Source organism: Mucilaginibacter endophyticus (assembly GCF_003351025.1).
Classification (GTDB): domain Bacteria; phylum Bacteroidota; class Bacteroidia; order Sphingobacteriales; family Sphingobacteriaceae; genus Mucilaginibacter; species Mucilaginibacter endophyticus.
Genome location: NZ_QPCG01000007.1, coordinates 346,028 through 397,327 on the forward strand (window position 1 = coordinate 346,028; position 51,300 = coordinate 397,327).

62 protein-coding genes (1 of these 62 running past the window's edge) are annotated in these 51,300 nt (G+C 42.0%); 36 read left to right on the plus strand and 26 right to left on the minus strand.

Translation table 11 applies throughout. The features are described 5' to 3' along the window. The 3 genes in view from DUL71_RS25925 to DUL71_RS25935 are tightly spaced (at most 16 nt apart) and all read right to left on the minus strand, a layout consistent with a single transcriptional unit that may run on beyond the window. Positions 1–48: the 5' end (the start) of a Crp/Fnr family transcriptional regulator gene (locus DUL71_RS25925; RefSeq protein ID WP_114940767.1), read on the minus strand. The gene continues 528 nt to the left of window position 1, outside the view; the window shows 48 of its 576 coding nt (coding positions 1–48); the start codon lies at positions 46–48; its stop codon lies beyond the left edge, outside the window. A gap of 16 nt (positions 49–64) precedes the next feature. After that, complete coding sequence (locus tag DUL71_RS25930) at positions 65–415, minus strand: DUF1330 domain-containing protein (RefSeq protein ID WP_114940768.1); 351 nt, start codon at positions 413–415, stop codon at positions 65–67. Positions 416–425: 10 nt separating this feature from the next. Beyond that, positions 426–782, minus strand: coding sequence for a nuclear transport factor 2 family protein (locus DUL71_RS25935; protein ID WP_114940769.1), 357 nt, complete (start codon positions 780–782; stop codon positions 426–428). Positions 783–902: 120 nt separating this feature from the next. Between DUL71_RS25935 and DUL71_RS25940 the strand changes: the two genes are divergently transcribed. Beyond that, positions 903–1,238, plus strand: a complete 336-nt coding sequence (locus DUL71_RS25940; protein WP_114940770.1) for a hypothetical protein — start codon at positions 903–905, stop codon at positions 1,236–1,238. Between the two features lie 217 nt (positions 1,239–1,455). Here the strand turns inward: DUL71_RS25940 and DUL71_RS25945 are convergent, their stop codons facing one another. Further along, entirely contained in the window at positions 1,456–2,928 is a 1,473-nt protein-coding gene (locus DUL71_RS25945; RefSeq protein ID WP_161964510.1) for an aminotransferase-like domain-containing protein, read from the minus strand. 203 nt (positions 2,929–3,131) lie between these two features. On the opposite strand from DUL71_RS25945, the gene DUL71_RS25950 reads away from it, so the two are divergent. Next, entirely contained in the window at positions 3,132–3,785 is a 654-nt protein-coding gene (locus DUL71_RS25950) for an FMN-dependent NADH-azoreductase (RefSeq protein ID WP_114940772.1), read from the plus strand. Positions 3,786–3,911: 126 nt separating this feature from the next. Here the strand turns inward: DUL71_RS25950 and DUL71_RS25955 are convergent, their stop codons facing one another. The 7 genes from DUL71_RS25955 to DUL71_RS25985 form a co-directional block, all read right to left on the minus strand. Then, positions 3,912–4,268: a GNAT family N-acetyltransferase gene (locus DUL71_RS25955; RefSeq protein WP_161964511.1), complete on the minus strand. Its 357-nt coding sequence runs from the start codon at positions 4,266–4,268 to the stop codon at positions 3,912–3,914. A gap of 106 nt (positions 4,269–4,374) precedes the next feature. After that, positions 4,375–4,818, minus strand: a complete 444-nt coding sequence (locus tag DUL71_RS25960; RefSeq protein WP_114940774.1) for a DoxX family protein — start codon at positions 4,816–4,818, stop codon at positions 4,375–4,377. A 117-nt stretch (positions 4,819–4,935) separates the two neighbouring features. Then, positions 4,936–5,433 carry a hypothetical protein gene (locus tag DUL71_RS25965; protein WP_114940775.1) on the minus strand — a complete coding sequence of 166 codons (498 nt, stop codon included), beginning with the start codon at positions 5,431–5,433 and terminating at the stop codon, positions 4,936–4,938. Positions 5,434–5,520: 87 nt separating this feature from the next. Next, entirely contained in the window at positions 5,521–6,465 is a 945-nt protein-coding gene (locus tag DUL71_RS25970; protein WP_208645653.1) for an NADP-dependent oxidoreductase, read from the minus strand. A gap of 158 nt (positions 6,466–6,623) precedes the next feature. Continuing rightward, on the minus strand, positions 6,624–7,169 hold the full coding sequence (locus DUL71_RS25975) for a carboxymuconolactone decarboxylase family protein (RefSeq protein WP_114940777.1): 546 nt from the start codon (positions 7,167–7,169) through the stop codon (positions 6,624–6,626). 30 nt (positions 7,170–7,199) lie between these two features. Next, positions 7,200–7,817 (minus strand): nitroreductase family protein, encoded by a 618-nt coding sequence (locus DUL71_RS25980; RefSeq protein WP_114940778.1) that lies wholly within the window; start codon positions 7,815–7,817, stop codon positions 7,200–7,202. A 1,400-nt stretch (positions 7,818–9,217) separates the two neighbouring features. Beyond that, positions 9,218–10,432 carry a GAF domain-containing sensor histidine kinase gene (locus DUL71_RS25985; protein WP_114940779.1) on the minus strand — a complete coding sequence of 405 codons (1,215 nt, stop codon included), beginning with the start codon at positions 10,430–10,432 and terminating at the stop codon, positions 9,218–9,220. A 109-nt stretch (positions 10,433–10,541) separates the two neighbouring features. Here DUL71_RS25985 and DUL71_RS25990 point away from each other — a divergent pair, with 109 nt between their 5' ends. Next, a complete protein-coding gene (locus tag DUL71_RS25990) occupies positions 10,542–10,904 on the plus strand; it encodes a response regulator (protein ID WP_114940780.1) in 363 nt (120 codons plus the stop codon). Positions 10,905–10,987: 83 nt separating this feature from the next. On the opposite strand, the gene DUL71_RS25995 is transcribed toward DUL71_RS25990, so the two are convergent. Next, entirely contained in the window at positions 10,988–11,371 is a 384-nt protein-coding gene (locus tag DUL71_RS25995; protein WP_161964512.1) for a response regulator, read from the minus strand. 74 nt (positions 11,372–11,445) lie between these two features. Here DUL71_RS25995 and DUL71_RS26000 point away from each other — a divergent pair, with 74 nt between their 5' ends. The 4 genes from DUL71_RS26000 (at position 11,446) to DUL71_RS26015 (ending at position 17,302) form a co-directional block, all read left to right on the plus strand. After that, a complete protein-coding gene (locus DUL71_RS26000) occupies positions 11,446–14,184 on the plus strand; it encodes a PAS domain S-box protein (RefSeq protein WP_114940782.1) in 2,739 nt (912 codons plus the stop codon). A 136-nt stretch (positions 14,185–14,320) separates the two neighbouring features. Continuing rightward, a complete protein-coding gene (locus DUL71_RS26005) occupies positions 14,321–15,034 on the plus strand; it encodes a LytR/AlgR family response regulator transcription factor (RefSeq protein ID WP_114940783.1) in 714 nt (237 codons plus the stop codon). Positions 15,035–15,138: 104 nt separating this feature from the next. Continuing rightward, positions 15,139–15,582, plus strand: coding sequence for a hypothetical protein (locus DUL71_RS26010; RefSeq protein WP_114940784.1), 444 nt, complete (start codon positions 15,139–15,141; stop codon positions 15,580–15,582). Positions 15,583–15,622: 40 nt separating this feature from the next. After that, a complete protein-coding gene (locus DUL71_RS26015) occupies positions 15,623–17,302 on the plus strand; it encodes a sensor histidine kinase (RefSeq protein ID WP_114940785.1) in 1,680 nt (559 codons plus the stop codon). Between the two features lie 45 nt (positions 17,303–17,347). On the opposite strand, the gene DUL71_RS26020 is transcribed toward DUL71_RS26015, so the two are convergent. Both DUL71_RS26020 and DUL71_RS26025 read right to left on the minus strand, forming a co-directional pair. Continuing rightward, positions 17,348–18,466: an AI-2E family transporter gene (locus tag DUL71_RS26020; RefSeq protein WP_244228837.1), complete on the minus strand. Its 1,119-nt coding sequence runs from the start codon at positions 18,464–18,466 to the stop codon at positions 17,348–17,350. 4 nt (positions 18,467–18,470) lie between these two features. Then, entirely contained in the window at positions 18,471–18,659 is a 189-nt protein-coding gene (locus tag DUL71_RS26025) for a YtxH domain-containing protein (RefSeq protein ID WP_114940786.1), read from the minus strand. Positions 18,660–19,058: 399 nt separating this feature from the next. On the opposite strand from DUL71_RS26025, the gene DUL71_RS26030 reads away from it, so the two are divergent. From DUL71_RS26030 to DUL71_RS26060, 7 genes are all read left to right on the plus strand, one after another. Continuing rightward, on the plus strand, positions 19,059–19,895 hold the full coding sequence (locus DUL71_RS26030; RefSeq protein WP_114940787.1) for a phytoene/squalene synthase family protein: 837 nt from the start codon (positions 19,059–19,061) through the stop codon (positions 19,893–19,895). Between the two features lie 85 nt (positions 19,896–19,980). After that, on the plus strand, positions 19,981–20,508 hold the full coding sequence (gene idi / locus DUL71_RS26035) for an isopentenyl-diphosphate Delta-isomerase (RefSeq protein ID WP_114940788.1): 528 nt from the start codon (positions 19,981–19,983) through the stop codon (positions 20,506–20,508). Positions 20,509–20,525: 17 nt separating this feature from the next. Beyond that, positions 20,526–21,170 (plus strand): flavin reductase family protein, encoded by a 645-nt coding sequence (locus DUL71_RS26040; RefSeq protein WP_114940789.1) that lies wholly within the window; start codon positions 20,526–20,528, stop codon positions 21,168–21,170. 13 nt (positions 21,171–21,183) lie between these two features. Continuing rightward, positions 21,184–22,251, plus strand: a complete 1,068-nt coding sequence (locus tag DUL71_RS26045) for an oxygenase MpaB family protein (protein ID WP_114940790.1) — start codon at positions 21,184–21,186, stop codon at positions 22,249–22,251. A gap of 36 nt (positions 22,252–22,287) precedes the next feature. Further along, positions 22,288–22,977 (plus strand): MarR family winged helix-turn-helix transcriptional regulator, encoded by a 690-nt coding sequence (locus DUL71_RS26050; RefSeq protein WP_114940791.1) that lies wholly within the window; start codon positions 22,288–22,290, stop codon positions 22,975–22,977. A gap of 98 nt (positions 22,978–23,075) precedes the next feature. Next, on the plus strand, positions 23,076–23,213 hold the full coding sequence (locus DUL71_RS26055) for a DUF2256 domain-containing protein (protein WP_114940792.1): 138 nt from the start codon (positions 23,076–23,078) through the stop codon (positions 23,211–23,213). Next, complete coding sequence (locus tag DUL71_RS26060) at positions 23,195–23,725, plus strand: 2'-5' RNA ligase family protein (protein WP_114940793.1); 531 nt, start codon at positions 23,195–23,197, stop codon at positions 23,723–23,725. The genes DUL71_RS26055 and DUL71_RS26060 overlap by 19 nt, the downstream gene beginning before the upstream one ends. Here the strand turns inward: DUL71_RS26060 and DUL71_RS26065 are convergent. Both DUL71_RS26065 and DUL71_RS26070 read right to left on the minus strand, forming a co-directional pair. Next, positions 23,701–24,930, minus strand: a complete 1,230-nt coding sequence (locus DUL71_RS26065) for an FAD-dependent monooxygenase (protein WP_114940794.1) — start codon at positions 24,928–24,930, stop codon at positions 23,701–23,703. The two genes, DUL71_RS26060 and DUL71_RS26065, sit on opposite strands and share 25 nt — an antisense overlap. A gap of 215 nt (positions 24,931–25,145) precedes the next feature. Continuing rightward, entirely contained in the window at positions 25,146–25,349 is a 204-nt protein-coding gene (locus tag DUL71_RS26070) for a hypothetical protein (protein WP_114940795.1), read from the minus strand. 42 nt (positions 25,350–25,391) lie between these two features. Between DUL71_RS26070 and DUL71_RS26075 the strand changes: the two genes are divergently transcribed. The 9 genes from DUL71_RS26075 to DUL71_RS26110 all read left to right on the plus strand — a co-directional run bounded on the left by DUL71_RS26075 (position 25,392) and on the right by DUL71_RS26110 (position 31,066). Beyond that, positions 25,392–25,847 (plus strand): ferritin-like domain-containing protein, encoded by a 456-nt coding sequence (locus DUL71_RS26075; RefSeq protein WP_114940796.1) that lies wholly within the window; start codon positions 25,392–25,394, stop codon positions 25,845–25,847. Positions 25,848–25,909: 62 nt separating this feature from the next. Continuing rightward, positions 25,910–26,392 carry a DUF4385 domain-containing protein gene (locus DUL71_RS26080; RefSeq protein WP_244228838.1) on the plus strand — a complete coding sequence of 161 codons (483 nt, stop codon included), beginning with the start codon at positions 25,910–25,912 and terminating at the stop codon, positions 26,390–26,392. 229 nt (positions 26,393–26,621) lie between these two features. Beyond that, a complete protein-coding gene (locus DUL71_RS26085; RefSeq protein ID WP_091207888.1) occupies positions 26,622–26,816 on the plus strand; it encodes a cold-shock protein in 195 nt (64 codons plus the stop codon). Positions 26,817–26,990: 174 nt separating this feature from the next. Beyond that, the gene (locus DUL71_RS32325; protein WP_167443317.1) at positions 26,991–27,128 is read left to right on the plus strand and encodes a hypothetical protein; all 138 of its coding nucleotides are present in this window, start codon (positions 26,991–26,993) and stop codon (positions 27,126–27,128) included. Positions 27,129–27,157: 29 nt separating this feature from the next. After that, positions 27,158–27,442 (plus strand): hypothetical protein, encoded by a 285-nt coding sequence (locus DUL71_RS26090; RefSeq protein ID WP_161964513.1) that lies wholly within the window; start codon positions 27,158–27,160, stop codon positions 27,440–27,442. A 404-nt stretch (positions 27,443–27,846) separates the two neighbouring features. After that, on the plus strand, positions 27,847–28,197 hold the full coding sequence (locus DUL71_RS26095) for a hypothetical protein (RefSeq protein WP_114940799.1): 351 nt from the start codon (positions 27,847–27,849) through the stop codon (positions 28,195–28,197). A gap of 48 nt (positions 28,198–28,245) precedes the next feature. Next, positions 28,246–29,952, plus strand: a complete 1,707-nt coding sequence (locus DUL71_RS26100; RefSeq protein WP_114940800.1) for an FAD/NAD(P)-binding protein — start codon at positions 28,246–28,248, stop codon at positions 29,950–29,952. Then, positions 29,949–30,506: a DUF1543 domain-containing protein gene (locus tag DUL71_RS26105; RefSeq protein WP_114940801.1), complete on the plus strand. Its 558-nt coding sequence runs from the start codon at positions 29,949–29,951 to the stop codon at positions 30,504–30,506. Before DUL71_RS26100 ends, DUL71_RS26105 begins: the two co-directional genes overlap by 4 nt. After that, positions 30,503–31,066: a hypothetical protein gene (locus tag DUL71_RS26110; protein ID WP_114940802.1), complete on the plus strand. Its 564-nt coding sequence runs from the start codon at positions 30,503–30,505 to the stop codon at positions 31,064–31,066. The genes DUL71_RS26105 and DUL71_RS26110 overlap by 4 nt, the downstream gene beginning before the upstream one ends. Positions 31,067–31,118: 52 nt before the next feature. Here DUL71_RS26110 and DUL71_RS26115 read toward each other — a convergent pair whose 3' ends face one another. Beyond that, entirely contained in the window at positions 31,119–31,571 is a 453-nt protein-coding gene (locus DUL71_RS26115; RefSeq protein WP_114940803.1) for a low affinity iron permease family protein, read from the minus strand. A 124-nt stretch (positions 31,572–31,695) separates the two neighbouring features. Here DUL71_RS26115 and DUL71_RS26120 point away from each other — a divergent pair, with 124 nt between their 5' ends. The 5 genes from DUL71_RS26120 (at position 31,696) to DUL71_RS26140 (ending at position 33,782) form a co-directional block, all read left to right on the plus strand. Further along, a complete protein-coding gene (locus DUL71_RS26120; RefSeq protein ID WP_114940841.1) occupies positions 31,696–31,851 on the plus strand; it encodes a lmo0937 family membrane protein in 156 nt (51 codons plus the stop codon). 43 nt (positions 31,852–31,894) lie between these two features. Further along, positions 31,895–32,563 carry a flavodoxin family protein gene (locus DUL71_RS26125; protein ID WP_114940804.1) on the plus strand — a complete coding sequence of 223 codons (669 nt, stop codon included), beginning with the start codon at positions 31,895–31,897 and terminating at the stop codon, positions 32,561–32,563. Positions 32,564–32,652: 89 nt separating this feature from the next. After that, entirely contained in the window at positions 32,653–32,979 is a 327-nt protein-coding gene (locus DUL71_RS26130; RefSeq protein WP_114940805.1) for a hypothetical protein, read from the plus strand. 198 nt (positions 32,980–33,177) lie between these two features. After that, a complete protein-coding gene (locus tag DUL71_RS26135; RefSeq protein WP_091207861.1) occupies positions 33,178–33,561 on the plus strand; it encodes a TraR/DksA family transcriptional regulator in 384 nt (127 codons plus the stop codon). Beyond that, complete coding sequence (locus DUL71_RS26140; protein ID WP_114940806.1) at positions 33,558–33,782, plus strand: hypothetical protein; 225 nt, start codon at positions 33,558–33,560, stop codon at positions 33,780–33,782. The genes DUL71_RS26135 and DUL71_RS26140 overlap by 4 nt, the downstream gene beginning before the upstream one ends. Positions 33,783–33,815: 33 nt before the next feature. On the opposite strand, the gene DUL71_RS26145 is transcribed toward DUL71_RS26140, so the two are convergent. Both DUL71_RS26145 and DUL71_RS26150 read right to left on the minus strand, forming a co-directional pair. Next, complete coding sequence (locus tag DUL71_RS26145) at positions 33,816–34,982, minus strand: bromodomain-containing protein (RefSeq protein WP_114940807.1); 1,167 nt, start codon at positions 34,980–34,982, stop codon at positions 33,816–33,818. 187 nt (positions 34,983–35,169) lie between these two features. After that, positions 35,170–35,694 (minus strand): DUF892 family protein, encoded by a 525-nt coding sequence (locus tag DUL71_RS26150; RefSeq protein ID WP_114940808.1) that lies wholly within the window; start codon positions 35,692–35,694, stop codon positions 35,170–35,172. A 403-nt stretch (positions 35,695–36,097) separates the two neighbouring features. On the opposite strand from DUL71_RS26150, the gene DUL71_RS26155 reads away from it, so the two are divergent. The 3 genes from DUL71_RS26155 (at position 36,098) to DUL71_RS26170 (ending at position 38,583) form a co-directional block, all read left to right on the plus strand. Next, entirely contained in the window at positions 36,098–37,039 is a 942-nt protein-coding gene (locus DUL71_RS26155) for a manganese catalase family protein (protein ID WP_114940809.1), read from the plus strand. Positions 37,040–37,103: 64 nt separating this feature from the next. Beyond that, a complete protein-coding gene (locus DUL71_RS32565) occupies positions 37,104–38,231 on the plus strand; it encodes a DUF892 family protein (RefSeq protein WP_244228839.1) in 1,128 nt (375 codons plus the stop codon). Between the two features lie 118 nt (positions 38,232–38,349). Next, complete coding sequence (locus DUL71_RS26170) at positions 38,350–38,583, plus strand: helix-turn-helix domain-containing protein (RefSeq protein WP_114940810.1); 234 nt, start codon at positions 38,350–38,352, stop codon at positions 38,581–38,583. Positions 38,584–39,086: 503 nt separating this feature from the next. Here the strand turns inward: DUL71_RS26170 and DUL71_RS26175 are convergent. Beyond that, positions 39,087–39,491: a response regulator gene (locus tag DUL71_RS26175; protein ID WP_114940811.1), complete on the minus strand. Its 405-nt coding sequence runs from the start codon at positions 39,489–39,491 to the stop codon at positions 39,087–39,089. A gap of 620 nt (positions 39,492–40,111) precedes the next feature. Here DUL71_RS26175 and DUL71_RS26180 point away from each other — a divergent pair. Together DUL71_RS26180 and DUL71_RS26185 are read left to right on the plus strand one after the other, a co-directional pair. Then, complete coding sequence (locus DUL71_RS26180; protein ID WP_114940812.1) at positions 40,112–41,131, plus strand: recombinase family protein; 1,020 nt, start codon at positions 40,112–40,114, stop codon at positions 41,129–41,131. A 117-nt stretch (positions 41,132–41,248) separates the two neighbouring features. Continuing rightward, a complete protein-coding gene (locus DUL71_RS26185; RefSeq protein WP_161964514.1) occupies positions 41,249–41,578 on the plus strand; it encodes a hypothetical protein in 330 nt (109 codons plus the stop codon). Between the two features lie 1,911 nt (positions 41,579–43,489). Here the strand turns inward: DUL71_RS26185 and DUL71_RS32795 are convergent. Genes DUL71_RS32795 through DUL71_RS26205 form a run of 4 tightly spaced genes read right to left on the minus strand, consistent with a single transcriptional unit; the run spans position 43,490 to position 45,921 of the window. Then, positions 43,490–43,825, minus strand: a complete 336-nt coding sequence (locus DUL71_RS32795) for a ubiquitination-like system serine protease family protein (RefSeq protein WP_425270983.1) — start codon at positions 43,823–43,825, stop codon at positions 43,490–43,492. Further along, positions 43,822–45,213 carry a ThiF family adenylyltransferase gene (locus DUL71_RS26195; protein ID WP_114940815.1) on the minus strand — a complete coding sequence of 464 codons (1,392 nt, stop codon included), beginning with the start codon at positions 45,211–45,213 and terminating at the stop codon, positions 43,822–43,824. The genes DUL71_RS32795 and DUL71_RS26195 overlap by 4 nt, the downstream gene beginning before the upstream one ends. After that, positions 45,197–45,613, minus strand: coding sequence for an E2/UBC family protein (locus DUL71_RS26200; RefSeq protein WP_114940816.1), 417 nt, complete (start codon positions 45,611–45,613; stop codon positions 45,197–45,199). The genes DUL71_RS26195 and DUL71_RS26200 overlap by 17 nt, the downstream gene beginning before the upstream one ends. Beyond that, entirely contained in the window at positions 45,613–45,921 is a 309-nt protein-coding gene (locus tag DUL71_RS26205; RefSeq protein WP_114940817.1) for a multiubiquitin domain-containing protein, read from the minus strand. The genes DUL71_RS26200 and DUL71_RS26205 overlap by 1 nt, the downstream gene beginning before the upstream one ends. A 99-nt stretch (positions 45,922–46,020) precedes the next feature. On the opposite strand from DUL71_RS26205, the gene DUL71_RS26210 reads away from it, so the two are divergent. Genes DUL71_RS26210 through DUL71_RS26220 form a run of 3 tightly spaced genes read left to right on the plus strand, consistent with a single transcriptional unit; the run spans position 46,021 to position 47,846 of the window. After that, positions 46,021–46,683 carry an RNA polymerase sigma factor gene (locus tag DUL71_RS26210; RefSeq protein ID WP_161964515.1) on the plus strand — a complete coding sequence of 221 codons (663 nt, stop codon included), beginning with the start codon at positions 46,021–46,023 and terminating at the stop codon, positions 46,681–46,683. Beyond that, positions 46,683–47,030, plus strand: a complete 348-nt coding sequence (locus DUL71_RS26215) for a hypothetical protein (protein WP_114940819.1) — start codon at positions 46,683–46,685, stop codon at positions 47,028–47,030. The genes DUL71_RS26210 and DUL71_RS26215 overlap by 1 nt, the downstream gene beginning before the upstream one ends. Positions 47,031–47,033: 3 nt before the next feature. Then, a complete protein-coding gene (locus tag DUL71_RS26220; protein WP_114940820.1) occupies positions 47,034–47,846 on the plus strand; it encodes an ImmA/IrrE family metallo-endopeptidase in 813 nt (270 codons plus the stop codon). Positions 47,847–47,919: 73 nt separating this feature from the next. On the opposite strand, the gene DUL71_RS26225 is transcribed toward DUL71_RS26220, so the two are convergent. Together DUL71_RS26225 and DUL71_RS26230 are read right to left on the minus strand one after the other, a co-directional pair. Further along, entirely contained in the window at positions 47,920–49,521 is a 1,602-nt protein-coding gene (locus tag DUL71_RS26225; RefSeq protein WP_114940821.1) for a carbamoyltransferase C-terminal domain-containing protein, read from the minus strand. Continuing rightward, positions 49,502–51,262, minus strand: coding sequence for a family 16 glycosylhydrolase (locus tag DUL71_RS26230; protein ID WP_279629801.1), 1,761 nt, complete (start codon positions 51,260–51,262; stop codon positions 49,502–49,504). Before DUL71_RS26230 ends, DUL71_RS26225 begins: the two co-directional genes overlap by 20 nt. Between the last annotated feature and the right edge of the window lie 38 nt (positions 51,263–51,300).

Genomic DNA, 51,300 nt, shown 5'->3' on the forward strand with positions numbered 1-51,300 from the left:
AGTAAGTGCTATGTGCAAGGCAAAGTTAGACAGGATATGTGCCGTCATAACGCAAGTATAACCTTTAAAAGTCAATTTTGCGGGTCATTAATAATTTCAGTTCGGCGGTTCCGGCAAGGCGTAACGGGTTTGCTATTTGCTGATAAACTTCACTTTCAGCAATAGTTTTAAAAGCCTGGGCACTCGGATATTCAACCAATAAAACCTCGTCCCAATGTTCGTGTTCATCAGTGATAACAGTAGCTATTACTTCGCTTACCAGCTTAACACTAACGCCCTCAATGCCCAGTTGCTTTACTACCTGGCCAAATGCGGGCACATATTGTTCAAAATATATTTTTTTGTCCCTGAACTTTATCAGGTTCAACATTAAAACAGGTCCCTGACCTGGTTCAAAATCGGGTAATGTGATCATGTTTTTTTTATTAAAAGAAACCTACAATGCTGGTAATCCGGTACTCGCTGTCAAATTCAAAATAGTCCATACCCTCAACCGGGTATTCTTCCTGACGGATAGCCAACCAGCGGAAACGGCCGCTTTGGTGGTGGGTTTGTGGTTCTCCAAGTACTTTAAAAGTTCTTGGCCCCATCTGCTCGTATGAGTTTAGGATTAGTCTGGCGATTGCTTCCTGCCCGGTTATAGTGTCTGTTAGCCGGTCGGTGTAGGTGCCATCCGGCGCCCAGCATTTACTGATTTTTTTACGGATGGCTTCTGGTTCCGTTTCATTCCACGCACTTGTATAGGTAAGAATGGTTTGTTCAATGTTTTTTATGTTTTCCATAAAGCAAAGGTCGCTGACCTTGCCTGTAAAAAAGTTTAAGTAGTTGAAGAGTTTAAAATAAAAGGCTTGTAAAAAACAGAATATTATTCATCTGATAACGCTTATTGGTATATTGCAATAATGTCAGATTACATAGCTATACTTAAGGAATGGATAGTAGCCCTTGGTGAAAAGCACGAAGTTGATCCCTTGCTGTTGGGTTGTCTTTACTTTATAAGTAAAGTGAGCCTGGTTATCTGTATTGGTTGGGTGATCAAAACGCTGAGGTCAAAAAAGACAGTTATGGTGCCGGTATTACTAACCACAATTAGTTTTATTATACCTTATCTTTACATCATCATTGCCGGGCGTAATATCCCGTTTTGGATTTATATATTGATCTTATTCATATTTGTTTATGGAGGGTATACAATCCGGCGGAAGGTCATGATCGGGTCTGATTCTTCAAGCCAATAAGATAAAAGAACACTTGGGCTTATCATTTAAAAATCGTTAATAGCTATATAAAGGCATGAAATACACTCAATAAGATTGTTTGGGGTATACCAATCAATAATAAGAAGCTCATTTCTTTTAACTATTAATGTTAGTTTATGGGTTTATTCCGATATGGTTAGCGATGTTTATTGTAAGTAATTGGGGAAATATCGGGGATATTTGATTGCGATAGATCTCACTTCGAAGGCGTAATCTTTTTTAGCACTTCGACAGCAAACTCTAATTCGTGTTCATTTAACGAAGCAAATCCAAAACGGATAGCATCATATGCTAAATCTTTACCTTTAAGATAGGGCACGCCAACGAGCTGTAATCCTGAAGCACTTGCTTTATTGATAATGCCTGAAAGCGGATAGTTTTCATTAAACTTTAACCACAGCGCCATACCGCCTTGTGGCTTTTTAAATTCTACCAGGTGGCCGAGTTCATTGGTAATGAGATTTGAGGCGTAGTCGCACCGGTATCCGTATAGCTTGTTTGCTTTCATGATAAACCGCGAAAACTCGCCGCTCTGCATGAGTGATGCTACTGTACCTTCCATGAGGGCATCACTTCTTAAATCAATTAACATTTTTAATTTAACGGCGCTTTGCAAAAAGCCGGGTGTCGCTATCATGTAACCCAACCTGAAATTAGATCCAAGTACCTTAGTTAGCGATCCTATATAAATCACATGGCCATCATGAGAGCCACTGGCCAATGGCAGATACGGACTGTATTGGTACTGAAAATCGTAATCATAATCATCTTCGATTACTGCCAGCCGATGGGTTCTGATCAGCTCCAGTAGTTTTGCCCGTCGTTCGGAGCTCATCGTAACCGTCGTTGGATGATGGTGGTGCGGGATAATGTATAGCAGTTTGATGTTGTTGTTTTCCAGGGCATCTGCAATGGCATCAACATCGGCGCCTTCGTGGTCTACTGGAACAGTGACTAATTGTGCGCCAAGTTGTCTGAAAACGGCATCCGCTAAAAAGAAGCTCGTGTCGGTTACTAAAACCTTATCACCCGGCCTGATGATCAGTGATGCAGCCAGGTAAATAGCCATTTGAGCGCCGCGGGTGACCATGAGGTTTTCGGTTTCGATATTTAGTCCGCGGGTATCATTCAGGAAAGAGGTTAAGGTTTCTTTGATAACGGGGCTGCCACCAATATTCCAGCTTGTATTCGTTTTTTTTAATGTTTGATGAGTGAGGAGCCTCTTGTATTCTGCCGAAACCCGTTCAACCGGGAAAATATTCACATCAGGGAAACCATCGTCGATAATTACCTTAGGATTGGCGTTTATTTGTGGAAAGGATGGGACATGCTCCATCCCATCAAATATAATTGCCGGTTCAGCTTTATAACTTGATTTGGCTTTGCTGGCATAGGTACGGGGTTTGATAATAGGTAAAAGCGTGGATACCCTATACTCTTTTCTTTCTTTGCTGATCAACCAGTCTTCTGCTATAAGCGTATTATAAGCAGCCATGATGGTTTTACGATGCAGATCCAGGTCTGCCGCGAGCAGGCGTGTACTGGGGAGCTGCATATCGGGCAACAATATTCCTTTTTGAATTAACAGGACAAGTTGCGATGCAAGTTGCTTGAACACAGCTTCAGCGCTATTCTTGTCGATTTTTAATAAGGTTTTAAAGGGAAGCATAAATAACCAATTAAGTTTATCACCAAACATCAATTTGCGCTGGTCACTCAGATTGGAAAAAACTGGTACCCGAAGCTATGAACAGTCGTGCGTAAGTTTGTGCTGTACAAATATATTACAATCGGCAGGATATGATGAATGCTAATGCGATGTACCTGTTATGTGGCAAAAGCCATTCTGTGTTCAAATTAGATGACTGAAAAATGAAAAACTTATTGATTATTAACGCGAGCCCAAGAATTGAACGCTCGGTTACCAGAAGTATGACCAAATTCTTTGTTGATACGTGGATAAAAACTAATCCCGATCACACGATCTATCGTCGCGAAGTTGGCCGGGAACCTATTCCGCATGTATCTGAATTATGGATCTCGGCAGCTTTTAAACCTTCGGAGTTGAGAACTGAGGCCGAAGTCGATGTACTTAAGGTAAGCGATCAGTATGTAGCCGAAATAAAGGCGGCCGATGTGATAGTATTGGGGACGCCCATGTTTAACTGGTCTATCCCCAGTGCATTAAAAGCTTATTTAGACCAGGTGATCAGAGCCAATGAGACCGTTAAGATGAGACCGGATGATCCCCAAAATCCATACAGGGGTTTATTGAGGGATAAAAAGGTTTATCTATTGTTTAGCAGGGGAAATGCGGGATATGAACAAGGCGAATATTTTGCACACATGAATTTTCAGACTGAGTATCTTAAAACGGTTTTTAAGATCATGGGCCTTACAGATATCCAGGAAGTAGCGTTAAATGGAAGTGCTTTTGATCCCGGCGTGTATGAACAATCTAAAAAGGATGTTTATCTCAAAATAGCTGAAATGGCATCAAATGATAAGCGTATAGAAATGGCGTAGAATATATAAGCCACCAGTTAGTGTTATAGTTCATCGTAATTAGCAACCTCCCTGATCGCAATAAAGATAACCTTAACTCTGGCGGCTTATATAAGTTATTTTTAATTTAGAGAAAATGGCATACGGTTAATTAGTCGTTTTAGCGAAATGGTTACAGGCAAGATAATAGCCTTTGTTAAGATATAGCCGGTGTGCTGTGTGCAGTGCGTAGCCGCTGTCGAGATGAATGCTATTTATACCTTCATTGATAGCCTGGCCGTTAACATAATCCAGCAAAGCACCCGCATAGCCTTTTCCCCTTGATTCTGTGAATGTAAACAGATCATCTACGTAGATTATCGGCCCTGTACGCAGCATGTTCAGTTTTCGGTAACCTATAAATGCGGCAGCTTTTGTATTATTTGCATCAGGAATAAAAGCTAATTCAAAGCCTTCATGGGCTATCATTTGAAAAACCTGGTCAACTACCTTTTTTCGGTCCAAATTTGATCGAAATTCGAGAATCGCTTCTTTACAAAATTCAATATCAGCCTTAGTGATTGCCTTTTTGCATTCCATAATCAGTTTTGATTTTAATAGTATAATTGGGTTACAAAGTTCTTTTTTGGATATAATTATCGATACTCCAAGCATGATGATCAAGGGTGGAAAGTATTAATGCTGAGCCGGTAAAAACAAAAACAGGGTAATTGACAGGAGCGCTTATGCTCACGAACATGGCCATGCATAAGCCGAAACAAAGGGTGAGGATACCGGCGCCTAACGCAGCTTCTTTAATTCTGTAGCCAACTACGAGAAGCATCCCAAATACCAGTTCAGCGATTGTGGCCACAAAGCCTATTATATTGGCTAAAGGCCGGTTTACAAAAGGAACAAGTGTGTTGGTATAGTCAACGAAATGCTTCCAGTCACCCCATGCTGTTCCTGAGCCGTGAGTTCCCAATAAGCCTAATCGGTCCATTACTGCCATAAAAAAGCTAACTGCTATAGCTAATCGTAATAAAAACTGGCCTATGCCTGTAATATTCTTCATTTGATTTTGAGTTTAGGATCAAAGTTAGCGCGGGCATATTTAAGTCTCGGGTACCAGCTAACATATTACAAAGGGACCAGCTATAGAAATATAAATTTATCAGGAGGTGGTGTCTAATTAATAAAGGACAGGTACCAGGCGCCGGGTAAACAGAATTAGTTCGTGAATAAGCGTTCTGACCATCTCAGGTTTGTTTCGGTAGGATCCGGAACACTCATCTATCATGCTTTTGTAAATTTCATTGATTCGCCACTCCTGATTGTTGCTAACAAGAAACCTCGCAGGCATTTCAGGCCTGAATAAGTCAAATTTTACTGCTAATGCCAAAAGTTCTTTACTAAGAAGGGATTCTGTAAAATAAGTTTGATAACCGTTTATGTTATCCGGAACTATTGGTTGTGGGTTTAAATAAGTGAAACTTAATGTCGGATAGCCTGATTTTGAGAAAAAGCAGATTTTATAATGAGCTTCAGAATTTATATTAAAAAATACCTCAGACTTATTATTTACTGTTATTCCTTTACTGAAAACATAAAATCCGGATAAACTATCTTCAGCTTTATCACAAATCTCATTTTCATTTAATACCTCCAGAATTTCTGAGTTTATAGTCATTATCACTTTTTATATTACAGCATATCATAATTTACTAATTATATCATATGTAGGGGAGGCTATAGCTTTTCAACCTCCCCTAAATCTTTATCGGCGAACGCGAACAATTGTTTTGCCATTAGCCCGATCTGTCGAATTATAAGTAGCTATCGCGTTTGCAAGCGTAACAACTTGGCCTTTGTTTGTTTTCAAACGTCCCTCCCGAAACCTCTTCGCAATTTCAATTAGTTGTGCGCGGTCGGCTTCTACAACAAAATCAATATTATAAACTCCCTCCACTTGTTCTTCATTCCAACCAGAAATGCTTACAAACTTTCCTCCCGTATTAATAATCCCCAGGGACCGCTTTGCCGTATCCCCACCGAAAACATCAAATACAAGATCAACTTTGTCGATACTTTCTAAAGCATTGAGATCAACAAACTCATTTGCACCAAAGCCAAGCGCAGCCTCACGATGTGCAGCGCGTCCTGTACCGATAACATATGCACCGGCATCACGTGCCAATTGAACTGCCATGGAACCAACAATGCCAGCTGCTCCGTGTACAACGACTCTTTGCCCCGCCTCAAGCCGACCATGGTTAAATAGCCCTTGCCATGCAGTTAATCCCGGCATTACGAGCGCCGTACCATCATTGAAATCAACATCGTCTGGCAGCGGCGCCAGATTACGAGCCTCAATGGCCACATACTCTGCCAGTGAACCATTTCGATACCAATCCTGGAGGCCAAACACCCGTTGCCCTACCGATAAGCCGGTTGTGCCATAACCTAATGCCGTTACCACACCTGCCAGTTCGTGACCGGGAACCGATGGGGTGCGGGGACGGTCATTGCGATCTGTCCAGGTGGGTGGCCAAGTAAGCTCGTCCCCGGTAATGCTGGCCGCATACACCTGAACGATAACGTCGTTTATCGCTACCGGGGGCTCGGGAAGCTCCACCAGTTTCATTCCGGATAAACCTGCATCCTGATCTGTTACAACAATTGCTTTCATAATACAATCTCCTTTTTTCTTTTTTGCAAACACCTGCTTAATGAAGCTGTGTTACTGTGTCTTATGTTTTAATTTTTAGAATTTATCCTTATTAAAAGATAGCCGAAACAATACTGCCGATGCAACGAAACACCGGCGGTATTGTTTTAAGATGTCAGCCCCGTGTTATTCCAGGGATTGCCGGATAACGGTCAGATCGAACCGGCCGGTGTTACAGGCGGAAAGTCCCTTTCCGGATCGGACACGTTATTGATAAAATTCGTTAGTGAATACATCGACGCAAGACCAATGATCTCCATTATGTTTGCATCTGTGTAACCGGCATCCCGCACTGAAGCCAAATCGGTATCACTTACTTTGCCGCGGGTTTCGATCACTTTTTTGGCAAACAGAACTGCAGCATCGCGCTTAGATTCGGTTGCATGCCCTTTACGGGCGAGAATGATTTCATCGGGCTCAAGTTTGGCCATATGCTTGGCTGTATAACTATGAACAGTCAGGCAGTAGTTGCAGCCATTAACTTCAGAAACGGCGAGGCCAATGCTATCGCGCGTCTTTACATCGAGTGCTTTGCTCATGACGCTGAACAGTGCAGCCCAGGCATTGAACGCGATAGGACTCATTGCGAAGGTTGCCATCATATTAGGCGTAAACCCGATATTTTTGGTGAATACATCAAGGGTTGGTTTTGAATCGGCCGGTATCTGCTCCGGCTTAAGCGCTTCAATTCTGGGCATTGTAGATTATTTAGGTTTGCTTTATAATAATTATACTAAATCAAGAACTTCTTCAATCGGACGACGGGGCTTTTGCTTCCAGTTACCAGCACGCTCAGGGCCTACTGACAAAAGCATAACCGGTACTTCATCTTCGGCAAGCCCAAATTCTCGGGCTACCGCATCAAAATCAAAACCGATCATTGGGGTAGAACCCCAACCGAGTGAGCGGGCCGCATAGATAATTGCTGCGGCGCCAAAGGTAGCGGTACGTATCGCTTCGTCGCGTCGGCGCTGTGGGTAGGACATGTACAAATTACGCGCCGGAATTTCCCATTCCGGCACCATGCTCTCCGGCATAACACCGGCTTCAACCAATGGCGCAAGCCGATTGGGGATCACACTGGTATCAACCAATTGGCCAACCACTATGAAGGTAACAGCGGCATCGGTAATTGCCGGCTGGTCCCAGGCAATGGGTCGTAGCCTCGCTTTGGCATCGCCCGTACGAACAGCAATAAAACGCCAGTTTTGTAAGTGAAAAGAAGTTGGTGCAGTGGTGCCGATTTGCACCAGGTTGCGAATCTGATCGTCGCTTAAGGTAGCTGTAGGGTCGTAGTACTTGGCAGCGCTACGGCTCAGGATCGTGTCAATGACAGCGTTTGTCATAATTTTAATACTAAAGTTGTACAATGATTATTTTAAATGATAGATTAAAATTACATCACTGCTAATACGCCTTGGAGGACCAGATTTGAGAGATTAAAGGGACCAGCTATTTCCCTGGAGTTTTATTCATATTAAATAAGGAGATTGGCTCTTTTATGCAGTTATGATGATTAAATATTAACCGAACTTGCTGTTTTTAACTTTTAATAGCATAAACAGCAAAATAAAAAGAGGACAGAAAATGCAAAGAAGGTAATGATGTTATCGACAATACATTCGTTTGCGCAGGCTATTCTATGGTGATGTTAAAACAACGCGCTGACGTTTTAATCGCCAAATGGATGAACTAAAACAAATAAAAGGTCTTTGTTATGTGCGCTTACTAAATCCATCAAGCATAAAGTCTGCTCGAACATATTGGTATAGCCCAAATTGCATTAATTTGTTTTTTGACAAATTTTATTCTACAGGCAGAACTGGGAATGCGAAAAAGGTTGGAAGTTAACAAAGCTAATTTTCTTTCTCCTATAAGTTTTTTTATTTATTGATATGCCAATAGTTTAATTGTTTTTGACATTTAACAATAAGCGTTATAGATTATTAGAATTTGAAAGGGAGGTTTAGTCAATTATGTCAAAATTTCTTATTTTTGATTGACTCTTAGATTGACACTTAAAAACAAAAAAAACGCCTGTAAGTTTTTAATTTACAGGCGTTTATAAAAAAGCTTAGTGGAGCCGAAGGGATTGAAATAGAACCCCTGATGCCTCTCTTAATATTTATTAGTGAATTGAATATCAAATAATTAAATAAATAAAAATCAAGCGGCCAAGTTTCCCCGATAAGTGAAAATGGATAGTAAAATTGAACATATAAAGCTTTCGCCTTAAAGTTTTTACTTTTAAAAAGTTCGATAATCGAACACCTGTTTATTATCAACGAGTAACAGCACGATCAACGAGTAACAGCACGAAATAATACGAGTAACCATGCCTTTTAGCTAACCCATATGATCATTTTACTTGATAGAAATAATTAAATGGAATCTTGTTATATACACTAAGAGCTGATTGGTAATGAATCCGACAATTTAAGCAACGTGGCTAAAATGTTCGATTGTCGAACACTGGTCGATTATTAATGATGAATAATTTTCGACAAAAACTTGATATGTTATTCGCCTGGTTAAATAAATTTGGATAACCGTCACTTTTAGATAATTTTAGGATTATGATAATCGATAGAAGCAAGTAAGTCCAATCAGGTTAAATAGGCGAAGAGTTAATTGGAGACGCAAACCAGCAACTCAGGCAACGTTGCTCATAGATGTTGTCAAAAGCTTCCTCAATTTGCCAAAGTGTTAGAAATAGACCTGCGAATGAAAAAAGGCTATAATTAAATTAAAGACTATTTTTTTTTAAGCGAACTTTGAAAATTGACCCCAGCCCGGTACTTGACTCTACGAAAATTGTGCTGTTGAGCAGATAAAGCAAATCTTTCACCGTAGCTAATCCGATACCTGACCCTTTATTATTAAACCTATCGGCCACGTTGAGCGTAAAGTTATTCGTAAATATTTTTTCGAGGTAAGCCTTTGGGATACCCATGCCGTTATCTTCTATTTCTAGGTGATAGAACTCCACATCCTCGGCAAAGCGTATTTTTATCCAGCCCTCCGGTTTGTCATTGTAGCGGATTGCATTACTCAGCAGGTTGATCAGGATCTGCTCCATAGCAACAATCGAAAAGTTTACCATTTGCTTAGCCGATGGTATGTCAATACGGATACTATCCGGTACCGTCAGCAAGCTTACTATCCTGTTTGTTAAAGCATTGAGTTCAAACTCCTGCCGCTTTTCAAGTAATAAGGCTGGTTTCTTAGAGTAAGCCATCATTTCGTCTACCAGTAGCAACAGGTTATCTGTTGCAGAGATGTTCATGTTTACCAGTCGCAAACAGTTTTCGCTCATGGTGATTTCCTTTCTGGTACGAAGGGCCTGCGAGGTCAGTTTGATGCTGCTCAGCGGGTTTTTGATATCGTGGGCGGCCATCGAAGCAAACTTTTGGATCAGTACATTGGCGTTCAATAGCTCCTGGTTGGTTTTTTCGAGTAATGACACTTTACGCTGCAGTTCAATTTTATCCACTACCTGTTTGGCCAGCGCTTTTAGCGCATCAATTTGTCCCTGGCTAAAATCATGCGACTGCTGATCGAGCACACATAAGGTACCTAAAGCATACCCATCTTCATTAACAAGGGGCACGCCCGCGTAGAAGGTAACATTGGCTTCCGTCACGACAGGATTGTCTGCAAAACGCTCATCCTGTAAAGCATCCGGTACGATCAGGATCTCATCGGGTGCTGCAATAGCGTAGGTGCAAAAAGAAAGGTCACGGAAATTTTCAGTCAGGTCAGTACCTATATGTGATTTAAACCACTGGCGTTTTTCGTCAATGAAAGTGATGAGCGAGATCGGTGTACCGCAAATGGCAGACGCTATAGAAGCTATAGTGTCGAAATCCTTTTCCTCACCGCTATCGATAATATCGTAAGATTGTAATGCGATCAGCCTTTCAGCTTCATTCTCCGGAACCGGCAACTCTTTTTCTATCATAGCTGAACATCACAAAGATACATTTAATAATCCTTATTCAATATTATGTGAGCGCGTGCTTTACTGGCATCGTATTCGCATTGTGCTAAACCAATAAATATATAACTCTATGGGCAAGCGAATACTCATCCTGGATGATGACCAAGACATTTTGGATGTGGTATCCTACTTGCTGACCGATAGTGGTTTTGAAGTGAAATCGCTTTCCTCGGGAGAACAGGTCAAAGCTGTGATCAGCGAATTTAATCCAGATCTTGTACTGATGGATGTGATGCTGGCCGATATGGATGGCCGGGTAATCTGCAGCAAATTAAAGGAAGATGAAAACACACACCATATACCGGTAATCCTGATCTCTGGTACGCACAATCTTTCAGATTCATTAAATCAAAAGGGAGCCCCTAACGATTTTATTCCGAAACCTTTTGACATCGACGTATTGCTAAGCAAGGTAAAAGATCAATTGCAATAGCCTCATATTTAGCACAGTTTGTAGTGAAATAAGGATTTTGCGACCGAGTTTGAGTTGTTTGTTAATCGGTTCAGTGCAGGAATTTATACTCCGATATGAGTTAATGGCTGGTAGCTAAGGAGCCGAAGCACTTTATTGATCAGGTCTTCTATATCAAAAGGTTTACGGATATGGTCGTTGGCCCCGCATTCTTTAACAATCAGCTCAATATCGTTAGCGGTTGAAAGGATAATTACAGGGGTGACCGCGAGGCCGGGTACCTGCTTGATTTTACGGCACAAGCGATGGCCAGGTTCACTGTTGATGAACTCGTCAAGCAAAATCAGATCAGGTTTGAATGAGCTGATCTCAGCTAAATCAGCCGGCTCAGGAATACTTAGCATTTCAAATCCCTGCTCTTCTAAAATGAGTTCAACGATATTCCGGATATCCTGGTCGTTCTCAATGATCAATATTCTCTTCTTCAATGCCAGTGGATTATAAGTAAATATAGCAGTTTTACAATCAAACAAATTGTCTATTTTTCAGTTTTTTGAGCATCATGAATTTACAGGATAATGAGCTATTACATACGATTGTACAAAGCGCCCCGATAGGCATTTGTATTTTGGATGCGTTTACTTTCAAAGCTGAAATGCTCAATGATAAGTTCCTGGAAATTGCGGGTAAGCCTAAAGAAGCCATTATAGGCAAGTGGTACTGGGAACCCTTTGCAGAAGCCCGGACTTATTATGAAGCTGCGATGGTTAGTGTAGTGCAAACCGGTGAGGCCTACTACGCGGAAGAAGCAGAGCTGATGCTGATCAGGCATGGTAGCGAGGAAATCATCGTTGTGACCTTTGTTTACGCACCTGTAAAGGATGAAACCGGTAAAGTGACCAAATTAGCTATTTGGGTGCTGGAAAACACGCGGCAGGTTAAAGAACGCAAAGCGATTTCCGCAAGTGAACAACGCCTCAGGGCATTGGTAACCGCCACATCTGATGTAATATATAGCGTAAGCGCGGATTGGGAGATAATGAACGAACTTGATGGACGCGGTTTTTTGAAAGACACCGATAAACCTATTACCGGCTGGCGGGAACGGAACGTTCATCCCGGCGATTTAGATAAGGTTAATACGGCAATAGAAGAGGCGATAAAGGCTAAGAAAATATTTCAGTTGGAGCACCGGGTGTTGCGAACAGATGGCTCACCCGGCTGGACATTTTCACGCGCAGTACCTGTTTTGGATAACGAAGGCAATATTGTGGAATGGTTCGGTACGGCGAGCGATATCACGCAGCGCAAGCAGATTGAAGAAGCCCTGCAGAAGGTAAGGCAACAAGCCGATCAGCAGAAAAGGGTTTACGAGGCCATTACTTCAGGCACCCCCGATCTGATGTATGTTTGGGACCTGGATTACCGGTTTACCTATGTTAACAGTGCCTTGCTTTCCATGTGGGGCAAAACATGGGAAACGGCCATTGGTAAAGGCCTGCGCGAAAATGGTTACGAAGAATGGCATGCACAAATGCATGAACGCGAGATCGATCAGGTTCGGGCTACTAAGCAATCCGTTAGGGGAGAGGTCTCTTTCCCCCACGCAACTTTAGGAAAGCGTATATATGATTATATTTTAATACCGGTGTTAAACGAAGCGGGCGAAGTGGAGGCGGTTGCGGGCACTACCCGCGATGTTACCGAGCGCAAGCAAATGGAACAGGCACTTGCGCAAAGTTCAGAGGAATTGCAGGCTATAAACGAAGAAATGGCGGCAACGAATGAAGAACAAGCCGCGTCCAATGAAGAATTGACCGCTACGAACCAGGAATTAGCTTCAGTAAATCAACAGCTACAGGAAGCCCGTAGACACATTGAAGAAAGTGAAACTGCACTTCGCCTGGCAATTGAAGCGGCAAATTTTGGAACCTGGTTTATCAATTCTGAGACGAGAGAGTTTATTACCGACACCCGATTAAAAGAACTGTTTGGGTATTACCCGGACGAACCACTAAGTATTGAGCAAGCTATTGCCCAGATTACTGAAGAATATCGTGGATTTGTGTCGGATAAACTGGAGAATGCCATTTATAATCACGGTGATTACGATGTAACTTATCCCGTAAAAGGTCTGCATGACCAACAGTTGCGATGGCTGCGCGCCATCGGCAACCTGAAGGCTGATCCATCCGGAGCATTTTCAGCATTTACCGGCGTTGTAATGGACATTACCCAACAATATTTGGCCGCCCAAAAGATAGAGGATAGCGAAAAACATTTCCGTTATCTTGCAGATTTAGTGCCCGCCAAGATCAGTAATGCTTTGCCTAGCGGTGAGGTTACTTTTTTTAATAAACAATGGTTGGACTACGCTGGTATGAATTTCGAGGACCTGCGTGATTTTGGTTATCACGCTATGATGCATCCGGATGAGGTCCCGGAATTCGTAGAAAAATTACGTGAAGCTGCTACGAAGGGAATGGCGCTGGAGAGCGAAATGCGTTTTAAAGATATTAATGGCAACTATCGGTGGCATTTGAATATTGCTTCACCCGTGTTAAATGAAGAAGGCGAAATCACTATGTGGGTTGGCTCGACTACCGATATCCAGCGAATGAAGGAAGAAGAACAGCGTAAAAGCGATTTTATAGGCATGGTTAGCCATGAGTTGAAAACGCCGCTTACTTCACTGAACGCTTACCTTCAGGTAATGCAGGCTAAACTCGGTAAAGCGGATGATCAATTCATTGAACGTTCCCTAGAACAATCTGCTAAACAGGTTAAAAAGATGACCGCCATGATCAACGGATTTTTGAATGTTTCCCGATTAGAATCCGGTCAGATTGCCATCAGTAAAGCACCGTTCGATATACAGGAACTTTTTGCGGAGGCACGTGAAGAAGTTAATCCTATGCACACGGCGCACACTATCACTTTTGCCTGCAAATCATCGGTGAGTATTTTTGGTGACCATGATAAGATCGGTCAGGTATTGAACAACCTGATCAGCAATGCGGTCAAATATTCCAGACCGGGCACGGAAATCGTTGTTAACTGCAGGCTTGAAAATAAGCAGGTGGTAATTTCGGTAAGTGATATGGGGATCGGCATCAAGCCTGATGACCTCAAACATGTCTTCGACAGGTATTACCGTGCCGAATCTCTGGGACATGTTTCCGGGTTCGGTATCGGGCTTTACTTGTGTGCGGAGATCATCAGACGGCATGATGGAAAAATATGGGTAGAAAGCCAGATAGAAAAAGGCAGTACTTTTTATTTCAGCTTGCCGCTAAACTAAATGTAATTCACGTAGCTTCATTGTTTAACAAGGATGCTTCTCAATAATTTGGCTCGAATAATGTCTATCGTAAATCTGTTATGATCAACCTTATATCTTAATTGGAAAGGATCGCGACCCATTGTATCTTAGCTTGATGGAACAAGTGCTTAACTGCCTGGTAATTGACGATGATCCGGATGTGAACGCCTATGTATGCGAAATGGTAGATCAAATCCCCTTTCTGCATTTGGCCGGATCCTACGACAATGCTCCCGGGGCGTTGAACAGGCTGGAGTCAGGCGGTATCGGTTTACTGGTACTGGATATCAATTTGCCTGGAATTGATGGGGTTACTTTTGCCAGTACCCTGAAAGACTTGCCAAGGGACCATATACCACGCGTAATTCTCATCAGCGGCTCTCGGGATTATGCCGTTGATGGTTATAAAGTGGATGCTGTAGATTACCTGGTCAAACCATTTTCCTATGAAGACTTTTACCGGGCAGTAGCCAAAGTGCGAACGTTAACGAATGTGCCTAAAACCTCGCCAGCCGATGAGTATTTGTTTTTAAAAGTGGAACATGACCTGATCCGTGTAAATATTAGAGAGATCTGTTACGTAGAAAGTTTTAAGGACTACGTTAAAGTATTTACCGGCGACCAAACGATAATAGCTTTATCTACTCTAAAAGCTATGGAAGAACGTCTTTCAGGAAAGCGATTCATGCGTGTGCACCGTTCTTTTATCGTCAACCTTGACAAGATCGAACAAATTCAGCACTTAACCATCAGGTTTGGAAAAACCATCATCCCGGTCACTGAGCAATACCGCGAGGCTTTCAAGGCCGAGTTTCGCGAATGGCTCTAACGGATGAGAGCCTGTTTTCGTCGGCCGGAAATTCGTTTTGGTCGAAGCGGCTTGCTAACTAATTATCGATGGCGTTCATTTGAGCATAATTTAAAAGAACGACCATGAAAAAGATAATAATGATAGCCCTGATGCTTGGTTTAGGAACCTTTGCCCGGGCCGCTGAAAAAAATGATTCTACCAAACGTGATACGGTTAAGATCAATAATCAGTTACGCAAATTAAATGAAAAGCTGACCGATCTGCAGGCGGAACTGACCAAAGTTCAAAACCGTTTGCCTGATGAACAGGCTGCTGCAGAAGAAGCATCCAAAAGTTCAAGTAAAGCACAGGAAAAAAGCCGTAGTGAAGCTTCCTCAGCTGTAGGTGGAGACACTGGCGACGCGCGTAAAGCTGCCAAGGCAGCAAAAAAGGCGGCTAATGAAACAGGCGATGCGGAAGACGCTGATAATAAAGTGAAGAAAGATCAGAAAAAGATCAAAGACCTGAATAAAGATATCGAAAAGACTAAAGAAAAAATCGTAAAGCTCCAGCAAGATCAGGTCTGAAACTTTATGAAGGATATAACTGTTCAATGTCAATCAACACATGGCAACAAAGGCAGGGAATTTTTCAGGGATAATTAACCGGGTTTTTATTATTTTCCTGTTGTTCACCTTTTTGGTGACAACAGGATCTTTTGTTTTGAGGCGCGCCATAACGCATAAACTCGACAAATTAGCTGAGCAATTAAAAACTCCTTCTTACCGTCAGGGGATCACCGCGCTTTTGGTAGACCTGGATGTTGCGGAGAACAATTTCCAGAAAGCTGCGGCTGACGGAAGCCCGGCCGATCTGGCTATTTATCAGCGGCGATTGGATACAATCTTTCGCGGAATGAATTTGATCATTGATCATTACCGGCAGGGTGGGGACAGTTCCCTACCGGAAAGCCGCAGGCAACTTGAACAAAAGCTGCAGCAAAAACTTAATTTATCGAGACAGTTATTCGGCCTAAGGAAAAATTTTGATTCGTTACTTCGGGTCACCACTTTTGACCGCATCCATAACCGGGGTGATCTCCAGCATACATCATCTGTGCTCGTTAGTGCCGATACCATCGTAACCACAAAAAAGGAAACAGTAAAAAACAGTTTGCTGCGCAGGCTAAAAGATGCATTTCATACCACGCAATCGGTGAAAGTACTCACGGTACACCAGCGTCAACGGGAAAAGGCCGGCCTTTCGAACGTAGCAGCAAAACGATTGCTGGCCGAACTCGGCTCGCAGTATGGACGGATGGCATTGTCCGGACAGGCCCTGGTAACAGCTAACCTTAATTTGTTGAACCAACTGCGGCAATTGACGCGGCAGTTACAGGATATAGACCAAATTGCTTATGAACAAAGCAGGGAAGCGACTTTAAAAGCTTATGCTTCAGCAACAAGCGACCTAAATACGTTTACCGGCATCTCGCTTGTGGCCGTTTTGATCTTTATCGTTTTACTGGTGATCTATGTTCGCCGTGCCGGTTGGGCGGAACGGCGGATACGCGTGGAAAATAGCCGCGCTGTACGGTTGGCCGGTCAAAAATCGGAGATCCTGGCCATTATGAGCCATGAGATCCGTAATAAGTTAATGGCTATCAATGGTGCGGTTTTTACAATGAAAAAAACAATATTGTCGGCGCAACAGGAACAGAAGCTGGGGGCGATCACGCTGGCCTCAGGCCTTGTATTGGAAACGATCAATAATGTATTAGATGCCAGCAAGCTGGAGCAGGGCTATGCGGAAACGCGGCAAAGCGGGCCTTTTAAACCAAGAGAAGCTATAGCCGAATCAATCGAAGCCATGCGTTTTATGGCTGAAAATAAAAACCTGCAATTGAAATTATTATGGAATGGGCACTCTGACACCATTGTTGAGGGTGATAGTTTTCGTCTTAAACAAGTCTTGTTGAATTTATTAAGCAATGCCATTAAATATACTGATCAGGGAAGCGTCTCAGTGACAGCTGAACTTGTAGAACATGGTCCCGGTCACCAGCTAAACGTGGTGGTTAGCGACACCGGCTCGGGTATTCCTGCAAACATGCAGGTGCAGTTGTTCACGCCATATTATCAGGCCGGAGGGCAAAAGCCCGGCACCGGCCTGGGGTTATATCTGTGTCGAGAATTGATCCAGGGTCAGAGCGGTGAGATCTCCCTCGAAAGCGAAGTGAATCAGGGAACAATTATATCTTTTTGGATCCCTTATAAAAGATCAAAGAACCTCCCTGTTATGCATTAACCAGGTCACATCGCTGCAACCTGGGATTTAAACCGGAACGCCTGATCAGGTTGCTACTAATTTTTTTCTGACCGTTAGCTTTTTTGCCAGCCGGTTTTGCTTTGGCTCCTCATCTCCAAGTATGATGCCCCAGGCTTTGAGGCTTTCGACCCGGTCAAATATAATTTTCAATACCGCTATTACAGGTATGGATAAGAACATTCCCGGGATACCCCAGACCATTTCACCAATGATCACACCCAACACTGTGATCAGCGCATTGATCCGTACTTTAGAGCCCACAACCAATGGCAACAATATATTGCTGTCGATAAGGTGTGTGACCACCAGGGTAATTATCACATAAATCACCGTTATTTGCTCCGGTGATGTTGCGAAGGTCACTGCTGCACTTAACACCAGTGCTGTGAATATCCCGATATAAGGTATGATGTTGAACAAACCTGTGATCAAACCCAGCAAGATGGCATACTTAACTCCCAGGATCATAAAAGCAACGCTAACTACTGTCGCAACAATGGCCATTTCGATCAGAAGCCCTGTGATATATTTCCGGATCATAAACTGCACTTTTTCAACAATGTCATGCACCACTTTTTTGTTATCTTCTTCAAAAACCGATTCCAAAAAACGCATGATCAGTTTGCGGTAAAGCAAAAAGAAAAAAGTATAGATAAAAGTAAAAACTAAAAATAGCAGCATTCCCGACAAGGATAACAATGTTGCGCCTACGACCGATCCCCCGGACGCAACTACTTTGTTAGTGGTATTTGTTACGAAAGTAAGTTGCTTATGCCGCGTGACGTGAAAACTCGAACCGATCCATTCCATAACGTCATTTTGCGTTTTATGTAGTTGATTCTGGAACTGTGGCCAGTCACTCGCAAGGTCTGACACCTGGGAGCCGATCACATAAAGCAATCCGCCGATACAGGTCAGCAGGCTTAAAACCGCCAGCATTGATGCCGCACTGCGCGGTATCCGGAGCTTATTTTCCAGAAAAGCGGCAAAAGGGAGTAATAAAATGGAAAACAGACAGGAAAATATTAATGGCGAAAGGATTTCCTTCGCGATGATCACGATCCAAACCAATGCGATCAGGCTGAAAAGTACGGCGGCCAGTTTTAAATAAAACGGCAATCCCTTGAATTGTTGTATATCCACAGTATTACCTTAATTTTTGTTTTACCGTATGTACTATTTCTGCTATTGCGTAGTCTTTCGCCTTGTTCATAAATAACGAAGGATTGTCCAATAACTCGTCCAGTATTGAGGTTCCGTCTATTCGTCTCCTGGTAATGAAGTAGATGGCATAAGCTGTTCCTGCGCCTAATAAAAAAGTCTTGATCGTGCCCATAAGTTTTTCATTGATATGGTCAACTATGATGCCACCAAATTGCAGGTTGATAAGAACAAACCAACACCATGCAAAGGCATGTGACGATGAATAACACTAAAGCTCCGGTAAAAGCCATAGGTTCTTTGGGAATTCCGTGTAATATATAACTGATAAATGAAAAACAGGATTTATCTAATTGAATCAGATGGGATTAATAAATCCATTTTGAAAAAAAATGATTGCGTTGTTGGGTGTAGTATAGTAATTTGTAAAGAGTTTAGTACATAATTGTTCTTAAAAAACAAATATAATTCAATATTGTATTATACTTGCTAAGTAGATTGGTTGCTAATAGGTTATGACGTTTATAAACGTTAAGGTTTTAGCCTAACCGTTTACCCAATCCCTCAACTACAGATGAAAGAAAGATTCGATACATTATCAGCAACGTGCAGCAGGGAAACAACCCGGCTTTACAGTACCAGCTTTTCTCTCGGGATATTTTTTTTTAAGAAGGAGGTCCGTCGTCCAATACACGCGATATATGGTTTTGTGAGGCTGGCCGACGAGATTGTGGATAGTTTTCATGACTACCCAAAGTCATTGATGCTTGCTGAATTGAAGGCAGATACTTTTAAGGCTATTGAAAGGGGAATAAGCATTAACCCGGTAATTAATTCCTTCCAGCAGGTAGTTAATCAATTTGGCATAAAACACCAGTTGATTATTCAGTTCCTGAATAGCATGGAAATGGACCTTAAAAATCAGGCCTATACTTCAGAAAAATACGATGAATATATCATGGGCTCTGCCCAGGTTGTGGGGCTGATGTGTTTGCATGTATTTACCAATGGTAACGGGGAGGAATTTGAACGTTTAAAAATACCCGCCATGAAACTGGGTTCAGCTTTCCAGAAAGTAAATTTTCTCCGGGATGTGAATGCAGACTATCAGGAATTGAACCGGACTTATTTCCCTGACGTTGACCTGTCTGCGTTTTCTGATGAAAACAAGCGGGCTATCGAGGGAGATATCTTAAAAGAATTAAATGAAGCCTTAAATGGAATCAGGCAGTTACCGCGTTCCTGCCGCAAAGGGGTTTATCTGGCTTATGTTTATTACAAGCAGTTATTCCGAAAGATCGCTAAAGTCCCGGCTGAAAAAGTAATGTCTGAACGTATAAGAGTATCTAACGGGCATAAATTCTACCTGATGTTTGATTCCCTGATCAGGTACAAATTAAATGTATTATGAAAGTTTTGTTTTGTCTTTGTTTGATATCGTTTGGAACAGCGGTAAATCAAGAAGCGGGAAACCGGCGAATTAAAACAGAAAAAAGATGAATGATTGCATTGTGATTGTTGATAAGAATGGCCAGGGTATCGGTACGATGGAAAAACTGGCGGCTCACCGTGTGGGAGCCCTTCATCGTGCCTTCTCGGTGTTCGTATTTAACAGCCGGGGGCAATTATTGCTGCAACAAAGAGCTTTCGATAAATATCATTCCGGTGGCCTTTGGACAAACACTTGCTGCAGCCATCCACGATTGGGCGAATTAACACTTGATGCTGCACACCGACGCTTACAGGAAGAAATGGGTTTTGATTGCGAACTGAAAGAATTGTTTCAATTCAGCTATCGCCACGAGTTTGAAAACGGGCTGATCGAACATGAATATGACCATGTATTTGTAGGCATGAGCGACGAGATACCAAGGCCGGATGCGGCTGAAGTAGCCGGTTTCAGGTATATGGAAACTGATTTGCTGATCCTTGAATTACTAAAACAACCGGATGATTACACTGCCTGGTTTAAAATATGCCTGGAACGGGTGGTGGAAATGTATTGCTCCGCAGGTCAGGGTTAAATTAAAAACAAGTGAACATGCTAAATATTAAAAGTGAACAGATCCATGAGTTGGAAAAACAGTACCGGATCAGCCTGATCAATAGCCTGATCGGTTTTCGTTCGTTAAACCTGTTGGGCACAACTAGTAACGACGGCATCTCCAATTTGTGCATCATCAGTTCTGCATTTCACCTCGGTGCAAACCCGCCGCTGATCGGATTGGTGATCAGGCCGGAACGCGAACATAACGACACGCTGCATAACATCAAATCAACAGGTCAGTACACCCTCAATAACGTTTTACCCGAATGGTATATGCAGGCGCACCAAACCAGTGCGAGCTATCCGTCAGGGGTTTCAGAATTCGACACCTGTGGGTTTCATAAACAATACGTGAAGGACTTCAAGGCGCCCTTTGTCGGAGAATCTAACGTTCGCATAGGACTGGAACTTCGGGAAATTATTGATATAGAGATTAATGGCACCACGATTCTTATCGGCGAGATCATTCACATACTAATGGATGATGATTTAATTGCAGCGGATGGAACTGTTGATCACGGTAAAGCGAAAACAATGACCGTGGCCGGATTAGATACCTATTATCTTCCGCAACCTGTCGGACAGCTGGCCTACGCAAAGCCGGGTGTAGCACCTCATTTATCTTCACTTGAGCCTTAGAAAACACGCGGAAATGAGCGGTCAAAATTTATATACTAATGACTTTTTAGACCTCAAACGGCTTTCAGGTGATCCGAAAGTGGATGCTTTTATAAGGCATGTGTTTGCTGATGAGCTAAAGAAAAAGCAGTTACAGGAATGGATGGCCGGGAAATCCGGCCCGGAACATTTGGATAGTTTAAAGGGTGTTTTTCCGGATTTTGAGATTGTGAATAAAGCCGGCAATCTACCGTCCTGGGCTGAACCCCGTTTAATGAAGAAAGGGGCAGCTTTTTATGCCAGGCATTCAACCTCCATTATGAGTTTGCTTGGTTTATTATCCTTGCCGTATTGCTACACGGCGGCCAACGGCGCAATGGTATTGTATCTGTCAGAACTGATCCGGAAGCAAACCACCAAACGGCTTTATGATACCGCTGTTTTTGTTTGGGAAGTGATGGGGCCGGATGCTTTTGGAAAAAATGGCAACGCTTACGAAGAGATACTAAAAGTACGTATCATGCATGCCGCTGTTCGTTACTACACCCTGGCAAATGGACATTGGGATCAATCCTGGGGAGTTCCTATCAATCAGGAAGATATGGCCGGAACCAATCTTTCATTTTCACTTATCGTCATCCGTGGCTTACGGTTGCTCGGTTTTAGCGTGAGCCAGGACGACCAGGCAGCCTTTATGCACATCTGGGCAGTGGTTGGATATTTGACAGGCTTAGACGAGGACCTGATCCCTGAAAACTCCAGAATGGCACAACTATTAGATAACAGCATTAAAAAGCGACAGTTTAAAACTTCAACTCAAGGGCGGGAATTAACTTCTTCGCTAACAGCGCACATCATGTCTGTTAATAAAAGTAAAGCCACCGCCGAAGATATCCTGGGCTTAATGCGCTACCTGCTGGGACAAGAGATTGCGGATATGTTGGCGATAAATGCTCCGGACCTGCCCCGATATAAGTTGACCTTAATGAAGACGATGAACCTGTTGAAAAGCTTTAAACCGGAAGGCGACAGCAAAAAGGTTTACCGCGCCGCTTATGCCACTTTTAAAGCGCAGAACCCAGAACTCGTTAAAAGAAACTAAATTTGAACGATCTGCCGATAATTTAATTTCCAAATCATGAAATCATACCAACTTATTCATCAACTAATAAACCTCGTAGCGGAACTTGAGGAAGAAAACCAGGGTAGGGAAGCTTCCATTCAGGATTTTACCGGTTTTTTATTGAACAAGGTTGGTCACGCTGCTGATAGCAATACCAATAGCGAAGTGAGGTTTGGCGAAAATGATCGTGACGCATTGGAGATCGCTTATCAGCTGGAGAATAACATCGGCCGTTTGTTTGTTTTCATGAGCCGTTACGCGAAATTTTATATCAAAAAGGCTTTGGATGGTACCCCACTGCAAACCGGCGAAGATTTTACCGCGCTGGCGATTTTACTTACACATGATCATTTATCAAAGTCGGAACTGATCGGTTATAATCTGCAGGAAAAAACATCGGGCACTGAAGTGATCAGGCGGCTGATCGCTTCAGGCCTGGTAAGGCAATGGGATGATGAGAAAGATAAACGCAGCAAGCACATTGCCATTACCGATGATGGAAAGGCGCTGTTATACCGGGTATTTGAACATACCAATTATGTAGGCAAGATCATTACCGGCAAATTAACAGTAGCGGAAAAATTCACCTTACAATACCTTTTACAAAAGCTGGAAGATTTTCATCTGGAACACCATGAAAAGAAAACGATTGTAAGCAAAGAAGATCTCAGGACCCTTGCAACCGAAATCAGTCCTATAAATTAAATGATACCATGAGTTTGAATATAGTAGACATTGATCGTATTATAGAAATGCATGGGAAACAGCACAACATTTGATACCATTAAACTACAGCTCGATTTGTGAAAGGGATTAAAAAGCAGAACCTGCCTCAAAAAATCTGCCCAACCTGCGGAAGACCTTTTACCTGGCGTAAAAAATGGGATAGGGTTTGGGATGAAGTTAAATATTGTTCAGAAAAATGCAGGAAGAACCGCTGATATTAACGCTGAAGTTGGATGAAAAGAGCCAGTGCTTTTTTAATACTAAACGACAATTATATTTCCCGCCCGAACGAAATTATTTAGATGCTCATTTAATGCTTTTTCATCAGTTGCCAAATGACCCGGAAACTTATAAAGTATTGAAGGACTTTGCTTATGAACCTTTTTCGTTGAATATTGTCGGCTTGATGAATCTGGGTGCGGGTGTCGCGTACCTGGCGGAGTGTTCAGAACTAAATCTATTACATAAATTATTAAGTACTCATTTTAAAAATAAACTGATCCCCCAGGACTTGCAGGGCTTCCGGCCCCATATTACCATTATGAATAAAACTACCCCTGAGCGGGCGCGTGCGCTGATAAATGAACTTTCCGTTAGCTTTGAACCATTTTCGGTTGACAGTCTTGGTATAGATCTTTGGCAGTATCTGGGTGGCCCATGGCAGCATAAATGCAGCTATGCATTCGCGGAGCGATTGTGGGATTATGAATCACAAAGTAAGTCGTGATGTTGAACGGCTTTAAAATCAGGTAGCTCAATTTCATCTTTTGTCACATCCTTGTTTTTGCTTTCAAAAAGTTTACCGATCCTTTTTACAAAACTGCTTGCCAGTATTCCCGCTACCGTATTAACTACCGCTACGCCGAATTTAGATTTTGGATGTGCAAGCCAAGGAACTCCGGGCGGAAGGCTTTGAACTTTTTCAACAAAGGGGCGCATGCGTTTTTCATAGGCGATGAACGCGTCTTCATGCTTATTATGCTGCGACAGTTCCCCTGCTAACAAATAAGCACCAACAATAGCTAATGTTGTACCCATCCCTGTTAAAGGTGTGGGACAATAAGCTGCATCACCTATCATCCCTGTACGGCCATTGAACCACCTTGGGGCATGGATCTGACTGATGCCGTCGAAATACACATCATCGCTTTTTTCGATCTCTTCCGTCAAACGCTTTTCTTCCCAGCCGGCACCCGATAGTTTTTCTTTCAGGATCTTTTTTTGTTCGCCTGCTGATAACTTTTGTATATCGGCATCATCTGAAAGGAAACTAAACGATGCCCGGACCGTACCATGATTATCCGGCCGGATCAACATAACCCTTGATCCTGTTGCCGTGTACCAGCGGGCCCATTGGGTATCTGTCTCCGTTTTAGGGATGGTGTACCAGGCATTATATAGCCCGGTAAATTTAACTTTGGGTTCATCGCCAAAAATCAACGCTCGTGTGGTTGACCGAACGCCGTCGGCAGCGATCAGCAAATCATATACCTCCTTGTTATCATCACTGAAGGTTACATTAACCTTGTTATCGTGCTGGTCAATTGCTGTTATATGCTTACCAAAAACATATTTCACGTCATCTTTCGTATGCTGGTATAGTATATTAACAAGGTCGCCCCGCAAAATTTCTGCTTCGCTGGTGAAGCTGCCGGCACCATCGCTTGGAAAGGCAGCCTTAACCTTGTTATCGCTATCAACAAATTGCAGGCCGATCTCCCCGGTATTTGCAGCAAGGATCTCTTTTTCTATGCCCATCATTCTTGCAACAGCGCGACCAGCACCTCTTATATCCAGATTTTGGCCGCCCATTCTTAGTGATTTCGAACGTTCCACTATCGTAACATCAAAGCCATATTTAGAAAGCCAAAACGCCAGTGTAGGGCCGGCAATGCTTGCACCGGAGATTAGTACCTTTTTATTAACGTGCATTATGTTCCTGATATGTTATGTGTTTGTAAATTGTCTGGTTTCTAGTTAGCCTGTGCTAACAACATTAAGCAGGCTTTAAAGTATGGCTAAAGTTATGAGTTAATTAAGCTGATTGCTGAAATTATTGTTGAAGCGTTATCAGAGAGTTGTATCGGAATGATGTAATGGCTCTATAGAGACCATACTGTTCTCTTGAAATGATTCCTTACCTTGATTTAGTCCTTTTTAGAAGAATCTTTGACGCAATTCGGTACAGTTTTGCCGTCTTTCTTTTTCATTCCTTCTTTAGTGTAGCCTGACCAGCAGGAATCCTTTTTCTTTTTAGTTGCCATGATTTTTATGTTTGCCTGCGCGTATACAACAACTTTTGTTCCATTAATAGTGTTAGCTAAAATACCGGTGATGACGGTATTTGGCATGGTATTGGGACTGTATGAAGCCTATCTAAAAAGAAAAACATTATGGCAACTACAACAAATGCAACAGGCGTACTGAACGACCTTATCGAGATTAACAACGACCGTGTAGCGGGTTTTGAAAAAGCTATCGCGGATATTAAAGAGGAAAACATTGACCTGAAGGAGTTGTTCCAGGGTTATGCGGGGCAAAGCCGCAAAAATGGCCAGGAGTTAGCTGCATTGGTTGGCGACGCCGAAGAAATAGAAACAGGAAATAGTGTGGGCGGAACTTTGCACCGTGCATGGATTGATGTGAAATCGATCTTCGGTGGTAGTGACCGCGCCAGTATCCTCTCAGAAGCAGAGCGTGGTGAGGATGCGATCAAAAAAGCTTACAACGATGCCCTGAGCGGCGGCGAATTGCCGGCCGAAGCCGTACAAACGGTTCGCAGTCAGGCTACAGAGATCAACGCAGCGCATGACCAGATCAAGGCGTTGCGCGATGCTGCTAAAAACTAATGAACTGATAATTTAAAAAAAGCCGCCTAATCGGGCGGCTTTTTTTGTGTATGCTTTTAGATATGACTAACCGGCCATCTTACCTGGATTTTGACAAGTCTTCTTATGCCTGGAAACCGGATATCAATTATCGGGAACACCCGGAGTTGTACCGGGTAGGTAAGGGAGAACAGGGTGTTCTGATCTGCGAACCTTATAAAAGTGAGATCGGGCAGTATTGGCGTTTTCTTAACGGGGATGTCGCCGAACAGAGCAGCGAAAAAATATTCGATTTGTTCGAAACCTACATAGCTAACGGTGATTTTGTGGGGGCAGACATGGCACGCAAGTATTTGCAGATGGGTTACACCCGTGCCCGCCGATATGCGAATTACAAAGGCGGCAAAAAATATGATGCTAACGATGATTATGCAGAAATGGAGCGGGGAACCGGAGAGCCGGAGAAAGCGGCAGCAGCAGCCATCTTTTATAAACGATGGCAAGCAGCAGAAGGCGATATAGTTTACAGCAGCTTGAAAAAGAAATGGAAACATGAAAGAGGTTAAAAAGCATGGTCTGCCGGAAAACATATAAAAGTCACTAATTGATCGCTATGGCCCGTAATAGGGCACGACTGAATATTACCCAATATAAGTCGAGGCATGAGGATACATTAGGCTTCAAATTGAATAAAATGATATGTAGTAATTGATTTAACTTTTTGTTAAATATTTTAAATAAAAAATAAATAACGGAATTTAATTTGTACCTTGCGTACTTATTAAAAAAGATATAATGCAAAAAGAAGGAACTGTGAAATTTTTTAACGCCACAAAGGGCTTTGGATTTATTTCGCAAAATGACAACAGAAGTGAAATTTTCGTGCACGTTACAGGTTTAATTGACGAAATCCGCGACAATGACCAGGTAGCTTACGATGTAGAAGAGGGCCGCAAAGGTCTTAATGCGATCAATGTTAAAGTAATCTAATCATCACAATATCAAATTCGCTGAAGCATCCATTGATAAAATTGGATGCTTTTTTGTTGTTTCTAACCTCGATGGTCACAAATAAGGGTTGAATATACAAACACAATTTTATGAAATTGTTGAAGTGATTTCCTGGCAAACGCACATTGAAATGGTATTAATCAAAAAACAATCATGAGTAAGGATAAAGGTAGTAAAAACGTAAAAAAAGCTCCCGCAGTAGGCGGTAATAAGTCGACTTCAGATTATCAGGCAGGCAAAAAATCGGCATCAGGCGAGAGTGTAACAATTAATAAAAAGAAAAAAGATTGAAGACAAAGGGACTTATTAACACGCAGGTAATGGAATACTTGTTTGATCTACGGAACATAGCAATAGAACAAGGTTTTAAACAAGATAAGCCATGGCAATTGAAATTGGTTAGTAAAGCCGATAAAATAGCGATTGAGAAACAATATCGGGTAAGCGTATCTGTTGAACCAGGTATTGAGAAACTTGCCCGAATGCTAAGCATGGTTGAGACGGCCCTCTCGTTCCCGCTCACAGAACCTATTCCATTGAAAGCTATTCACGTTAACGAATTACAATATCTGGTTGCGTACAACCCGATGGAGGAATGGCGTTAATATCATTGATTTACGATTAAAGCCACACGGAGTGAGGTATTCTTAACGCCTGTAAAAGAAATAGTTATATTTGAATTCTTGACATATTATGACCAAAGAGAACTCATTTAAAACCGTAGATTATATCTATATTATACTTGCCATCAGCACAATTGTTTTTTTTGCATTTATGGCCATCCGATCAACTTATGCCATTAAAGTTGCTGATGGTTCCGGTAAAATAAGCTCCCGCTAAACCTGCGATAAACTAGAGATCGGTGATCTGTCTGTTTTGTTCATAATGTTTTTAGAATGAATGGTTTTACTTAACTTATAAGAGAAAATATTATCTACTAATATTTTAGGTTGCCTGGCTAAAACTAAACAGGCTGCATATTGTAGTAGCTGTAAACATTTACAGCAGCATGAACCCGCTATTTTTTCAACTCGAACAAGGTTACCCATTAATGGTGATCCCGGATACGGCTGCCCATTTGAATGGCCATACGATAATTACCCATACGTACAGTATTTTTCTCGATATCGGTGCTGGTAATCCTTTGATAAGCAGGAGCAAAGAAAGTACCCTGCACCTTGAACGAATTAAAGATCCTGAGTATTTCGGTTACATCACATTTGAATTACCTGGCAAAATATTCACTTATACTGCAGATGGACAACGGGAATTAAATCATGATGAAGTACAGGAAGTGATTGAACACCTGAGCAATATCCGAGATAACCCCGCGCTCTGGAACCAAATAAAAGATAATTAGCCGCCACGATTAATATTAGCATATATCTAATCCCCAAGTCTTAATAAATTGGAAGGTAAAAAACGCATAGCCATACTGGGCGGGGGCCCAAGCGGCCTGTTCATGTTCAAACGACTCGTAAATACAGGGAACACAGATCTGAGTATTACCATTTTCGAGCGTAAAAATAAATTAGGATCAGGCATGCCTTACAGTGCTGAAGGCGCCAATGATGAGCATATTACCAATGTGTCGGGTAATGAGATACCACCCCTGGTTACTGCTCTGGATGACTGGGTCAAGACCATTTCTAAAGATACACTGGATAAATACCATATGGACGCCGCCCGCTTTAACGAATACAAAGTACTGCCGCGTTTGTTGTTTGGCCAATATCTCAGCGCGCAATTCGACCTGCTTCAAAAACAGGCCCGGGAAACTGGTATCACTTATCATGTGCGTTACAATACCACGGTATCAGATATTATTGACCAGCCTGAAAAAGGGGCGGTAATTATAGAAACCGAAGATGGCGAGCAATCCGAATTTGATCACGTGATCATTTGCACCGGCCATTACTGGCCGAGAAAGCATGAGGGAAGCATCCCCAATTATTTCGATTCGCCGTATCCGCCGGTGAAACTCGCCATAAAGCTTAACCACCCGGTTGCCATTAAAGGTTCATCACTCACCGCGGTTGATGCTATCCGGACACTTGCCCGGCATAACGGTACTTTTGATAAAGACAAAAATGGGAAGCTTTTTTATACACCGTTCGCCTCACATCCCGATTTTAAAATGGTGATGCATACCCGGAATGGCATGTTGCCGGCGGTACGTTTTCATTTGGACGATTCGCATCTATCAAATGATAGCTTGCTGAGCAAAGACGAGATCAAAATACATATCAAAGCCAACGATGGATTTTTGTCGTTGGATTATATTTTTGAACGGGATTTTAAATTGCCAATAAAGGAAAAAGAACCAGGGTTTTATGAGAAGATCAAAGATATGCGCCTTGAAGAATTTGTGGATAACATGATGGCTTTGCGCGAGGAACTCGACCCTTTTCAATTATTAAAGGCCGAATATGCCGAAGCTGAGCGATCTATCAAACATCAAAAATCCATCTATTGGAAGGAAATGCTGGGTGTTTTAAGTTTTGCCTTAAACTATCCCGCCAAGCACCTTTCTGCTGAGGATATGCAGCGGTTACAGCATTCCCTTACGCCACTTATTTCGATCGTTATCGCTTATATACCTCAAAGTTCGAGCGAGGAATTACTGGCGCTACACCAGGCAGGCGTGTTGGAGCTGATCCCGGTTGGTGAAGAAAGCAGGGTAGAACCACATGAGGGTGGTGGCGCCATTTATAATTATACAGATGAGCATAAAAACGAACAAAGCGTATATTACCAAACTTATATAGATTGCGTAGGTCAACCGCATTTAGCATTTGAGGACCTGCCGTTTAAAAGCCTGATCGAAAAGCGAACTGTTACGCCTGCCAAACTCAAATTTCAATCTGCAGACGAAGGACTTAAGGCGATGAATGCCGGTAAGCCGGTTTCGAAAGATGAACGGGGCGTTTACTATTTAAAAGTCTCCGGCATCACTATTAATGATCATTTCCAGATAATGGATGCATATGGGGCTTTTAATGAACGGATCTATATGATGGCGGTGCCTTATATCGGGGGGTATAACCCAGATTATTCCGGTCTTGATTTTAGTGAAGAGGTATCTGGTATCATTATTGAAAGATTAATGGTATGACGTTATACCTTTTACTGTTAGGTGCCGAAGCGCCTGGCAGGGTAGTTGAACAACATGATTTTTTCTTTGGCATTGCCGAAAGCTTGCGTGACTTAGTGCCCGAAGTCCGGGCGTTCTGGCCGGAGGCAGGTGGTAGCCTGCACATTGACGGCTGGCGGGAAGTAACTAAGGTTGATGGTTTTGCAGTGCAGGTTGTTCCTTTAGATGGTGAAAGTCCTGTATCCGCTAACAAACTATTCTTTTTAAATCTTGGCGGTTACACTAAAGGAAAGTTGGAAGAACAGCACTACACGATGCTCACGGTACAAAATAGCCGTCAAGCTGCTATCCAATCCGCAAAAAAAAGCCTGTTTTTTAAAACCAACTCGTTAAAAGGCATCGCCACCGCTCATATTGATGAAAAATATGGGGTTGATGTCGATAGTGTTCACAATATCCAGGATTTGCTTTCGCCAGACTTGAAAGCCAAGTACCATATTGTTTTCGGCGATGGAAGCAGTATGCCAGAGGATGAGATCCATTTAGGATATTTTAAACTGGATAAGCTCAAATGAACCGTAGGGATAAACTAATTGACTGGATAAAACAGCGGCACAGAGGTCAGCTGATCAGGCGTACCGCTGAGCCTTACATCAATCATCTTACTGCTGTTGCCGAGTTAGCCTCCATAATCCCTTTGGGTTACGAAACAGGCCTTTGTCATGATCTTTTTGAAGATACCGAAACAACTGAGGCAGAACTCTTTTCGGCACTAATCGGTTTTGATTATACAGACCGTGAAGCGCACCTGATCGTGAATTGTACTGTAGAACTGACGGACGTGTTCACAAAAAAAAATTATCCCGAATTAAAAAAGAAGGATAGGAAAGCGAGAGAGGCTGCACGCTTAGCCGCCATTAGCTCCACTGCACAAACCGTTAAATATGCTGACCTGATCTACAACATCCGTTGGGTACTAAGGTACGATCTTAAACACGCTTTGAAATATCTGTCGAAAAAGCGTTTGCTTTTAGCTGTTATGAAGAGTGGCGAGCCAAGCCTGCACTTGAAGGCCGTGAGCTTGATCAATGATTCTCTTTCCAAATTAACATCAAATAGCTTTACTGATCTGTAAATGCAGGGTAAACAAACGATTAAGAATATCAATAATCAGTGATAGTCAGATTTTATTTTCTCTTGTAGCGCACCGCCTTCAATTTATGATTTTCACCCGCTGCATCAATAGAATGTGTACAGGTTATATCGTCTTCATTTTCAGCCAGATCTGATAACTGTTGGTGGAATTTATGCAGATGGTCCAATTCTTTTTCAGTCAGGTCCTCAATATCAACCATCCTGTTGCTGGCGCCTTCGTGCGCTGCCAAAAGTTCATTTAGCTTCAGGTGAATGGCTTTTGAATCTTTATTCTGGGATTTTTGGATCAGAAACACCATCAGAAATGTAATGATGGTTGTACCTGTATTAATGATCAGTTGCCAGGTATCTGAGTATTTAGCCAACGGCCCTGTTAAAAGCCAAATGACGATAGCGGCAATTGCAATAATAAAAGCCGCGGAACTACCGGTAGCTGCCGTAGCCCAGTTTGAAAAGCGCTCGAATAAGTTCTTTTTCTGTTTCATTGAAGGAGGTGTATGCCAACAAAGAAATAAAAGATGTATTTGTTTGAAAATTAATTAATTATAAATACAAAACAATATCGGCTTTTAACAACTTGTTGGTATGAACATTTTAACAATTTTAAACATGAACTCTATACTTTACATCATCGCCGTTATTCTGGTAATTGGCTGGGCCATCGGGACATTTGCTTATGCCGCCGGTAGCTTAATTCATATCTTATTGGTTATTGCTGTTATAGCCGTACTCCTGGGCGTGATCAGGGGAAGGTCAGTGGTTTAGGCGGGGCCTTCGGGCAACTAAAATTTAATCTGCAAATCTATTTATGAAAGCATTAATTATCAATTGTACACTTAAGCGAAACCCCGACTTTTCTAATACCGGTGCGCTGGCGGAGAAGGCTGCGCGACAATTGGAAGAACAAGGTTTTGAAACCGAGATCATCCGACTGAACGACTACAAGGTTTTGACTGGCAACTCTTCGGATGAAGGAGAGGGCGACCAATGGCCACTGATATTGGAAAAAATCAAAGCCTGCCGGATTTTTATTATTGCCACCCCTATATGGATGGGGAATTTGGCATCCACATCGCAAAAAGTAATTGAACGGCTTGACGCTGTCTTCCGGGATGAAGAACTAAGCAGTAAAAAAAACGGCCAATACATGCCCTATAACAAAGTAGGAGGCTGTTTGGTAACCGGTAATGAAGATGGCGCTCATAGCTGTGCCGCACAGGTACTTTGGGCGCTGCAGGAAGTAGGCTTTACGATTCCTCCAAATGTGAATGCGTATTGGGTTGGAATGGCCGGCGGCGAAAAAGATTACGTTGAGGGCGGTGGGGAACGTTATTTGTACACCAACAAAACGCTTCGTTATATGACTACTAACCTGGCCTGGTTTGCCAAACTACTTGCTGCTAACCCGATAGGTACCAACTTGCTTGAAGAGGACAAAAAAGCGGAAGCCGAAAGCGATGCCGAAGATGACGAATAGCCTTAGACAAGAAAAGAATCAATAATTGGAAACTTTAAAATGGGCTTTTGAGCGTTCTTTTTTTCTATTGTGTATTTATTACACAATAAATGCAACCTTCTGATTTTAAGTGCGTAATAGGCTTAAAATCAGAAGGGAAGAAGTTAGTGTCAGGAAAGCGTTTAAGCTCGGAAATTGAATTATTGAAAAAGCAGGTATATGTTAAAGCAGGGCTGAAATCGGTTGGCCTGGCGGATATAGCATCACTTACTGCTCAAATTAAAAAGGAAACAAACCTTGATTTGAGCCAGGTCACGATGAGCAGGTTGTTTGGCCTAACAGTGAGCAAATTCGGGCCATCCTTATTTACGCTACATGTATTGTCGGTTTACTGCGGCTGCGAGAGTTGGGATACTTTTCTACAAGTAAACACTTAAAATTACAAGCTTTAAAAAGCTGCAATTTGATTTACTGGTTTAACAGGCTCGTTAATTTTTGAATGAAATTTAAGTAAGGCAAATCGTTTGGCGAGATGCCTTTGCCATCTTGATTAGGCTTTAATTATTGGATTACAGTATAGCTACTCCTTTTTAGATTATATGCAACCATTTATATAAATCATTGTTAACCTCATCATGCAACAAGGAAATACTAAAACAAGGTACAACGATAAAGAATTAGATGAGTTTAAAATATTGATTAAAGACAAGATCAGTATGGCACGAGAAGAGCTACAAGAACTGGTTGGAACACTTAGCGCTGCTAACTCAAATGGCGACGATGCCGCGATAGCTGGCAAGACTTTGGAAGATGGCTCAGCTACTTTTGAGAAAGAGCAAACCAATCAACTGGCAGCACGTCAGAAAAAGTTTATTGAGCAGCTTGAAGCCGCTCTGATGCGTATTGAAACCAAAACTTATGGTATTTGCAGGTCCACGGGTAAACTGATTCCTAAAGAGCGCCTGCTTGCTGTGCCGCACACTACTCAGAGCATGGAAGCAAAACTTAAACAAGCGTGAGTTCGGCATTTATTAAAGAAGGGGAGGCGCGGCATCTCAAAGATGTCGCGCCTAATCTTGGCGCATTACTGCTATTTTTGCGGATAGAAAATAACGGTACCGTGATTCGCGATGAAAAGATCTATCATAGTGAAAAGTATGGCCGTGATATTTATGAAATGAGCGACGGCCTGGTTTATGCGCTAAATAACGACAATCAGTGGTATATTATCCTGGATTAATTTGCTGCGACTCCCGGTAAGCCTTCATTTCAATTAAAGTTCGTATGATGATTTCCGGTTGATTTCAATTACCAGGTCTTTGATCACCTCACGTCCGCTTAGCCAACGCCTTGAACGGTTTGCCTTGCGGATCTCCTGTCTGTCTTTCAACTCATGATCTTTTTTATAATAATCCGGCATCAGGTTTTTCATCGCGTTGTGGATGGTTTCCAGACTTCCATTTAACAGCATGTCCAGATCGGTTTTCACCAAATCTGCCAGTGCTTCGGCCATGCTGGCCGCATAATAGGGGCAGTCCCAATCGTGATTATAGGGATGATCACCTTTTACGTTCACCTTTTGCAGTGGATGCGAGAGGTCTTCTATAATTTCGGTTATACCCGGGCCGAAAACGTTCGAATATTCTTCAATGAAATAATTCCACCAGCGCGGATGTTGCGGCAGATCTTTAAGCAAGGTATCACAAACTAAAACCCGCATTGGAAAGTCAGGATTCGCCGGATCCATGATTACTAAAGAACTGCCGAAATGCCCTTCCTGCTGCGAATGCCTGCTGTAGATCACAAAAAACTGCGGTACATTTACGCATTCGTTTTGCATAGCGGCGGCGAGTATTTTAATATCCTTCAACCTGTCTTCTAAAAAACCGCGTTTAAACAGTATGTGCAGCGGGTCTTCCGACTTCGCCGTGCACCGTTTACTGTTCTCATTAAAAACATTCCCGTTTGCCGGGCGGCTCATAAAATGGTTGCCGCTGTTGTAGCAAAGTGCCGAGCCTATAGGGTAAGTGCTGATATCGGCCGTATCTCCTGCTTCTGTCTGCTTATTTGGATGAATAGCGCGGAACGGCACATGCATACTTTCGCTATCCATACGGCGGGCAAGATTATATATCCGCTGCTCTGTAGCCGCCAATAAGGGATCACCGCTGAGGGGATCGAAATACACTACTTTTGAGCGACGGCCTAAATGGCAGGCAATGAATCGTTTTTTTAATAACTGCTGAATAGGGTGCCTCGTGTTTAAAAAGAAATCCCGTAAAGCATCATTTTTGATATATTCATCCAAGGGCTGTTCAAATTGCAACAGCGTATTTTCCTTATGCCTGTTAACCCATTCGCGTAAAAATAAATGCAGTTCCTGGTCGAAACAGAGATTGGCTGCCTCAGCACCCTCTTTTGTTAAAGCGCATAGTTCCATAAAACCTACGTGGGAGAATAAAGACTGAGCAATAAATATAATAAATAAAAATCCGGTTAAAGGATCCTAATTATTTTATTTAGCGGTGTTCTTACTCCTTTATCGGATACGTTCTCCGTAAGCCTTTTCATATTGAAGGATTATTAATTGGTAGCATTATTTATAGTTAGTGCGTGGAGAGCATATTTTAAATAGTTTGTTGGTGCACGGCCAACATCTCTTTTAGCACTTTTTTATTTTGACGGGCTTCAGTGCAACAAACTGAGAGACGTTTGACAACACCTTTGGGTTTTATATTTCTCGCTAATTCGATCAGTATCCTAAGAGCTTCGATCTCGATGGCCTCGGCTATAATGAGGTGAGTTAAAATAATAGCATCTGATTTTGAAGATTTGGCTTTGAGATTTGTTTTTAGGTAATGGTCAAGGTTCAGGCAACCATTTAACATTGGCGGCTTGGTACTAAAAGATAAACCCAACTGCGTTTGTACCAGGCAGAGTCTGATCATTTGACCATTGATCATAGTTCCGGATTCAAGAAGCAGTAATTTTACATCTTTAGCGTATGCCTTTGACACTATGAACGGAAGATGATCAATCAATGTGGCTTTGGTACTGTGAACATCTGAAAGGATGGTAATAAACAGATCTGTTGCTTCAGATTGAGTTAATCTTTGCTGAGCAGGAGTCAGCACACTGGCAGCTTTATCCATGGCAATCAATTTGATGGTAATGACAGCCGATATTGGTAAAGAGAACTGCTGAAAAACTGTTGTTTATCGCTTAAGCTGTAGATGTTAAATGCAATTCATCCAAAATAGTTTTGAGGTTGCAATAATAAAAATGCCAAGCATGGTACTTACATACTTACCTCGTTTGAAGGAACTTAGCTGCTAACCAAAAACGCAGGTGGGAAATCAACTGATCATTATTATCGGGAAAAATGTGTGTTGTTCTCAATGCAAAATTCCTTATTAACAAAAGTTAAAAAATAGGATAATATTTTAATTAAAAGTTGAAACATAAAGTAACTCTTGTAGTTGTACTAACACACGATCCCTCTCTTATCAAGCTCTTATCCAGTCATTTCATTTATCATCTACTAAAATTACATTTATGTTTCACCACGTTAAATCACTACAATTTAATGCCAGGGTTTCGCGCCCTGACCCTCGTTTTGCTAACCTTTTACTGGAGCAATTTGGCGGTGAAAATGGCGAACTGGCTGCGGCCATGCAGTATTTCACCCAAGCCTTTGGCGCAAAGGTACCGCACCCAGACAAGTACGATATGCTGATGGATATCGCCACCGAGGAATTTAGTCATCTGGAAGTAGTTGGTGCCACTATTCAGATGTTACTGAAAGGGGTTAACGGCGAGTTGAAGAATGCCGCAGATAGTTCAGACATCATGCAGGTATTAAATGGCCGTGCAGCCCAGGAAAATATTATTCATGAAGCATTAACGGCTAATCCGCAGTTTGTAATGATCACCGGCGGCGGCGTAACCCCGCGCAATAGCCAGGGCATCCCGTGGTGTGCTTCTTACATCCACTCTAATGGTGACCTCACTGTTGATCTGCGCAGTAACCTCGCGTCCGAATCAAGGGCAAAACTGGTTTACGAGCACTTGATGAAATTTACAGATGATCCGTATATCCACGAAACACTTTCGTTTTTAATGACCCGCGAAGTGGCGCACTATAAAATGTTTGAAGCGGCGCTGGATAGTATCCCCAATAATTTCCCCCCAGGAGTGCTTGCCGCCGATCCGCGTTATACCCAACAGGTTTATAATTTATCTGACGGTGCTGTACGAGGTTCATGGAATGAAGGCGAAATGCCGGGGATGGGCAAAGAATGGGTGTTCATTGAACAACCTTTACAGCAAGTACAGGAAACCGAAGGACAAACTAAGCTGCCGCAGGACTTTAGCAAGGAGCTTAAGGAAACTCAAAAAGAAAACAAAAAAATGAGTGCCGAAAAAAGTGCTGAAGTGAAAAATGCGGATCCCAAAGGGCTTGCCCAATGGAGCACTTATGAAACCGCGAGTGCCTAAAAGAAACTAAAATAATGATCCGACAGTTACGGATTACTAAATCACATATCTACCACAAACACCTATGGAAAATACAGAAAAAGCAATTGATGTGATCAACGATTTGATCAAAATTAATAATGACCGCGCCGCAGGTTTTGAAAAAGCAGGCAAAGATTTAAAAAAAGATGAAAACGGTTTGGTGGCTGTATTCAGCAAGTTAGCAGACGAAAGCCGTCAGAACGTTACGGAGCTTACTACCCTTGCATATCAATTTGGCGGCGAAGCAGCTGAAGGCACCAGCACTTCGGGCGATTTGCACCGTGCATGGATAGATATAAAATCTACATTTACGGGTAGCGATCTTACCGCGATCCTTAACGAATGCGAGCGGGGAGAAGATGCTGCCAAAGCCGCATATGAAGATGCATTGGATCCGGAAAATGAACTAAATCCGCAAGTGCAACAAATACTGTTAACCCAGCAGCATGGAATTGTTGAAGGGCACAACCTGGTTAAATCACTTCGCGACCAATTAGAAACTATCGTTGACAAGGATGATAAGTTTGATGACGAAAACATAGCTGCTGAACCTTCTTATAAAGGAGCAACTGGTGAATACCAAGCCCCAACTGCTTATGGTGCTCCGGAATCAGGAACTGTGATTTCTGACGATGAATGGGAAGATGAACAAGCGGCGGTTACTGGCGAATCTAAACTGATGGAGTTTTTTGTGAACGAATTGAAAGATTTGTATTGGGCAGAAAACAAGCTGGTAGATACATTGCCCGAAATGGCAGAAGCAGCTACTTCTGCCGAACTCAAAGATGCTTTTGACCTACACTTAATCGAAACGGAAGAACACGTTACCCGCTTGGAACAAATTTTTGCCATCTTGGGTTTAGAGCCAGATAGCCGCAAATGTGAAGCTATGGCGGGAATTGTTGATGAAGGTGATGAGATCATCAGCGCTACGAAAAAAGGCACAGCCCAGCGCGATGTAGGTCTGATCTTCGCCGGACAAAAAGCCGAGCACTACGAAATCGCTTCTTATGGAGGGATGATCGCGTTAGCAAAAACGTTAGGGTATTATGATGTTGCAGAGTTATTGGTTTTAACCCTTGACGAAGAAAAAACAGCAGACGCACTGCTTACAGAGATTGCCGAAAGCCAGGCAAATTTCGCTGCCAGCAATGAGCCGGCGGAAGATTAACGAAATGAGGTTGTTTATATAGATGGGAGGTCACCTGGTTTCAGGTGGCCTTTTTATTTACAACTGATAGTTGTGGGAAGCCTTGATAAATGTAATTTTGCAACAGCCATTTTACCTTATGTATGAACACGCCAAAGCAAAGAGGAACCTTTTACGGTTTGGACGCAAAATAGCAGTTGAACGGGCATGCCGTAACATCAGCCTCAATAAAATTGCTCAACAAATGGGTATCCCCATTTTTATGCTCAGTGAAATTGAAGCGGGTACTACAGATTTTTCGATAGAGGATATGTTTCTATTATTAAATGTTCTGGAGGTTGATTTAGCGGAGTTTTTCGCTGGGTTTGAATGAAATTTTACATCTTTCCTGCCTTTATTGCAGACCATGAACACGCATAGATCGAAAAAAGCCACACCTCCGAAGGACGTGTGGCTTGAATGTTCGTTATTTAATACCCCTATTAAAATAACAATCAACTAAATATAAGTTGTTTAAACTAAAGTTTCCAAATTGTAATATGAAAAATACAAAAGCCCGTCGGGGGACAGGCTTGGGTAGATGCAGGATCTATAGGGGTATTAAATGCGCTAAATCAAGTTCAAACAAATATAAGTTAATAAATTGAAAATGAATTAACTATATAAGTTTCGAATTTGTAACAGTTTTGTTAGATTGTTGAAAGATCGCTATTTATTGTATCAATCTTTAGAGGTAATAAAGTACCGGCGAAGAGCACGGTGACGAAACGGATGGCAAAAGAAAGAATTATCAAAACTCTCATCGATGCAATATCTTTAACATCGACATTTAAAGCTGGACAATGACTACGCTAATTAATATTTAGTTACTTAACTTTAAAAGAAAACACTCTTGATCGTTCCGAAATCAATTGGTTTTGATAAAAAATTTTCAATCCTTGGGTTTGAGTACGATTTAACAATGTCTTTCTTGAAAATCGATGACGAAAGCACATAAATCTTGCTTTTGTGCATGGGATCGATATTAAGACGTTTATATTCTTCCATAAACTGCCAGCCGTCCATTAGTGGCATTGCCAAGTCAAGAAAAATATAATCTGGTAAATGATCACTTCCCTGCTCATTGAGTTCCATCAATTTGCTGATTGCTGTAATTCCGTTTTCGCAAGCTTCAATAATTGGACTGAAAAGCGTTTTTTTTATCATTAAATTGAATATCACCCTATCCATCTCAGAATCCTCTATCAGTAAAATGCGGGCTGGCCGATTTGTTAAAACCATTCATGACTAACGCTCAAAGCCTTGAATTTGTTTTAGTTAGCGATGAGGTTTTAGTTAACCTATATCGGAGTATTTGATGAAAAAGCCAATAATTAGTATGGTTTGAAGTTATATTAATCGATCTGAATATCAACGCAATAGCCTTACAGCCATTAGATAGGGCATAATGAAAGGTATTGCAGGAATTGCCGCCAGAAATCCCGCCGTACCTAGTGGTCCTGGCCAGGAAGAAGGAATGAGAACCAGAATTAAGCCGACTATACAAAAGCCACAATAACAATTACAGGAAACAAGACTAAGTAGCCTCGCATTTTTCATAGCAACAGCAAAAAACAGGGTGGCTAAATAGGTGAGGGCTACCTCTGCTACAGCTATAACATAAAACAAAAGCCTCAAATTTTCCGATTCGAGGCTTTTGTTTTAAATGACAGCCCGGGCAGAACTCGAACCTTAAACTGTGCGGTTCGAAAAGCGCACAGTCAGGGATGTCCAAATTTCACCTAATAAGGAGCGGAATTATAAAAAGTATTAAAATTTCAAATAATTCATGCGTAAATATTAGAGACTAGTGATGATATTTTGATTTCATAACTTGAGTTGAATAAAATCAATTTTCAATTATGAAATCAGCTTATTTATATGTTAGAGTAAGTACCGATGAGCAACGGAGAAAAGGTTTTTCCCTCATCGAACAGGAAGATCGTCTTATAAAATACTGCGAAGCAAATCGCGTTAAGATTATAGAAATTTTTCGAGAAGATTTTTCGGCGAAGGATTTTAATCGTCCGGAATGGAAAAGATTGATAAGAACAATCAAGAAAAAGAATAAGCGTCCTGATTATATTTTATTCATAAAATGGGACCGTTTTAGTCGCAACGTGGCATTAGCTTATCAAATGATAAAGGTGCTTCAAGATTTAAATGTTCAGGCGATAGCAATTGATCAACCAGTAAATTTTGAAGTGCCTGAAAGCAGCGTAATGTTAGCGATTTACCTAGCAATACCAGAAGCCGAGAACCTCAGGCGTGGCCTGAATTGTTCAGATGGTATGCGACGAGCGCGGAAATTAGGCCGTTGGCCGGGGAGAGCACCAGTTGGATACACTAATCTTATTGGAACTGACGGAAGAGGGTTTGTAGCCCCGAAACAGCCCGAAGCCAATCAAATTAAGCGTGCATTTGAAGAATTCGCAAGAGGAACATTTTCGATAAGTGAGGTCAGGAAAATGTTAATGCTTGATGGTCTGCAATGTAGTAGGAATAACTTTTGGAAACTTTTGCGTAACCCTTTTTATTGTGGCATTATTACAGTGCCGCCAAATGCTAAAGAGGAACTACAACTCGTAAAAGGTATACATGAACCTCTTATATCTGAACAACTATTTTATGATGTACAAATCATATTAAAAGGTAGACACCATCCAAAAGTTCTAAAAGAAAACTCAAAAATTTTGTTTCCACTGAGGGGGGTTCTCAAATGTCCATATTGTCATAAAAGATTGACCGGGAGTGCCTCCAAAGGACGTCATGCAAAGTATTGCTACTATCACTGTATTACACCGAAATGTAAAGGTAGGTTTGGAATCAAAGCTTTGCACCAATCTTACGAAGAAGAGTTAGATAAAATAAGTTTGCGGTAAGAAGTATATGAACTCTTTAAGCTTGTATTAGAAGATGAGAATATTTTTTCTGTATTGAAAGGTTACGAAGTTGAACACAAGACTATACTCAATGAGATTTCTAAACAAGAGCTTCTGATGACCAGTGCAAGAAAGCATTTTATAAGTGGAAAAATAGATAGTGACGATTTCAGTGATTTGAAAAAGGAATACAAGGAAGTTATAGAATGTCTAAATATTAAACTAAACGATATCAAGAGAAACATTGCTGCCTGCAATATTAATGAAAGAACTGAATGGTACAGAAATGGATTCAATTTATCTCATACATATAAAAATCAAGGCATCGGCGATAAGCGATATCTGGTTAATTTATTTTCTCCTACTTCTATTAATCCTGTCACAAAATGCCTCGACCGTTTAGCAGTTAATAGGGATATCATTAATATTTTAACCTATAACAAATGAACTGAAAGAATTTTATCGAAACTATCTAATGAGTAATTGCAATGCAGCAAGCTAAATATAAAATACCGAAGACTTTTTCAGATCGAAAAGTTTCAGTTAAACAAGCCATCAAAATGTTGAGACGTAATGGTATTAAAGTAAATGAAGATCAAGCAGCAGTTATACTTGATTTTCTTTATCGAGTCGCCAGAGTTTATAGTAACACTTAATTTGAAGGTGAGGGGCGCTTGGCTTTTTAATGAAGAGCGAAATAATCTTGAGGTAAAATGGGTTAGATACGTAAAGAGATTTCGAACCTTATAATCGCTTTGAATCATATCAAAATGCGGTTTCTAAAAAAAGAACTTGAAATCGTTTATTTCAAATAGCGTTTTTCGAACCGCTTTGTATAGGATGAATTTTCTTTATAATTGGTTGATTATAAATCAGTTATATTCAACAAAAAAGGAGATAAACAAATCTGTTTATCTCCTTAAGTGGAGCCGGAGGGAGCGTGAAAAATCACATAAATAGCTCACTTTCAATATCAATATTTGGGCTTTTGACACTGCTCACCGTGTGCTCACCAAATGGCCACTAATTGACCTTATTATGCTTAGTTTATTAATATAAACATAGGCTTTTTAGATGTCTTAAGCAACTATTTTAACAAAAAATGTTAGACAAAGTGTTGAAATGATATCGGATAGGAAAGAGCATATTAAATGATCGGGCTTTATTTAGAGCGGGAATCGAACCACGCTTGTAAGTCCTTAAATTATAATGAATTATAAACTCTTAAAAGATCATTCAACGATTTGTACAAACTGTATTTGGCCATAAATCGGTGTACTTCAAATATACGAAACTTCTGTTTTCAAAAAAAACGAAAGCGATTTTATTAAAAATCTAATGATGGATATACAATATTAGTTTTTAATATTTAGGTAAAAGGTTAATGACTGGACGGGACATGAACTATGTTCACTGAGCGCTCATAATCAATATTTTACCAACTATTACAAAAAGCGACTCTCTTAAAACTCACTTTTATTTTAAAGCTGTTCGATTTCAAATGATATACACAAAAGTAAGAAATGAGGAGGTTATTACAAACGAAATGCGATCTTAAAATCCTTGAATTTAACCTTGTTTGTCGATTACCAGATAGATAATGTGCCGTTACTATTTATGATACAATGAAATGTAGAGTTAGAAACAGTGATGGATTTGTTTTAGTCCCGATTTTGCCTGTTTTCTCGATATTTTAAGTGGTTTTTAAANGATGGATTTGTTTTAGTCCCGATTTTGCCTGTTTTCTCGATATTTTAAGTGGTTTTTAAATTCATACCCACCAAATTACTCACCACATTTATTTTCTTGAATTAGCTGCAAATGCTTATAATCAAATATCCCAAAAATTACCTGATAGAAAAAAGATAGAATAGATTCCTGTTGGAAGGATACGTATAATAAAAAATATCTTTGATTGTCAGTGTTTTACAAATGTTTAAAAAAAGTGACTAACTGAAACTCGTACTTTTTATTTAACTATTTAGTTTCAAATGATGATAAATTAAAATTAAGAAATAATAAGCTTTAAGCAAACGTTTAGTTAGTAAAATGAATCAAAATATCGTGAGATTTGAAGTGAACTTGAAAATCGCGTGACGGGTCTGCTTCTAATATCGACAAGATTTCCAAAATGAATCTATAACTACAACTCTCTCGTACAAATTGAAGTTGCTGATTATAAAATAGTCGGCAGCCTGCTCAAGAAGTGATCCCGGTCTATGTCGAAAGCAAGACAGCCCAACGTAAAAACTGATCGAACGAATCCTCAGTATTTCTCGACCGTGCAAGACAGCATCTATGCTCGGACTTAGGCCACCGAGATCATTTTCCGCAAGACTAATGACGTCTCGTTCCCGTCTATGAGTAACACCAATCTATGTATCCGCCGCGGACGAAAAAATGGCTTCTGCAGCCAGTTTTGCCCCAAACCGATGGTTTGAGCGTGATATGGCTTCCTTCTAGTGTATAGGTCCAACAGGGGCTGGCCTCTTTCAGCATATTGAGCTGAATCTTTTTGCCGCAACCGCAGGGACATTGTAGTACCGCCGCCCAGGGATCACCCGAGGTGCCGATGATCCACACACGTCCGGGTTGGACACATTCTGGAATATCCTCTGAAAACCTGTAACGAAAACGCCGGCGCTTCCGGGACCATGCTAACAAAACCCGGAATATTTTTTTAAGATATTTCATGAGGGGATACCCGGGAATTCGATAAAAGGAACCAGGTCGCCGCGGCCGATTTTGTTCCGTAGGTAAACATCTGTCTCAAATGCCTCCTCGTTTACGTTAATAATGCAGTTCTCTGTAAGATCGATGGTGCTCAGACTATAGCTGCTGGGATCTTCCGCCTTATAGCGGTGCAGCCGATTCAGGAAATCGTTTATCGCATGGCTGCTGATCTGCATATTCACACTAATTACTGCCGGAGAATTAACATTCACATTCTTGATATAGGCGTTCTTTTGTAGCATGGCATATTCCTCGGGATTTTGACGGTACTGAGCCGCTGCCCGCATGTCATCCGTCGTATATACCCCGCGGGTGAGCAGTGACGATTTCCCTGGTTGTAGGTAATGGACAGAACCGCAGATCTTGTGGATACCGCCCAGTCCGTCGGCCTCCAGTTTTACCCCCTGATCAAAATAGGGGATCAGGTAAAAGCTGCAAAGCTGGTTCAACAAGTGCCGCCCATCGACACTGTCCATGCAACCAAAGATCACATCGCAGCCAGCCAGTGCTTGCAGTGCCGGCAGATCATCATAAAGATTCACTTGGTAACAATCCGTTTCCGTCCCCAGCCCCATCCGGGCGACCGCATCCGCCAGCGCGGCTATCTTAGGCTTTTGCATCTCCGCATCCGCTAAAGAAGTATTCAGGATTCGGTTCAGGTTCTTATGTTCCACGCGGTCTGGATCAATAAGCACCAGCTTTTTCACTCCCAGTCTTGTCAGCTGTTCCACCGTGGGGCTGCCGGTACCCGAGCAACCAACCACGCCAACGGTCAGCCGGTTAAGCAGGTTATACGTTTTTTGCCCGAAAGCCTGTATGGTACGCTGCGCAAAAGCCTGCCTGCCGTCCATGGTAAGTAGTTCTTCAACGCCGATCGTATCACTTATTATCGCAATTTTATCGACCGGCCGATGCCCCCCGCCCGGGTAAAAAAAACGCCCGAACAAACTACCGCCGGGCACCATCACCGCGCTGGCATGCGGCCCGTCCAGGTCAGTCCAGCCAAATACAGAACTGAAAAACTCCGCATCGGCGGCATCATCGGTATCAGAGAACCGGTCATAACCGCCCGGGTGACTATGGATTTTTAGGATCGCCAGGTCGGTCCGCGCGATACGGTTAAAGAATGGCATAATCCTTTCAGTCGGCCACTGAAGGCGACCGGTACTCCTGTCCATGCATTCTTCATCGGGTATCAATAGGAGTTCATGTACCATTAAAGTTTCGCCGCCCGCTTGCCTGTGCCTTCCACAAAGAGCCACGGCTACAGATTCCAGCCCGTCCCCGGAAAAAAGATGTTTGACCAGCTGCTGGTGGTGCAGGCCGGCTATTTTAAGTTGTAACTGCATTTGCTCTTTTGATAAATTCTTGTTCAAACCAAAAACTGACCATACTCATGTGCGTGGAGAGGTCGTCAATGCCTTCCCGCCAAGGATTGCTCGCCGTACGGTGCCGCGACCAGCGCTGAAAAACTCGCCCGTCGATCTGCTGCGGGCAGATCGCCCCTATCAGCTGCCCGTCCCTGCGGGCAAGTGGTGGGTAAAAATAAGCCATATCCAGTCCGGTCCGGGGGTATCCCGCTTCTATCTTCACGGCAACCGTCGTACTGTTAACGTTATAACCGGACGGTACTGGGTAATTCCGAAGAATTACCCAGTGCATACCTTGGTCGGTCACCGTTTCCCATTCCAAATTTTGTGTTTCCAAAAAGATGATATCATCCCCAGGTAGCTGAAAATGCCGTCTCATTACTGCTCCCCCTCTGTTTGGTCCAGCGGGATAGTCATGAATTTTTCCACACATGGTTCGATAAAACTTACTTCCTGGTCATACCCGATCCTGACAACCTTGCCGCCCTTATAGCGCTGGTTCAGCTGGAAGCGGTCTGGTGGTGTTTTACCGGCCAGCTTTAAGATCTCGCGGCCGGTTAGGCACTCTTGTTCAACCTTATACTTCTGGCGGTCGACCATGATTAAGTAATGGTGTCCTCTTGGGATCTCGCGGTTTTCCCTGACATACACTTCGATGTCAATAATTAAGATTTCGTGGATAATCATACCTTTCGTATTTTACAACAGTAAGCCGGAAACGGGACAACTCTTTTTTGTCCCGCTTCGCGGTTACATAGGTATAATATGATCGCTGTCATGAATACAATGAGTACCTTATCAATAGCGAAAAGCCTGAGGGGCCTTTCCGACAGAGACCTGGTGTTGGGTTTAAAGTCAGTTGGCGAGACTGACCTGCCCCGTTACCAAGTCGAATTTTACAGACGGTTTGCGCCTTATATCTATAAAGTAGGCAGCCAGTGCTGTCAAATTTATCCCGATGGGAATGAACTTGCCCGTGACTTAGTGCAGGAAACTTTTATCAAAGCCTTCATAGCCATTGACAAATTCATGGTCACGGTGGGTGAGGATGCTGTCTTCAAAAAACACATCAAGGGCTGGCTTGGCAAGATCGCCAACCGTCAGTTCCTTAAATTATACGCAGAGCGTAAAAATGCGAACGCTGAAACCGAATGTACTGAAGCCGAAGAACCTTCTTACGATCAGTTCAGTAGCTATTTCGACCCGCCGAGGGAAGAGATACCATCGATCTACGTCACCCTGTTAAGAGAAGCGATGAGCCAGCTCAAAGATATTGATCAGCACATAGTGAACGCATATGCGGCAGAAGGATGCCTGGAGTCGACGCGGCATATCAGCGATCGGGCGATGCACCTTTTATGCGAGACTTATCAAACAACATCAGAAAATATCAGAAAAAGAAAAAACAGGGCTTTAACTAAGATTAAAGCACACTGTTTAAAAAATTAATGGCAAAAAACATGAAAACTGTGGCAACAAACAACTCGAACTCCAAAGATCCCCAAGTAGATCTCGAATTCCTTTTAAGGACGAACGGATTTCTCTTTCCGGAGACAGTTAATGAGGTAAACGCCTATGAGCGCACCTTCGGGGATACAGACATTATCCTGCCTGACGACATGCAGGAACCATCATTTTTGAAAGAGGCCCGCAGTCGGGTTACCCGCGAAAGAGATAACATCATCAGCCTGCGGGCTGATAATTTTTCCCTGGCCGCCCGAGCCGAAAAAGGGAACGAACTGCCGGAACACATCAAACAGCAAATGGAGAAAGACCTTGCGAAACTAAAACGATAACAAGTGGAAGCGGAGAGATATGAAGACTTAGCGGAACTGGCCGAATCAATTGCGGACGAGAACTTTACTGACGGCAAGACCGACTTGGAGCTGATCCTTCGCAAGAAAGGCATCAATCTGGTCACTGGGCACTATGAAAGCTATTTCACAGGTACTTTATATCACAAAGCCAAAGAGTTCACAGTATTCCTGAATATGGATGATCTGGAGGAAAATAAGATCCCTCGAATCAGGTTTACGATCGCTCATGAACTGGGGCATTATTTTATCGATGAACATCGGAATTTGCTGAGAAGCGGCACATCAATATCATTCAATGCATCGCATAATTGCGAACTAAATGAAAGGGAGGCAAATCATTTTGCCTCCTTTTTATTAATGCCTACTAAAAAATTCTTGGCTGTTGCGTTCAGCATTGAGCAAGGACTGCCAGCTATTTTGCAGTTAGCTACCCAATTTGAATCTTCAATTGAAAGTACCTCCATCCACTACCTTAAACTAGATTGTTGCAACGGCTTGCTGATCCGCTGGAAAGAAGACAATTCAGTCCAATTTCACCTTTGTTCAGCCACATTCGGCCATCAGATCGGCTCCGGCCGTAAACCAGTCATCCAGCTGGCCCCCGCCTATATCAATCTATTAAAGGCTCAACTAGACAACCCTGATAATGAATATCATGTCGTTGAGAATGCTACTAATCTGTCCCACTGGCTGCCGCATATTGGTGCCGGATCTTCTCTTGATCGCCCCGCGCTGGAACAAACTATCCGGTTGGGCAACTACGGCGGAATTACCTTAATCACAATTCATTCGTAATTTCGCCTCACGATTTATTTATATTTTATGGGTTAGCGAACACACAATTTGATAATAATGCTGATATACCTTATTAACGATTTAAGTATTGTTGATAGTAAAGGGATGATCTTAATAAATAGCATTTGCCTTCGATTATAAATCCGTCAAGCTTATGCTCAATGGCATATATTGATAAATCACGGATATTGTTTATAAAACCTCTTCCATTAAAATTTAGAGAGGTATTGCATAATACACCATATCCCGTTTTTCTTTTAAATGCGAGCAATAAATCATATAACTGATTGTTAGAGGTAGGGGACACTGTTTGAATTCGAGCAGTTTTGTTTACATGGGTTACTGCTGCTAGAGCATCAGTGTTTACGGTGTAAGTAAAAAGCATGTGAGGACTTGAGTGATGGCAATCAAACCATTGAATCGCATCTTCTTCTAGGCATACTGGTGCAATCGGCCGAAATTGCTCGCGCTGCTTAATTTTATTTAAACGGGTTCTGGTATTTTCGGTAAATGGAGCGGCGATAATGGAACGATTGCCTAGCGCTCTGGGGCCTATTTCATATTTACCATTAACCCAAGCTAAAATAAGATTTGCGGCCAGCAAGTCAGAAATGAATTCATTATCCGGTTCATAGATGTCGTATTGGCTTATATCGAATGATTTCGAATCGTCGAAATTCAGTCCAGAGTAAACATCCCAGCTTATCTTTGGATTACCCGTGTAGTGAAACTGAGCGTCGATGGCGGTGCCTATGGCTGAACCAGAATCGTTAGCGACGGGCGGTACAAATATTTCGGGAAATAGACCAGACTGTTTCCATTTAGTATTCCAATCGCAATTCAAACCACATCCGCCAGCGATGACGAGTGGTAGACGTTTAGTTAAAGTTGTTGTTGCAAACTGAAAAAAAATATCAAAAATTCTGTCGCTGTAAATTCCTGCAAGGTTACAGAACTCTTCATCGGTCACACCAATATTATAATATTTTGAATCCTTAAGCACTGGATAAGCACTCAATTCCTGGTACGAACCACGCAGCAATAAATCGATCAATTTTGTATCTTCGGATGAAGGAGGGTTGCGTTTCGAAAAAGAAGCTAAAGCCATAAGCTTTCCTGCATCTTCAAAACGAAAATATGGAATGTCTTTAGGAAAAGAAGGGTCAGCTAAACCGTATAATTGCGCATACCGGTTTCCGACTTGGTTTAAAACATCTCCTAATAAGGTCACATTTAAGTTTCCATCAATTTCATAAAAAGCCCCAATACTACCTTCCCAGATTAGCGCATAGCACGGAGTTCCCATTTCCAAACCTGACATGCCATAAGCACAAAGCAAATGTGATCGCTCATGCGAAGAAGAGAAATAGTCAATATTCTTTCCCAGAAACTTTCTTTGGTCAGTTATTCTTTCAGTTTGAGTGGTGCCACGATAACCAACATGGATATTAGATCCATGCAGATACTCAAAATTATCGCGCGGCCACCAACCCCCTGTACAAATTACATCAGGCTCTTCTTCTAGTTCACCAAGTATTCGGAATACGTCATGAGTAGATACCGGAGAGTATCGGTAATTTGAATTCTTTTCAGCCTCAATAGAAAATACTAAATGTCCATCTTTTAAAAAAGCAACCGCACCATCATGGCCGGGATTATAAGCAAGTATGTTCATGACAGGTAACGGTTTTAACTTGTACTGCGTCGATGTTTATAGAATTAATAAGCGTTTTAGCAGGAAGTTGCCTATTGTCAAGAATCCCGGCAAATTCTTTAGAACGGCACGGCCAAATGTTTGTATGCAAAGACATTGGTAGATGCGGAATTGGCGTCGGATCCCATTCTACTCTTCTGTGTACTAGTTTTTTATCTACAAACCAGCAAATTTCATTTGATCGCCATTCAATCATATAATGGTGAAACGAGTCCGATGCATCGAATTCAAGATCAATGTATGTAGGAGTGCCTCGGTAGCCATAATCAAATTTAGCTCCCGGTCCACCAGGATTAAAAAAAACGTTTGCAATAAGCACGTTTGGCCTGTTTCCCGCGATTTCTATGTCGATTTCCTGCCTTGGAGAATTTCGGTGTAAAAAAAATCCTGTCACTACTCCCGAGATGTTTGATGCCTTGAGTATGGCCTCAAATCTTCCATATAGAAATTGCTCTTGACTTGTTATTGCAGCCGCGCTATAATCACGTACTCCTAAAGCTTCTAATTTTAAATCAAGAGTAATGCCGTTTTCGTGTTGTAAGTATATGTTATCGGGACGAAACAATGCTAGGTTATCTGTAAAAGTATCATTTCTTAGAATCCAGTTACTTCCAACAATTGACTCGAAATTTTCAATAATCTTTACTGGAGCTATTTGTGTCGACGGAGCATCAAATAAGCTTGGCATACAGTGAATCCCTTGCCATGATGTCGCAGAGTCAACTATCCACGGTGAAGCATCACGTTTGGACGTTAATGATTTTTTACCTGTGTTAGAAGTTATATTTTCTATCAATGGTCTCTGGCCGACATCATTCAATTCTGGAAAAGCGCAGACTGGTGGTGCACAGCACAAATGCTCGCAAAGTATTTTCCACTTGTTAGATACGTCGTTTCTAATCACGGTGTAGTTTAGGCTTGCAATGTTTTCCAAAAAAGAATACTGATTTTTAAGATCGGTAAAAATGAACCGAGCGTTAGGGAATAGCGTTTGTAATAACTGAACCTTCGTAGCTAAAGAACCAATGTTGACATATGCATTAAATACTCGGTCGGCTCGTCCCATCAACAACTTATCTAACTCGATCTTAGGTAAGGATTCAAGGTCATTGCAACATTTATAGCCGAGCATCGATAAAGCCATAGCAACGGATGTAAGTCCCGTATTTTGATTGCCGAATACAAAAACTGGATATACTTGTGGTCTGATTTGGAACAATGCAGCACCTTCGCTGTTGATAGCACCGATTTTGGTTAGAGCTGGAAGTATCGAATAGGAATTGGTAGAGCTTATATCCGGGCGCTGCCTAACAACTGATTTCTTTAGCGCAACTACGTCAATTTTATCGAATTGATGATTAATCCATAAGTCTACAGGACCACGGCAAGGTAGTAGTTGAAGTAGTTTGGAAGCCCCATTGCGTGATAAAACATAGCCAGATAAATTCCAAAGACCTCGTACCGGACGAAATAAATTACTTGATATAAAAGTTTTTGGGGCACCATTTTTCACCTCCTCGTAGGATAGGTATAAAATATCAAAACTACCATTCAAGGTGCTCTGGACGTCGGCCCAAGCCCTATTAAGAGCTTTTGAAAAGCCCGGATAAAACCATATATCATCTTCCAGAATCAGGGTATATTCATCATCATTCTCTAAAATTTTTTGCCAAACTCCAATATGAGATTTAGCTACCGCGATTTCTGGCCGACTTGTAACCCTCCCTTAGTTCGGACTGG

Bases quoted from the DNA above. Each gene is read 5' to 3' on its own strand.
- DUL71_RS26145 (WP_114940807.1), bottom strand. From the start codon at position 34,982: ATGGAACTATGCGCTTTAACAAAAGAGGGTGCTGAGGCAGCCAATCTC.
- DUL71_RS26225 (WP_114940821.1), bottom strand. From the start codon at position 49,521: ATGAACATACTTGCTTATAATCCCGGCCATGATGGTGCGGTTGCTTTT.
- DUL71_RS26175 (WP_114940811.1), bottom strand. From the start codon at position 39,491: ATGGTTTTAACAAATCGGCCAGCCCGCATTTTACTGATAGAGGATTCT.
- DUL71_RS25945 (WP_161964510.1), bottom strand. From the start codon at position 2,928: ATGCTTCCCTTTAAAACCTTATTAAAAATCGACAAGAATAGCGCTGAA.
- DUL71_RS26155 (WP_114940809.1), top strand. From the start codon at position 36,098: ATGTTTCACCACGTTAAATCACTACAATTTAATGCCAGGGTTTCGCGC.
- DUL71_RS26060 (WP_114940793.1), top strand. From the start codon at position 23,195: ATGCAGGAAGAACCGCTGATATTAACGCTGAAGTTGGATGAAAAGAGC.
- DUL71_RS26205 (WP_114940817.1), bottom strand. From the start codon at position 45,921: ATGATTATCCACGAAATCTTAATTATTGACATCGAAGTGTATGTCAGG.
- DUL71_RS26075 (WP_114940796.1), top strand. From the start codon at position 25,392: ATGGCAACTACAACAAATGCAACAGGCGTACTGAACGACCTTATCGAG.
- DUL71_RS25940 (WP_114940770.1), top strand. From the start codon at position 903: ATGTCAGATTACATAGCTATACTTAAGGAATGGATAGTAGCCCTTGGT.
- DUL71_RS26210 (WP_161964515.1), top strand. From the start codon at position 46,021: ATGAGTACCTTATCAATAGCGAAAAGCCTGAGGGGCCTTTCCGACAGA.
- DUL71_RS26090 (WP_161964513.1), top strand. From the start codon at position 27,158: ATGGAATACTTGTTTGATCTACGGAACATAGCAATAGAACAAGGTTTT.
- DUL71_RS26200 (WP_114940816.1), bottom strand. From the start codon at position 45,613: ATGAGACGGCATTTTCAGCTACCTGGGGATGATATCATCTTTTTGGAA.
- DUL71_RS26050 (WP_114940791.1), top strand. From the start codon at position 22,288: ATGAAATCATACCAACTTATTCATCAACTAATAAACCTCGTAGCGGAA.
- DUL71_RS26065 (WP_114940794.1), bottom strand. From the start codon at position 24,930: ATGCACGTTAATAAAAAGGTACTAATCTCCGGTGCAAGCATTGCCGGC.
- DUL71_RS26130 (WP_114940805.1), top strand. From the start codon at position 32,653: ATGCAACCTTCTGATTTTAAGTGCGTAATAGGCTTAAAATCAGAAGGG.
- DUL71_RS26215 (WP_114940819.1), top strand. From the start codon at position 46,683: ATGGCAAAAAACATGAAAACTGTGGCAACAAACAACTCGAACTCCAAA.
- DUL71_RS25935 (WP_114940769.1), bottom strand. From the start codon at position 782: ATGGAAAACATAAAAAACATTGAACAAACCATTCTTACCTATACAAGT.
- idi (WP_114940788.1), top strand. From the start codon at position 19,981: ATGAATGATTGCATTGTGATTGTTGATAAGAATGGCCAGGGTATCGGT.
- DUL71_RS25930 (WP_114940768.1), bottom strand. From the start codon at position 415: ATGATCACATTACCCGATTTTGAACCAGGTCAGGGACCTGTTTTAATG.
- DUL71_RS25980 (WP_114940778.1), bottom strand. From the start codon at position 7,817: ATGACAAACGCTGTCATTGACACGATCCTGAGCCGTAGCGCTGCCAAG.
- DUL71_RS32795 (WP_425270983.1), bottom strand. From the start codon at position 43,825: ATGAAATATCTTAAAAAAATATTCCGGGTTTTGTTAGCATGGTCCCGG.
- DUL71_RS25985 (WP_114940779.1), bottom strand. From the start codon at position 10,432: ATGATAGAAAAAGAGTTGCCGGTTCCGGAGAATGAAGCTGAAAGGCTG.
- DUL71_RS25950 (WP_114940772.1), top strand. From the start codon at position 3,132: ATGAAAAACTTATTGATTATTAACGCGAGCCCAAGAATTGAACGCTCG.
- DUL71_RS26125 (WP_114940804.1), top strand. From the start codon at position 31,895: ATGAAAGCATTAATTATCAATTGTACACTTAAGCGAAACCCCGACTTT.
- DUL71_RS26110 (WP_114940802.1), top strand. From the start codon at position 30,503: ATGAACCGTAGGGATAAACTAATTGACTGGATAAAACAGCGGCACAGA.
- DUL71_RS26135 (WP_091207861.1), top strand. From the start codon at position 33,178: ATGCAACAAGGAAATACTAAAACAAGGTACAACGATAAAGAATTAGAT.
- DUL71_RS25965 (WP_114940775.1), bottom strand. From the start codon at position 5,433: ATGACTATAAACTCAGAAATTCTGGAGGTATTAAATGAAAATGAGATT.
- DUL71_RS26105 (WP_114940801.1), top strand. From the start codon at position 29,949: ATGACGTTATACCTTTTACTGTTAGGTGCCGAAGCGCCTGGCAGGGTA.
- DUL71_RS32325 (WP_167443317.1), top strand. From the start codon at position 26,991: ATGAGTAAGGATAAAGGTAGTAAAAACGTAAAAAAAGCTCCCGCAGTA.
- DUL71_RS26010 (WP_114940784.1), top strand. From the start codon at position 15,139: ATGAAAAAGATAATAATGATAGCCCTGATGCTTGGTTTAGGAACCTTT.
- DUL71_RS25990 (WP_114940780.1), top strand. From the start codon at position 10,542: ATGGGCAAGCGAATACTCATCCTGGATGATGACCAAGACATTTTGGAT.
- DUL71_RS26095 (WP_114940799.1), top strand. From the start codon at position 27,847: ATGAACCCGCTATTTTTTCAACTCGAACAAGGTTACCCATTAATGGTG.
- DUL71_RS26195 (WP_114940815.1), bottom strand. From the start codon at position 45,213: ATGCAGTTACAACTTAAAATAGCCGGCCTGCACCACCAGCAGCTGGTC.
- DUL71_RS26170 (WP_114940810.1), top strand. From the start codon at position 38,350: ATGTATGAACACGCCAAAGCAAAGAGGAACCTTTTACGGTTTGGACGC.
- DUL71_RS26000 (WP_114940782.1), top strand. From the start codon at position 11,446: ATGAATTTACAGGATAATGAGCTATTACATACGATTGTACAAAGCGCC.
- DUL71_RS25960 (WP_114940774.1), bottom strand. From the start codon at position 4,818: ATGAAGAATATTACAGGCATAGGCCAGTTTTTATTACGATTAGCTATA.
- DUL71_RS26115 (WP_114940803.1), bottom strand. From the start codon at position 31,571: ATGAAACAGAAAAAGAACTTATTCGAGCGCTTTTCAAACTGGGCTACG.
- DUL71_RS26180 (WP_114940812.1), top strand. From the start codon at position 40,112: ATGAAATCAGCTTATTTATATGTTAGAGTAAGTACCGATGAGCAACGG.
- DUL71_RS26005 (WP_114940783.1), top strand. From the start codon at position 14,321: ATGGAACAAGTGCTTAACTGCCTGGTAATTGACGATGATCCGGATGTG.
- DUL71_RS26030 (WP_114940787.1), top strand. From the start codon at position 19,059: ATGAAAGAAAGATTCGATACATTATCAGCAACGTGCAGCAGGGAAACA.
- DUL71_RS26185 (WP_161964514.1), top strand. From the start codon at position 41,249: ATGACCAGTGCAAGAAAGCATTTTATAAGTGGAAAAATAGATAGTGAC.
- DUL71_RS26085 (WP_091207888.1), top strand. From the start codon at position 26,622: ATGCAAAAAGAAGGAACTGTGAAATTTTTTAACGCCACAAAGGGCTTT.
- DUL71_RS26120 (WP_114940841.1), top strand. From the start codon at position 31,696: ATGAACTCTATACTTTACATCATCGCCGTTATTCTGGTAATTGGCTGG.
- DUL71_RS26025 (WP_114940786.1), bottom strand. From the start codon at position 18,659: ATGGGCACGATCAAGACTTTTTTATTAGGCGCAGGAACAGCTTATGCC.
- DUL71_RS26045 (WP_114940790.1), top strand. From the start codon at position 21,184: ATGAGCGGTCAAAATTTATATACTAATGACTTTTTAGACCTCAAACGG.
- DUL71_RS26070 (WP_114940795.1), bottom strand. From the start codon at position 25,349: ATGCCAAATACCGTCATCACCGGTATTTTAGCTAACACTATTAATGGA.
- DUL71_RS25975 (WP_114940777.1), bottom strand. From the start codon at position 7,169: ATGCCCAGAATTGAAGCGCTTAAGCCGGAGCAGATACCGGCCGATTCA.
- DUL71_RS26150 (WP_114940808.1), bottom strand. From the start codon at position 35,694: ATGGATAAAGCTGCCAGTGTGCTGACTCCTGCTCAGCAAAGATTAACT.
- DUL71_RS26015 (WP_114940785.1), top strand. From the start codon at position 15,623: ATGGCAACAAAGGCAGGGAATTTTTCAGGGATAATTAACCGGGTTTTT.
- DUL71_RS32565 (WP_244228839.1), top strand. From the start codon at position 37,104: ATGGAAAATACAGAAAAAGCAATTGATGTGATCAACGATTTGATCAAA.
- DUL71_RS26080 (WP_244228838.1), top strand. From the start codon at position 25,910: ATGACTAACCGGCCATCTTACCTGGATTTTGACAAGTCTTCTTATGCC.
- DUL71_RS26040 (WP_114940789.1), top strand. From the start codon at position 20,526: ATGCTAAATATTAAAAGTGAACAGATCCATGAGTTGGAAAAACAGTAC.